The 57,671-nt window shown below is 47.4% G+C and carries 52 protein-coding genes and 1 pseudogene (2 of these 53 only partly in view); 40 read left to right on the top strand and 13 right to left on the bottom strand.

All coding sequences use genetic code 11. The annotated features are described in order from the left end of the window. Positions 1-251, bottom strand: partial view of a pyroglutamyl-peptidase I gene (gene pcp, locus AUL54_RS09330; RefSeq protein ID WP_060963677.1) — the 5' portion only. It extends 397 nt beyond the left edge of the window; only the first 251 of its 648 coding nucleotides appear in the window; the start codon lies at positions 249-251; its stop codon lies off the left edge, out of view. A gap of 71 nt (positions 252-322) precedes the next feature. Between pcp and AUL54_RS09325 the strand changes: the two genes are divergently transcribed. Next, complete coding sequence (locus tag AUL54_RS09325) at positions 323-1,450, top strand: aminotransferase class V-fold PLP-dependent enzyme (protein WP_060963676.1); 1,128 nt, start codon at positions 323-325, stop codon at positions 1,448-1,450. Between the two features lie 34 nt (positions 1,451-1,484). Here the strand turns inward: AUL54_RS09325 and lmr(B) are convergent, their stop codons facing one another. Both lmr(B) and AUL54_RS09315 read right to left on the bottom strand, forming a co-directional pair. Beyond that, entirely contained in the window at positions 1,485-2,924 is a 1,440-nt protein-coding gene (gene lmr(B) / locus AUL54_RS09320) for a lincomycin efflux MFS transporter Lmr(B) (RefSeq protein ID WP_060963675.1), read from the bottom strand. A 37-nt stretch (positions 2,925-2,961) separates the two neighbouring features. Further along, positions 2,962-3,528, bottom strand: a complete 567-nt coding sequence (locus AUL54_RS09315; RefSeq protein ID WP_060963674.1) for a TetR/AcrR family transcriptional regulator — start codon at positions 3,526-3,528, stop codon at positions 2,962-2,964. 176 nt (positions 3,529-3,704) lie between these two features. On the opposite strand from AUL54_RS09315, the gene AUL54_RS09310 reads away from it, so the two are divergent. The 4 genes from AUL54_RS09310 (at position 3,705) to AUL54_RS09295 (ending at position 7,929) form a co-directional block, all read left to right on the top strand. Next, positions 3,705-4,820, top strand: coding sequence for a type II asparaginase (locus tag AUL54_RS09310; RefSeq protein ID WP_060963673.1), 1,116 nt, complete (start codon positions 3,705-3,707; stop codon positions 4,818-4,820). A 195-nt stretch (positions 4,821-5,015) separates the two neighbouring features. Next, complete coding sequence (locus AUL54_RS09305; RefSeq protein ID WP_007409033.1) at positions 5,016-5,660, top strand: lipase EstA; 645 nt, start codon at positions 5,016-5,018, stop codon at positions 5,658-5,660. A 136-nt stretch (positions 5,661-5,796) separates the two neighbouring features. Next, a complete protein-coding gene (locus AUL54_RS09300) occupies positions 5,797-6,867 on the top strand; it encodes a helix-turn-helix domain-containing protein (protein WP_060963672.1) in 1,071 nt (356 codons plus the stop codon). 129 nt (positions 6,868-6,996) lie between these two features. After that, on the top strand, positions 6,997-7,929 hold the full coding sequence (locus AUL54_RS09295) for an aldo/keto reductase (RefSeq protein ID WP_016936849.1): 933 nt from the start codon (positions 6,997-6,999) through the stop codon (positions 7,927-7,929). Positions 7,930-7,972: 43 nt separating this feature from the next. On the opposite strand, the gene AUL54_RS09290 is transcribed toward AUL54_RS09295, so the two are convergent. After that, positions 7,973-8,968 (bottom strand): DUF5105 domain-containing protein, encoded by a 996-nt coding sequence (locus AUL54_RS09290; RefSeq protein ID WP_060963671.1) that lies wholly within the window; start codon positions 8,966-8,968, stop codon positions 7,973-7,975. 128 nt (positions 8,969-9,096) lie between these two features. Between AUL54_RS09290 and AUL54_RS09285 the strand changes: the two genes are divergently transcribed. Both AUL54_RS09285 and AUL54_RS09280 read left to right on the top strand, forming a co-directional pair. Then, positions 9,097-10,500 (top strand): YcdB/YcdC domain-containing protein, encoded by a 1,404-nt coding sequence (locus AUL54_RS09285; protein ID WP_060963670.1) that lies wholly within the window; start codon positions 9,097-9,099, stop codon positions 10,498-10,500. Between the two features lie 200 nt (positions 10,501-10,700). Then, complete coding sequence (locus tag AUL54_RS09280) at positions 10,701-12,059, top strand: YcdB/YcdC domain-containing protein (RefSeq protein ID WP_060963669.1); 1,359 nt, start codon at positions 10,701-10,703, stop codon at positions 12,057-12,059. On the opposite strand, the gene AUL54_RS09275 is transcribed toward AUL54_RS09280, so the two are convergent. After that, on the bottom strand, positions 12,056-12,559 hold the full coding sequence (locus tag AUL54_RS09275; RefSeq protein ID WP_060963668.1) for a peptidoglycan L-alanyl-D-glutamate endopeptidase CwlK: 504 nt from the start codon (positions 12,557-12,559) through the stop codon (positions 12,056-12,058). The genes AUL54_RS09280 and AUL54_RS09275 overlap by 4 nt on opposite strands. Positions 12,560-12,669: 110 nt before the next feature. Between AUL54_RS09275 and AUL54_RS09270 the strand changes: the two genes are divergently transcribed. Both AUL54_RS09270 and AUL54_RS09265 read left to right on the top strand, forming a co-directional pair. After that, positions 12,670-13,791, top strand: coding sequence for a response regulator aspartate phosphatase (locus AUL54_RS09270; protein ID WP_060963667.1), 1,122 nt, complete (start codon positions 12,670-12,672; stop codon positions 13,789-13,791). A 114-nt stretch (positions 13,792-13,905) separates the two neighbouring features. Continuing rightward, positions 13,906-14,682, top strand: a complete 777-nt coding sequence (locus AUL54_RS09265) for a glucose 1-dehydrogenase (RefSeq protein ID WP_060963666.1) — start codon at positions 13,906-13,908, stop codon at positions 14,680-14,682. 3 nt (positions 14,683-14,685) lie between these two features. Here the strand turns inward: AUL54_RS09265 and AUL54_RS09260 are convergent, their stop codons facing one another. Next, positions 14,686-15,924, bottom strand: coding sequence for an MFS transporter (locus AUL54_RS09260; protein ID WP_060963665.1), 1,239 nt, complete (start codon positions 15,922-15,924; stop codon positions 14,686-14,688). Positions 15,925-16,472: 548 nt separating this feature from the next. Between AUL54_RS09260 and AUL54_RS09255 the strand changes: the two genes are divergently transcribed. From AUL54_RS09255 to AUL54_RS09240, 4 genes are all read left to right on the top strand, one after another. Then, positions 16,473-18,152: a glycoside hydrolase family 13 protein gene (locus AUL54_RS09255; protein ID WP_060963664.1), complete on the top strand. Its 1,680-nt coding sequence runs from the start codon at positions 16,473-16,475 to the stop codon at positions 18,150-18,152. Positions 18,153-18,333: 181 nt separating this feature from the next. Further along, complete coding sequence (locus AUL54_RS09250; RefSeq protein ID WP_060963663.1) at positions 18,334-19,281, top strand: metal ABC transporter substrate-binding protein; 948 nt, start codon at positions 18,334-18,336, stop codon at positions 19,279-19,281. Between the two features lie 54 nt (positions 19,282-19,335). Continuing rightward, positions 19,336-20,031 carry a metal ABC transporter ATP-binding protein gene (locus tag AUL54_RS09245; protein ID WP_016936838.1) on the top strand — a complete coding sequence of 232 codons (696 nt, stop codon included), beginning with the start codon at positions 19,336-19,338 and terminating at the stop codon, positions 20,029-20,031. Continuing rightward, on the top strand, positions 19,989-20,828 hold the full coding sequence (locus AUL54_RS09240; RefSeq protein ID WP_016936837.1) for a metal ABC transporter permease: 840 nt from the start codon (positions 19,989-19,991) through the stop codon (positions 20,826-20,828). Before AUL54_RS09245 ends, AUL54_RS09240 begins: the two co-directional genes overlap by 43 nt. Before the next feature lie 43 nt (positions 20,829-20,871). Here AUL54_RS09240 and AUL54_RS09235 read toward each other — a convergent pair. Further along, positions 20,872-21,866, bottom strand: a pseudogene (locus tag AUL54_RS09235) (LLM class flavin-dependent oxidoreductase). A gap of 275 nt (positions 21,867-22,141) precedes the next feature. On the opposite strand from AUL54_RS09235, the gene AUL54_RS09230 reads away from it, so the two are divergent. The 10 genes from AUL54_RS09230 to AUL54_RS09185 all read left to right on the top strand — a co-directional run bounded on the left by AUL54_RS09230 (position 22,142) and on the right by AUL54_RS09185 (position 32,217). Next, positions 22,142-22,738: a TerD family protein gene (locus tag AUL54_RS09230; protein ID WP_011996286.1), complete on the top strand. Its 597-nt coding sequence runs from the start codon at positions 22,142-22,144 to the stop codon at positions 22,736-22,738. A 23-nt stretch (positions 22,739-22,761) separates the two neighbouring features. Then, positions 22,762-23,343: a TerD family protein gene (locus tag AUL54_RS09225; protein ID WP_007409047.1), complete on the top strand. Its 582-nt coding sequence runs from the start codon at positions 22,762-22,764 to the stop codon at positions 23,341-23,343. 32 nt (positions 23,344-23,375) lie between these two features. After that, on the top strand, positions 23,376-23,954 hold the full coding sequence (locus AUL54_RS09220; RefSeq protein WP_038456899.1) for a TerD family protein: 579 nt from the start codon (positions 23,376-23,378) through the stop codon (positions 23,952-23,954). Positions 23,955-23,992: 38 nt separating this feature from the next. After that, positions 23,993-24,766, top strand: a complete 774-nt coding sequence (locus AUL54_RS09215) for a TerC family protein (protein ID WP_003156644.1) — start codon at positions 23,993-23,995, stop codon at positions 24,764-24,766. A 73-nt stretch (positions 24,767-24,839) separates the two neighbouring features. After that, positions 24,840-26,462, top strand: coding sequence for a YceG family protein (locus AUL54_RS09210; RefSeq protein WP_060963662.1), 1,623 nt, complete (start codon positions 24,840-24,842; stop codon positions 26,460-26,462). 6 nt (positions 26,463-26,468) lie between these two features. After that, positions 26,469-27,557 carry a toxic anion resistance protein gene (locus AUL54_RS09205; RefSeq protein ID WP_060963661.1) on the top strand — a complete coding sequence of 363 codons (1,089 nt, stop codon included), beginning with the start codon at positions 26,469-26,471 and terminating at the stop codon, positions 27,555-27,557. 115 nt (positions 27,558-27,672) lie between these two features. Next, positions 27,673-28,875, top strand: coding sequence for an MFS transporter (locus AUL54_RS09200; protein WP_060963660.1), 1,203 nt, complete (start codon positions 27,673-27,675; stop codon positions 28,873-28,875). 355 nt (positions 28,876-29,230) lie between these two features. Next, entirely contained in the window at positions 29,231-30,487 is a 1,257-nt protein-coding gene (gene opuAA / locus AUL54_RS09195) for a glycine/proline betaine ABC transporter ATP-binding protein OpuAA (RefSeq protein WP_060963659.1), read from the top strand. Continuing rightward, positions 30,488-31,336 carry a glycine/proline betaine ABC transporter permease subunit OpuAB gene (gene opuAB / locus AUL54_RS09190; protein ID WP_003156639.1) on the top strand — a complete coding sequence of 283 codons (849 nt, stop codon included), beginning with the start codon at positions 30,488-30,490 and terminating at the stop codon, positions 31,334-31,336. It abuts the gene before it with no gap. Then, a complete protein-coding gene (locus AUL54_RS09185) occupies positions 31,336-32,217 on the top strand; it encodes a glycine betaine ABC transporter substrate-binding protein (RefSeq protein ID WP_045926289.1) in 882 nt (293 codons plus the stop codon). Before opuAB ends, AUL54_RS09185 begins: the two co-directional genes overlap by 1 nt. Positions 32,218-32,352: 135 nt before the next feature. Here the strand turns inward: AUL54_RS09185 and AUL54_RS09180 are convergent, their stop codons facing one another. Together AUL54_RS09180 and AUL54_RS09175 are read right to left on the bottom strand one after the other, a co-directional pair. Next, the gene (locus AUL54_RS09180; RefSeq protein ID WP_060963187.1) at positions 32,353-33,705 is read right to left on the bottom strand and encodes an IS1182 family transposase; all 1,353 of its coding nucleotides are present in this window, start codon (positions 33,703-33,705) and stop codon (positions 32,353-32,355) included. A gap of 126 nt (positions 33,706-33,831) precedes the next feature. Next, positions 33,832-34,953, bottom strand: a complete 1,122-nt coding sequence (locus AUL54_RS09175) for a M20 peptidase aminoacylase family protein (protein ID WP_060963658.1) — start codon at positions 34,951-34,953, stop codon at positions 33,832-33,834. Positions 34,954-35,086: 133 nt separating this feature from the next. Between AUL54_RS09175 and AUL54_RS09170 the strand changes: the two genes are divergently transcribed. The 4 genes from AUL54_RS09170 to AUL54_RS09155 all read left to right on the top strand — a co-directional run bounded on the left by AUL54_RS09170 (position 35,087) and on the right by AUL54_RS09155 (position 40,490). Continuing rightward, the gene (locus AUL54_RS09170; protein ID WP_060963657.1) at positions 35,087-36,520 is read left to right on the top strand and encodes a YfcC family protein; all 1,434 of its coding nucleotides are present in this window, start codon (positions 35,087-35,089) and stop codon (positions 36,518-36,520) included. Positions 36,521-36,612: 92 nt separating this feature from the next. Continuing rightward, positions 36,613-37,101 carry a hypothetical protein gene (locus tag AUL54_RS09165; protein WP_060963656.1) on the top strand — a complete coding sequence of 163 codons (489 nt, stop codon included), beginning with the start codon at positions 36,613-36,615 and terminating at the stop codon, positions 37,099-37,101. A 215-nt stretch (positions 37,102-37,316) separates the two neighbouring features. Next, the gene (gene amyE / locus AUL54_RS09160) at positions 37,317-39,296 is read left to right on the top strand and encodes an alpha-amylase (protein WP_060963655.1); all 1,980 of its coding nucleotides are present in this window, start codon (positions 37,317-37,319) and stop codon (positions 39,294-39,296) included. A gap of 240 nt (positions 39,297-39,536) precedes the next feature. Beyond that, positions 39,537-40,490 carry an L-lactate dehydrogenase gene (locus AUL54_RS09155; protein ID WP_060963654.1) on the top strand — a complete coding sequence of 318 codons (954 nt, stop codon included), beginning with the start codon at positions 39,537-39,539 and terminating at the stop codon, positions 40,488-40,490. A 41-nt stretch (positions 40,491-40,531) separates the two neighbouring features. On the opposite strand, the gene AUL54_RS09150 is transcribed toward AUL54_RS09155, so the two are convergent. Then, positions 40,532-42,064 (bottom strand): MDR family MFS transporter, encoded by a 1,533-nt coding sequence (locus AUL54_RS09150; protein ID WP_060963653.1) that lies wholly within the window; start codon positions 42,062-42,064, stop codon positions 40,532-40,534. A gap of 113 nt (positions 42,065-42,177) precedes the next feature. Between AUL54_RS09150 and AUL54_RS09145 the strand changes: the two genes are divergently transcribed. The 3 genes from AUL54_RS09145 (at position 42,178) to AUL54_RS09135 (ending at position 44,155) form a co-directional block, all read left to right on the top strand. Beyond that, positions 42,178-42,639, top strand: a complete 462-nt coding sequence (locus AUL54_RS09145; RefSeq protein WP_016936822.1) for a MarR family transcriptional regulator — start codon at positions 42,178-42,180, stop codon at positions 42,637-42,639. A gap of 63 nt (positions 42,640-42,702) precedes the next feature. Beyond that, complete coding sequence (locus tag AUL54_RS09140; RefSeq protein WP_060963652.1) at positions 42,703-43,332, top strand: LysE family translocator; 630 nt, start codon at positions 42,703-42,705, stop codon at positions 43,330-43,332. 67 nt (positions 43,333-43,399) lie between these two features. Continuing rightward, positions 43,400-44,155: a YqcI/YcgG family protein gene (locus tag AUL54_RS09135; RefSeq protein ID WP_060963651.1), complete on the top strand. Its 756-nt coding sequence runs from the start codon at positions 43,400-43,402 to the stop codon at positions 44,153-44,155. On the opposite strand, the gene AUL54_RS09130 is transcribed toward AUL54_RS09135, so the two are convergent. After that, a complete protein-coding gene (locus tag AUL54_RS09130; RefSeq protein WP_060963650.1) occupies positions 44,150-45,478 on the bottom strand; it encodes an amino acid permease in 1,329 nt (442 codons plus the stop codon). The two genes, AUL54_RS09135 and AUL54_RS09130, sit on opposite strands and share 6 nt — an antisense overlap. Positions 45,479-45,602: 124 nt before the next feature. Between AUL54_RS09130 and AUL54_RS09125 the strand changes: the two genes are divergently transcribed. Both AUL54_RS09125 and nadE read left to right on the top strand, forming a co-directional pair. Further along, positions 45,603-46,199, top strand: coding sequence for a DUF1989 domain-containing protein (locus AUL54_RS09125; protein WP_060963649.1), 597 nt, complete (start codon positions 45,603-45,605; stop codon positions 46,197-46,199). Positions 46,200-46,333: 134 nt separating this feature from the next. Beyond that, entirely contained in the window at positions 46,334-47,152 is an 819-nt protein-coding gene (gene nadE, locus AUL54_RS09120; RefSeq protein WP_060963648.1) for an NAD(+) synthase, read from the top strand. A gap of 46 nt (positions 47,153-47,198) precedes the next feature. On the opposite strand, the gene AUL54_RS09115 is transcribed toward nadE, so the two are convergent. After that, positions 47,199-47,483: an antimicrobial peptide LCI gene (locus tag AUL54_RS09115; RefSeq protein ID WP_003156618.1), complete on the bottom strand. Its 285-nt coding sequence runs from the start codon at positions 47,481-47,483 to the stop codon at positions 47,199-47,201. Positions 47,484-47,573: 90 nt separating this feature from the next. Continuing rightward, entirely contained in the window at positions 47,574-48,362 is a 789-nt protein-coding gene (locus AUL54_RS09110; RefSeq protein WP_060963647.1) for a sugar phosphate isomerase/epimerase family protein, read from the bottom strand. A 206-nt stretch (positions 48,363-48,568) separates the two neighbouring features. Between AUL54_RS09110 and AUL54_RS09105 the strand changes: the two genes are divergently transcribed. From AUL54_RS09105 to AUL54_RS09070, 8 genes are all read left to right on the top strand, one after another. Next, positions 48,569-49,879: an MFS transporter gene (locus AUL54_RS09105; protein ID WP_016936816.1), complete on the top strand. Its 1,311-nt coding sequence runs from the start codon at positions 48,569-48,571 to the stop codon at positions 49,877-49,879. A 94-nt stretch (positions 49,880-49,973) separates the two neighbouring features. Then, positions 49,974-50,534 carry a shikimate kinase gene (locus tag AUL54_RS09100; RefSeq protein ID WP_003156609.1) on the top strand — a complete coding sequence of 187 codons (561 nt, stop codon included), beginning with the start codon at positions 49,974-49,976 and terminating at the stop codon, positions 50,532-50,534. A 177-nt stretch (positions 50,535-50,711) separates the two neighbouring features. Continuing rightward, on the top strand, positions 50,712-51,668 hold the full coding sequence (cah, locus tag AUL54_RS09095) for a cephalosporin C deacetylase (protein WP_060963646.1): 957 nt from the start codon (positions 50,712-50,714) through the stop codon (positions 51,666-51,668). A 65-nt stretch (positions 51,669-51,733) separates the two neighbouring features. Beyond that, a complete protein-coding gene (locus AUL54_RS09090) occupies positions 51,734-52,519 on the top strand; it encodes a nucleotidyltransferase domain-containing protein (RefSeq protein WP_060965078.1) in 786 nt (261 codons plus the stop codon). Between the two features lie 187 nt (positions 52,520-52,706). Continuing rightward, on the top strand, positions 52,707-53,618 hold the full coding sequence (locus AUL54_RS09085) for a proline dehydrogenase family protein (protein ID WP_101605621.1): 912 nt from the start codon (positions 52,707-52,709) through the stop codon (positions 53,616-53,618). Positions 53,619-53,635: 17 nt separating this feature from the next. Continuing rightward, positions 53,636-55,183, top strand: a complete 1,548-nt coding sequence (gene pruA, locus AUL54_RS09080; protein WP_016936812.1) for an L-glutamate gamma-semialdehyde dehydrogenase — start codon at positions 53,636-53,638, stop codon at positions 55,181-55,183. 124 nt (positions 55,184-55,307) lie between these two features. After that, positions 55,308-56,729 carry a sodium/proline symporter PutP gene (putP, locus tag AUL54_RS09075; RefSeq protein ID WP_235588420.1) on the top strand — a complete coding sequence of 474 codons (1,422 nt, stop codon included), beginning with the start codon at positions 55,308-55,310 and terminating at the stop codon, positions 56,727-56,729. A gap of 157 nt (positions 56,730-56,886) precedes the next feature. After that, positions 56,887-57,671 carry the 5' portion of a proline utilization transcriptional regulator PutR gene (locus AUL54_RS09070; protein WP_060963644.1) on the top strand. Its footprint extends 451 nt past the window's final position, so 785 of the gene's 1,236 nt are visible here — the first part of the coding sequence; the start codon lies at positions 56,887-56,889; its stop codon lies off the right edge, out of view.

The following is a 57,671-nucleotide window of genomic DNA, read 5'->3' as shown; positions in this document are numbered from 1 at the left end:
GCGACCCGTTCCGGCGTGACCTGCATTCTGCCGCCTGCCTGTCCGGCACAGATGATAATGTCGGGCTGATGTTTCGTGATTGCCTCCCGCAGCACGGCAAGGGACTTATGAAAAACGGTCGGCACTTGTTCAGATACGATAGCAGCAGAGCCTTCAGCGGCACCATCCAGCCGTTTGACCGCTTCCCATGAAGGATTGACCGTTTCCCCGCCGAAGGGGTCGAAGCCTGTCAGCAATACTTTTTTCTCCATCATAAACCCTCCTTTTCTTTTTACCATACTCTATAATGGACATATATTCCTGCCGAAGGGGGAAACATGTCTTGAATTCGTCTCTGGTGCCATACCGATCTTTATTTCCGGCGCTCCGCACACATACGATGCTCGCCAGCTGCTCCCAAAGCGCTCTTGCCCGGCCGGTTTCAAAAGCGATCAATGACTACCAGGAAAGCCTGCTTCAGCACGGCGGAAACTGGGATGAAGCCATGGGCCGCTCGGAGCAGGCAAGGTGTGAATTTGCGAAATTAATCGGCGCTCAGCCTGAAGAAATCGCCATTTTACCTTCAGTAACGGCTGCTGCCTCTGCCGTCGTCTCAGCTTTACCGGATTGCCGAAAGAAGCAGGCGGTGTATACGGAATTGGATTTTCCGGCAATCGCCCACATTCTGAAGGCGCAGACTGAGATGGAGCTTTCAGTCATCCCGTCTGAAGAAGGAATGATCCCGTTAGAGCAATATGAAACGTATATCACGGAGCAGACGCGTATCACCTGTGTTCCGCATGTATCCTATACATCCGGTTTTGTCCAGGATATGAAGCGCATTGCCGAGATATCCGCAAAGAAGGGATCGCTTCTTTTTGTCGATGCTTATCAATCGGCGGGGCACATCCCGATTGATGTAAAAGAATGGGGAGTTGATATGCTCGCTGCGGGCGCGAGAAAGTATATGCTCGGCATACCGGGAACGGCGTTTCTTTATGTCAGAAAGGAACTTGCCGAACGGATGAAGCCGAAAGTCACCGGGTGGTTCGGACAGCAGCGGGAGTCGATGCTGGATTTGACCGGTTTTTCTTATGCGGACGGAGCCAAACGCTTTGAAACCGGAACCCCGGCATTTATCAGCATATATGCGGCACAGGCGGCTTTATCCCTTTTAAACGATGTCGGCATAGACCGCATTCATCGGGAAGTAAAAAAACTCAGCGCATTTGCGTATGAATACGCTTCTGAAAAAGGACTGACTCTCACAGGCCCGCCGTCTGCCGATGACAGACCCGGCATGATTTCCATACGGGATGAAAAAGCGGCGGAGACCGCTGCGCTTTTGAAGCGGAAAAACATTGTATGCGCACCCAGCGGACAAATCATCCGGCTGGCGCCTCATTTCTATAACACGGCAGATGACCTTATCTGTGCGATTGATGAACTGGCTGAAGCGCTCATGATATAAAAAACAGCAGACCCGCGGGAAGTCTGCTGTTTTCTTATGAGTGATTCACTTTGACCCGTTTCATAAATAAAGCGACGATCAGACCGATAACGGCGACAATCATCGCGAAGATAAAGGCGTGCTGGACGCCCGCAATCAGCGCGTGAGAGTATGCGGAAGGATCATTCGGGTTTTTCGCGGTGCTCATATAATTCTTCTGGCCGGCAGCCATGATGCTGACCGCCACCGCAGTGCCGATTGCGCCGGCCATCTGCTGGAGCGTATTCATAATGGCTGTTCCATCCGGATAAAATTCCGGCGGCAGCTGATTTAAGCCGTTCGTTTGCGCCGGCATCATGATCATGGAAATTCCGATCATCAGGCATGTATGAAGCGCGACAATCAGAAGCGCCGTTGAAGCGCCGTTAATGTTTGAGAAAAACGAAAGCACGGTGGCCGTGATGACAAACCCGGGAATGACAAGCCACTTCGGCCCGTATTTATCAAACAGACGTCCCGTTATCGGAGACATAAATCCGTTTAAAATACCGCCCGGAAGCAGGATGAGTCCGGACGTAAATGCCGTCAGCAGCAATCCGCTTTGTAAATACATAGGCAAGAGAAGCATTGTTGATAAGATAACCATCATACAGATAAATACAATCACGACACCGAGAATAAACATCGGATAGCGGAAAGCGCGCAGATTCATCATCGGCTGCTTCATTTTCAGCTGCCTGATGGAGAATAAAATGAGCGCGATCGCACCGACAGTAAGCGAACCGATAACCGTCGGGCTTGACCAGCCGCCTGATCCTTCGCCCGCATTGCTGAAACCGAAGACGATGCCGCCGAATCCGATCGTGGACAGAATAATGGAAAGCACGTCAATTTTCGGCTTTGTAATGTCGGATACGTTCTGCATGTAGGCGATGCCGAATAAAAGAGCCAAGACGAGAAACGGCAGGGAAATCCAGAAAATCCAATGCCAGTTCAAATGCTCTAACACAAGCCCTGAAAATGTCGGCCCGATCGCAGGAGCGAACATGATGACAAGCCCGATCGTCCCCATCGCCGCTCCGCGCTTATGCGGCGGGAAGATGACGAGGATCGTATTAAACATCAGCGGCAGCAGCAGTCCGGTTCCTAAAGCCTGCACGATTCTTGCCGCCAAAAGAAACGGAAAGCTCGGCGCAAGCGCTGCAATCAGCGTGCCGATAATGGAAAAAGCGAGTGAAACGATAAACAGCTGTCTTGTCGTAAACCATTGCAAAAGCAGACCTGAAACCGGGACAAGAATACCGAGAACGAGCAGATAGCCCGTCGTCAGCCACTGGACGGTCGCGGGAGTGATATGCAGCTCCTTCATCAGGTCGGTCAGGGCAATATTCAGCGCCGTTTCACTGAACATGCCGATAAATCCTGCCATCAGCAAAGAAATCATGATCGGCATAACTTTATATTGTTTGGAAGGCTGAGCGTTTTCCAAAATCATTCTCCTCTCTTTCTATACGTAACATGTCTCTTGTATTTTATGTCTTCAGCAGGTTGGGGATTTGTTTGGATATATGGATGATCGGCATTTTGTCTTTTTTTGCTAAAGACAAAATGATGCCGCCTTCTATCAGGGCATTTAAAACAGTGCTGATTTCCGCCGCTTTCTCATCGGAAAAACCGGCTGATCTCAATTTGCCGGCGAACAGATTCTCCCATTCCTGATAAGCGCATTGACAGGCCTGCTGGAGCTTTTCGCTCGTTAAAGCCGTCTCGGCAGCCAGTAAACCGACAGGAAACCCTTCGAAATTCTCCGGACATGTGAATTGGCTTGATAAGTCCTGTAAAAACGCTTGAATGCTTTCCGCAGGGTCGGGATAGGCATCAAGGCTTTCTTTTATTTTCATACGGATATAATGGCTCATTTCTTTGACAGCCTCAATGGCGAGCTGCTCTTTGCCGTCCGGAAAATGATAGTAAAGAGAACCTTTCGGCGCGCCGCTTTCTTTAATAATCTGATTCAGTCCCGTGCCGTAATACCCCTGAAGCTGAAACAGCCTGGTTGCCGCAGCGAGGATTTTTTCACGAGAATCTCCATAACTCATAATGTTCCCACCTTACTGATTGATGACAAATTTAAAATATAGTGACTGGTCTATTATCTTGATTTCCCATGACGGTGTCAAGGATTTTTACAGTTATTTTCTTCGGAAGATTGCCTGACAAGCGCGTTGACCGATGAGAGGGAAATCTTCATAAATAAAGAAAAGGAGAGAAAAGAATGAAAAAACAATTCATGCCATTCATTACATTTATCACGGTTCTATTCTTCATAGCGGCCGGCTGCTCCCAATCTCCTCAGGCGAAAGAAACACCGCACCAGATGGCAGCCGCAGCCTCAGCAAAAAAAGACAGACTGCCGAATATTAAAATTCTTGCCACCGGCGGCACAATTGCAGGCGCTGCTCCTTCAAAGACGTCCGCCACGGAGTACACCGCAGGGGCAATCGGAGTTGATGCCCTGATTCAGGCCGTTCCGGAGATGAAGGAGGTCGCGCATGTCAGCGGAGAACAGATTGTGAATATCGGCAGCCAGAATATGAATAACGAGACCCTGCTGAAACTTTCAAAACGGGTAAACAAGCTGCTCAAGTCTGATGATACAGACGGCATTGTCATTACACATGGAACAGACACACTTGAGGAAACCGCTTATTTTCTCAATCTGACGGTCAAAAGTGACAAACCCGTCGTTGTCGCCGGGTCAATGAGGCCGTCCACGGCGATCGGAGCTGACGGGCCGTCCAACTTATATAACGCGGTAAAAACCGCGGCTGCGCCTGATGCGAAAGGCAAGGGGACGCTTGTCGTATTAAATGACAGAATCGCTTCGGCGCGATATGTGACAAAAACCAATACAACCGCGACCGACACATTCAAATCGGAAGAAATGGGTTATATCGGTACGATTGCTGATGACATCTATTTTAATAACATCATGACCCGAAAGCATACGAAAGATACAGATTTCCAGATCGATAAACTTGATAAACTGCCGCAGGTCGATATTATATACGGCTATCAAAATGACGGAAGCTATCTCTTTGAAGCCGCCGCAAAATCAGGAGCGCAAGGCATTATTTTTGCAGGTCCGGGAAACGGCTCAATGTCTGATGCGGCGCTAAAAGGCGCCGTAAAGTCGGTCAAAAGCGGGCTGGCGGTCGTCCGCTCCACAAGGACGGGAAACGGGGCGGTAACACCTAATCGAGAGTATGAGAAAGACCATCTGACAGCTTCAAACTCTCTCAACCCTCAAAAAGCGCGGATTCTGCTGATGCTCGCGCTGACAAAAACGCATGACCCTAAGCGGATTCAAACCTATTTCAATGAGTACTAGGAGAAGAGCACCATGTGTTCTCTCCTTTTTTTGTTTGCCGTATTAAAGCATAAGTGTGCTTTTGGGAAAGGGGCGTCTTTCTCATTTTTCCGCCTCTTTTTCAATTGTTGAAAACAGGAAAAAATACTCTATTTTTTCCTTTTCTTCTCTAATAGAATGAAAATTGCAAAAAATTACATAACAGGGGGAAAGTTCATGAAACAAATCAAAAGCAAAATCCTAGCGATTCTTACAGTCTGCATGCTGTCCGTCATTTCCGTATTTGCCTTCCAGCCGACCGTATCGAAAGCCTCCTCAGAGCATAACCCGGTTGTCATGGTCCACGGAATCGGCGGGGCGTCCTTTAACTTCGCGGGAATCAAAACGTACTTGGCATCCCAAGGCTGGTCAAGAAATGAGATGTACGCCATTGATTTTCTGGATAAAACCGGAAACAACAGACACAATGCACCGAGACTGTCAAATTACGTGAAAAAAGTGCTCAGCGAAACAGGCGCGAAAAAAGTCGATATCGTCGCGCACAGCATGGGCGGCGCCAACACACTCTATTACATTAAAAATCTTGACGGCGGGGACAAAATCGCAAACGTCGTCACACTCGGCGGAGCGAACGGCCTTGTGACCAACAGAGCGCTTCCGGGAACTGATCCGAACCAAAAGATTTTATATACATCGATTTACAGCTCAGCGGACTTAATCGTCCTGAACCCGCTGTCACGGCTGATCGGCGGGAAAAACGTGCAGATTCACGGTGTCGGGCACATCGGACTTTTAATGAACAGCCAAGTAAACGGGCTGATTAAAGAAGGTCTGAACGGCGGCGGACAAAATACAAATTAACTGTTTCAAAGCCCCGGAGAAAGAGAATCTCCCGGGGCCTTTTTTTCTTCCAAATTCTTTTTTAGCCGTAAACCAAGCTCTCTGAAGTTATTTTTGTTAAAATAATAAAGTTATATCAGAATTCGGAGGGTTTATTGTGGGAAAAGTGAAAAGAAATGCCCCTTGCCCATGCGGCAGCGGGAAGAAATATAAAAAATGCTGCGGAAGTAAAGCAGCAGCCATTCCGGCAGACATCGCGGCAAAAGAAGCGAAACAGATTCAGGAAAGCCTAATGGAGTACGCCTTTACAGCACATAGAGACGGCATATCATCATTTATTAACCAGCACGAGTTCATTGCGGAGCTGGACAGACAGACAAAAGACATCGGAGTCTTCAACCTCGGCATCTGGGGCATTTTCTTCCGTCCGCTGGCAGGCGGCAAGACGATTTTTGAAGAATACCTTCAGAAAAAAGCCGGCGGCATCAACCGTCCGAAAACACGGGAAATCGTTGAATCATGGAAAAGCATGACACCAGCGGTTATGGTGCTTGAAGATGTGAAAGAAGGAATGATTCACTTTGAAGATGTGATGACGAAAAAACAATTCAAAGTGGAAATGGACGTCAGCCAGCAGGACCTTCCGCCGGAGGGAAGCCTGATTCTCGGCTATCCGATCCACGAAGCGGAAAAAGCGGAGTTCTTCATGCAATTTACGATCTTCCCTGTGACGCGGACCGAAGCTTTGATCAGCAAAGTGAAGAAGGCGGCGGCCCCGGCCCTTGCGGAAGGAAAATCGCCTGAGCGCTTTATGGAGGAAAACTTCGACACTGTGCTGGCCGCTCTTTTAGGAACTGCAGAAGAGCCTGAGCAGGCTGCTGAAGAAAAACAGACAGAGTGGGCAAACGACATGGAGAAAGAAACGGCAGACGCCATTGAAAAAGGCCTGAGCGGGGATGAATACCCTGCTGAGCTGGTTCCGGCCGTTATTGATCTGTGGAAAACGTTCTGTGTCAAAAAAGCACCGACGATCAGAAAGCCGGAAGCCTTCGCGGCGGCGGTCGAATATTATGTAAACAGCATTTCTCTGAACGGCGCGTCCGTTTCTCAAGCGAAGCTGGCGAAGAAGTACGGCGTCAGCGCCTCAACGATTTCCAGCCGCTATAAGGAAATCGAGGGTGCTCTCACGGATGAAGCCGAACGCTTCGCCGCAGCTCTGACATCTTAATACACGGCAAAAAAACCTTGAAGGGCAAACGCTTTTCAAGGTTTTTTCTGTAGATAGGTTCTCAGGCAGGATAATTCTTACCGTCTATCTAATACTAAACAGAGGTATAAAAGGAAGGAGACCTGGGCAATGGAGGAAACACGTACGCTCGGCAGGACGGATTTACGGGTAAAGCGTATCGGTTTTGGCGCAAATGCGGTCGGAGGACATAATCTGTTTCCAAATCTCAATGATGAAACGGGAAAAGAACTCATCCGCACAGCATTGGATGGCGGCGTCAATTTTATTGATACGGCGTTTATATACGGTTTGGGGCGGTCAGAAGAGTTAATCGGTGAAGTTGTCGCAGAGCGCGGCGTGCGGGACAGCCTCGTCATTGCCTCAAAGGGCGCGCACAAAGAAGTCAACGGGCAGATCGAACTGGACAACAGCCGTGAATTTCTTCGAAGTGAGGCGGAAAAAAGCCTAAAGCGGCTGAAAACAGATGTGATTGATCTGTACTACGTTCACTTCCCTGACGGAAAAACACCGCTGTCCGAGGTGGCGGGCACGTTAAAAGAACTGAAGGACGAAGGGAAAATCAGAGCAATCGGCGCGTCCAATCTCAGCTTCGGGCAACTGCAGGAGTTTAACGCGGACGGCTATTTAGAGGTTTTTCAGTCGGAATATTCACTGATTCAGCGTGAGGCGGAGCGCGATCTGCTGCCTTACTGTGAAAAGAACGGCATTTCCTTTATTCCTTATTTCCCGCTTGCTTCCGGCTTGCTGACGGGAAAGTTTACAAAAGACACAGTCTTTGAGGACAGCCGAAAGAACAGGCCGCCGTTTCAGGGAGAAGCTTTTCACCAAAACCTGGAGAGAGTGGATAAGATGCGGGCCGTTGCCGAAGAAAAAGGCGTGCAGACAGCGCATATCGCACTCGCGTGGCTTCTGTCACAGCCTGCGGTGGATGCGATCATTCCCGGAGCCAAACGCCCCGACCAGCTGAAACACAATCTGGACGCGCTTGATGTGCAGTTAACCGAGGACGAGGTTCAATATATCAGTGACATCTTTAAGTGAAAATAAAAAAAGGAAATAGCCTGCGCTATTTCCTTTCTTGTTGTCAGGACGTTTTCAAAAACGCTTCCGTCAATCCTTCCAGATCGGCATCTGTATCCAGATACCACTGGCCGCGGGCATTTTTCTTCATTTCAATTTCTTTTGTCACTGAAGAAGAAGCCGGTTTCAGGCGCATAAACTCTTCTGGATAGACAGAAAGCAGGTGGCTGACAATGTCGTTTTCATCAGCATCGGGGTGCTTTCCGGCATAGTCTTGTACGCGGTCTTGCAGCCTGCCCGCAAGCGGAGACATATCAAGCGGCGTCACATTGGCTTCAAGGACGGCTTTTTTGCCTGACATGGATTTGGTATGCACCTTGAGCTCTGTGTTATCCCGCAGGGCTGATGACATGGCGTCAATAATAGCGGAAATGGCTTTTGAATCCGCCTGTTCCTGTGAAATGCCTGCTGAAGCGATAAAGCTGGCTTTCGCCGATTCCTGATATGCGGCGGCCGTCATTTTTTCATTTACACCGGTCAGGCGGGTGAAATCTTTATTGTGCTTGCCGTACAGCATCACATCAATGTATGCGGATAATGCGTCCGCCGGTTCAGGTTTTGCTTTTGAGGCTGTGCCTTTGACTTTCAGTTTATAAGATAAAGGCTTCGCGTCTTTTGCCTGCGGCTGATATACCAATTCATATGATTTGCCTTCGTCAGCCGTGAAGTACAGATTGCCCGTCACTGTCTTGCCCGCATGAAGCGTGCCGCTCTGCATCTGGTCTTCCTTATCGGCCGCCGCTGTTTTCGCGTCATTCTGGTAAAGCGAGAAGTCGCTGCTTTTGACGGTAAGCGGGTCTTTGCCCGTATTTTTGACGGTGACCGTTACTTTAAGCGCGGCCGGATGTTCGGCATCGTCTGAAGCGGCCCACGCCGTATCTTTTATATTCACTTTCGCCGTGCCGCTTTCCTGGCCGCTGCTCGTTTCGCTGCTGCATGCGGCGGTAAATGCCGTGAGAAGCAAAATGAAAAACACGGCGCTCATTTTTTTGATGGACATCTGGTTAACCCCCTGTTGTTGTAATGGTTGATTCAATAGTCATGAAGAAAGGTAGGTTAATTATACTAGATTTGTTTAAAAGAGTCTTGGTAATAATGAATCTTTTTGGAAGAAAAGGAAGTGTTATGATGAAAAAAGAAGAATTGAAACAGCTGGCTCTCAGAATCGGAAACGTACCTGCAGGCTACGAGAGTAATGTGGAAGAATATCAGGAAGATGAGGTTCTGTTTTGGTGGGAAGACAAGAATGATCCGGAAGCCGGCATCATGGTCGAATTGGACGGGGACGGAAAACTGAAATCCTTATCCCGTCCGGCTTTCCGGACTGATCTGCCGCCTCTTTCGGAATCGGACATAGAAGAACGGATGCGGGCGTTTGTAGAAACCCATCGTCCGGGGGCGTTGGCTGAGTTCGAATTGGAGAAAAAAAGCTCCGTAAATGATGGTGATGTGAGATATTCCTATGTTCAGATAGCTGACGGTCTGCCGCTTCCGCTGACCGGGTTATACGTTGACCTGGCTGTGACAGGGGAAGTAACCGGCTTTTCTTATCATGGGAGGGCGGATGAGCTGTTAAGACCCGGGACAATTGCGGACAAGCGGGATGCATTGGATCACTTTGTCAAACAAATAGAAGCAGAGCTATTGTTCACCGTTCTGCATCAGTCCGTCTATGTGCAGGGGGATGACAAGCCCCATCTCGTCTATGAAATCGTGTCTCCGCCGCGGCCGATATCGGCTGACCTGAAGGAAGAGAATGAAGAAATAGAAGAGTATGAAGAGCTGGAAGACGACGACACGCGGCCGTATGTCCCGATTTCACGCCCTGCACCTGAAGCGGAAAAGCTGAGCATCAATGACATGATCGGGCTGCATGACGGTTTTTATAAAGAGAGGGAAAGCGATCTTGGAGAGGGCAGTATCGGTATTGCCTGGCGCCCTGAAAAAACAAAATCCGTACGGGAAGATAAAAGCTTTGAAAGTCTGTTAAAAGAGCGGAATGAACATGTATTGAAAACAAGGTATGATAAAGAATCGGGCCGGCTCACCGGGGTAATGTCATTTATACAAAGTGAAGGCGAACCGGCGTTTTCCGAGGAAGAATGCCATCACATGGCCATCCGCTTTTTATTCGCCATGTTTCCGGAAGCGGATCAGTATTTCCGTGTTCAATATGATGAACCGGATGATGAAGGAGAAAACGTGGGACTTACATATAAGGCTTGTTCGGGCGGCGTTGATTTGCGATTCGGAGAGGGGAGAATCTGTGTCAGCAAAAAGACGGGTCTTGTCACTGTATATATGCCGCCGGAAATTGATCCGAAAGAGCTTGATCATATCGATCCCGTTCCTTCATTGACAATGGAAGAGGCGAAGGACGCGATCCGCCGGAATATCAAAGCCGAGCTCGCTTGGGATCGCTGTTACGATGACGACAGCGGCAGAAAAGTGTACAGGCTCGTATACAAGCCGGTTTTCCCGCGGTTTATTGAGGCTCATACGGGAGAAGTGATTATGAGTTTAATAGGCTGAAGGTCATAGGCGTTCGTCCCGGGGCTTTTGCGGGAAGTGTGACATTTGTATGAAAAACAGCCGCTTTGAATACGGCTGTTTTCCCTCTTTGCTAAAAATAGACACATAAAAGGCACTTTCTTCCCTTTAAAAGGATAAGGCCGTTTTTATATAATAAAAAACAGTTCTTTTTTATACACTCTTCTGAAAGGATGACCCCATTGCTGAAAGAACATCTGAGAAAAAAAGCGCTGGAGATCGGGAACATACCGCCGCACTATGAGCTTGAAATAGAAGATTTTGATGAAAAACAAAAAACGAGAGCCTATTATATATGGAAAGATCGTAACCATCCGGACAAAACGGTAACGATTGAGCTGGGCGGCGACGGATCTTTGCTTGCATATTCGCGCAATGACCGTCCGGATTCAGACATTCAGCTGTCAGATGCCGAATTAAAGCTGACGGCTCTTCGGTTTGCGGCCAGACACCGCCCGCTTACTTTTATGAACTTCACTTTTCAGGCGAGGGAAGAACGCAATGGGTGCATCCGTTTTAACTATACAAAAAAGGTGTTCGGCAGGCCGCTTCCCGATTCGGGTTTTTTCGTTGATGTAACCGAGAGCGGCTTCGTCGTGCAGTTTATCTATTATGGGGATAAGGGTGAAGCGCCCGTCCCGGAAACATTCGTCGATCAGGAGAAAGTGATCTCGCATTATATGAGCGGGCTGTCATTCAGCCTCGTCTATGACGTTGTCAATTTTGAGAAAACGCCGCGTCTCGTCTATGAACCGATCCTGCCGGCCTACAGCTATCCCGCCGGAGAAGATGAAATCGTTCCGGATCAGCCGCTTTGCGAAGAGAGAAACGAACCGGCAAAGCCGCTTCCCGCGCTTAAATATAAAGGGGAAGCCAGCATCTATGAATTGATGGGGTTTACCGCGGATATGATTCAGACGCGCCGCCGCGGCCTCGGAGATGAGATCGGAACGACATGGCGGAAAGGGTCAGTTCCGGAACGGAAAGATTTGAGTATAGAAAGCTATTTTGAAAGCAGCAACAAAAATACAATGAAGATGAAAACGGACAAAAAGACAGGGAAAATGACGGCCTTTAAATCTTTTATTGAGCATGCAGGCCCGGCCGTTTATTCAGCAGAAGAGTGTGAGGAAGCCGCACTTCAGTTTTTATACAAGCTGTATCCGAGAGCGGACGAGTTTTTTAAAATGAATCCGCTGAAAACGGACGGCAGGGGCCGATTCCGCTTCCATTTTTCCGTATGGTATCGGGATATTCCGCTCCGGTTCGGCGCTGCGAGGATCATTGTCAGTCCCGTAACCGGGCTTGTGGAAGCTTACATGGCGCCTGATATTGATCCGGAACAGCTGGAGCGGATCAATCCGGTACCGGCCGTTACCCTTGAAGAAGCAAAGGCCGCTTTTTTATCTGATTTCCATCTGCAGCTGGAATGGCAGCGCGATTTTACGCCGTCCGGCAGTGAAGGGTATAAGCTTGTGTACAGGCCTGTATATCCTCCGTATATTGATGCGCAAAAGCGAAAAAAGAAAAGGTTTTATTAGCCAGGGATCATTTGTAAATGAGGATAATCTTTAAAGCCTTTCCAATCGCCTCCCCAATCAAAACCGAGCGTTTTGGCAATCGATACGACCTCAAGCCAATCGGGCGTGCCGTTTCGGTTTCCGTCGTACGCCATATCCCAAATCAGGCTGCCATCCTTTTTCTGCAGGGCGAAGTCGATGGCAAGGCCGTAATTGTGGTATGATTCTCCGCCTTTTGCGTAGGTGACGATGTTTCCTTTTTTTGAACGTCCTTGACGGTACAATTCGTTTTGTTCCTCAATTGATCTGAAACCCTCTGTGATAATGACGGTGATGCCTTTTTTCAGTGCGGCCGTCTGCAATAATTGCGCATTCTGTTTAACGAGCGGATGAAGATCGCTTGGTATGTCTCTTTCCTGTAATGCCGTTTGCGGCCTCAGTTCTTTCTGCACATAGGAAAAACATAGGTCTGCGGAAAAGAAGAGGATGAAAATCAGCGCTATTCTGGCTGGTAATCTCATGGCGGAATACTCTCTTTCTTTAATTGGTTAAAATCTTTGTTTGCTCACTGTTATAAATTTGCTATGATAAAATATAACATAATTAGTAGCCGGAGGAAGGAGGCAAATCTATGAAATCCAAGATTCCATCTGAAGAAGTAGCCGTAAAGATGAATGAATGGTATAAGCTGATCCGCGCGTTTGAAGCCGATAAAGCTGAAGCGCTGAAGCGGGAGATTCAATATGAACTCGAAGATATGGAAGAGAACCAGGATTTATTATTGTATTTTTCATTGATGGAATTTCGGCACCGCATCATGCTGGATAAATTAAAACCCATGAAAGACTGCGACGGCCGGCCTCCGTTCTCTGAAATGCTCACTGAGATTGAGATGAACCAGCAAAAGCTGACCGGTTTACTGGAATACTATTTTTACTATTTCAGAGGAATGTATGAATTTAAGCAGAAAAACTTCATCTCAGCGATTTCTCATTACAAACGGGCTGAGGAAAAGCTTGAATATGTGGAAGATGACATAGAGAAAGCCGAGTTTTTGTATAAAATTTCTGAAGTGTACTATCATATCAAGCAGACTTTCTTTTCGATGAATTACGCGGGACAGGCGCTTGATATTTACAAGAAATATGAATTATACGGAATGAGAAGGGTGCAGTGCAAGTTTATCATTGCCGGAAATTTGATGGACGCCCAGCAGCATAAAAAAGCGCTGGAATACCTCGAATGCGCCTTGGAGCACGCGGAGCGGCTTGATGATCAATATATGATTGCTGCGGCCTATTATAATATCGGGCACTGTATGTACAGTCTGGGTGACTTTTGCAAGGCGGCGGATGACTTTGAACGTGCGGCTGCCGGCTTTGAAGCAAACAGCTTCCAACAGGTCATCCAGGCTGTTTTTTCACTCACGCATATATACTTTAAAATGGAAAAATACAGTGAAGCCGCCGCCAGCTACGCGCGGGGCATGAAAAGCGCGGCGGAGTGGGAAGATGAGATCTATATGACAAAATTCCGTCTGATTAAAGAGCTTTATCAGGGGGAAGGCGGGCAGGATTCACTCAAAGAGTATTTTGATATTCTGGAATCTAAGGAACTGTTAGCTGACACGGAGGAGCTGCTTCAGGATGCGGCCCATTTCTTTCATAAACGGGGGAACTACAAAGCGGCATCTTATTTTTTCAGCCGGCTTGTCGGCGTGCAAAAAAGGCTGCAGATGAACAACTACGCATAATGAAAAAAGAACGGGGGGACTTCGGTTTCATCGTTCTTTTTATGATTCCTTCTGTTTTCAGCCGATCAAAACCGGGTACATGCCCTGTATCAACATCAGGGAGGAAATGAGACAATGTATCAGGATTTACAGGGAAAAACAGCGATTGTAACAGGTTCTTCGAAAGGAATCGGAAAAGCCATTGCCGAACGCTTCGGCAAGGAGCGGATGAATGTGGTTGTAAACTACCTCGGTGATGCTGCCGGAGCAGATGAAACGGCGGACATCATTGAGAAAGCGGGAGGCAGAGCCGTCACCGTAAAAGCCGATGTATCCTCAGAGAAAGAGATTCAGGCGCTGTTTGATGCCGCACAGGAGCATTTCGGCGGAGTGGACGTGATGGTCAACAATTCCGGCTTTAACGGTGCCGAAGCGATGCCCCACGAAATGAGTCTGGAGGATTGGCAAAAGGTCATCGACGTCAACGTGACCGGCACCTTTTTGGGGGCGAAAGCGGCCCTTAAACATATGCTCGATCGCGGGAAAAAAGGAACGGTCTTAAACATATCGAGCGTCCATCAGCAAATACCCCGCCCTGAAAACGTGCAGTACTCAGCATCCAAAGGCGGGATCAAAATGATGACGGAAACGATGGCGCTCAATTACGCAGATAAAGGCATCCGGGTCAATGCCATCGCTCCCGGCACGATCGCCACGGAGTCTAATAAGGACCTGGAAGATGAAACACATAAACAGGCCCAGCTGAAAAAAATTCCGATGAACGCCTTCGGAAAACCGGAAGAAGTCGCAGCCGCCGCCGCATGGATGGTGTCGGAGGAAGCAAGTTACGTGACCGGAACGACACTTTTCGTCGACGGAGGCATGACGCTTTATCCGTCTCAGCTGGAGTGAACATTACACTAATTTCTTATTTTTAATGTCACTTTCTTCTTTTAGGAGACGCCAGTCCTCGTTTCGAAGAGAAGTAAACAGAAAAACAATATTTGTCAAGATAATAATAAATGAGCCTGCTTGGAACACATGCAAAGTGCCAAGCTTATGAGAAAAATAGCCTGCAGCTAAAACGCTGAGGGGAGCCAATAATGTTGAAATGAGCCTTGAACCGCTAAAAACGCGTCCTAAATAGTCAGCAGGGACATGAGTCTGAAAAAGCAAACTTACAAGTCTGGAATTTAAACCTATGCTCCCCATTAAAATGGAATTAAGAATCCCGATTATAAGCCAATGATCGCTGTGTGCAAGAATCAGTAAAGACAATGCAGTCATGAAAGATGAAATAAATAATGCATGTGCTGACTTGAAAAAACGGTGCACGTAGGGAAGAATAACACCGCTAATGATTCCGCCTGCAGCACTTAGCGTATAAATGAAACCGATTTGTGTTTCCGTGATATGAAGCTCTTCTTTTAGTTTGAACATAATCATTAGAACCGCCCCTGTTAACCCTAAATTTATAAATAGGTTCCATAACGTCAGCAACTTGTAAACTTTAATCGAGAGGGTATATTTAAGACCTTCAAAACTTTTCCTGAGAATTTCCTTAGGAGTTGCAGCGGCTGTTATCTCTTTATCTGAGTAGTTTATTAATTTAAGCGAGAAGATAAGGATTAAAAAACCTAAAAATGTAAACCATAGGCTATTAAACAATCCAAATATAGTTAATGATAAACCGGCTATTGAAGGGCCAATTGATGTAGCTATTGATAAAGCGATCTGAGAAAAAGAATTAGCTGAGGGCAGATCACTCTTTTTCACGATTTCAGGAATGATAGATATGTCAGTTAAACCATACATTGCGATTAGCAGATCAATAAAAAAGGCAATGAATAAGACAAGAGGTGCCGTTAGGATCTGCAATTCATGGAAGATTGGAATTAAAGAAATGAGGAATGCCTGCGATATTGAAATGAAGATAAGTACCTTTTTCCTATTATATGAATCAATAACGGCGCCGCCAAAATAGGCTGCAAGAAAATCTGCCAGAAAACCTAGAGCGTAGCAAACCCCCATTAATATTGGAGAGTTCGTGAAATAAAGTATTAACAAGGGGAGAACAAGGTCATATATATTTTCAGTTAATTTGTGTATAAAATTACTGCTGACTACGAAAAGAAACGCTCTGTTTTTAATCATGATTTAATCCTTTCCCATAATGTTAAATACAATAAAGAGAAGAACTTAGGACAGCTAAGTTCTTCTCGATTACTCTACTCAATCGTAACTTCGTAATTGTCCCCTATTTCTTTAAGTAAATCTTTAGCGCTTTTTGCTTCAATTGAGGCAGCGCCATAAGGTGTTTGAGCGATTTTTCCAAGCAATGCAATCGAGGCTTCATCCATAAGCTGAGGAGTAATACAATTGATGAATGCCTTTAGCCCTTCTTTTTCTAAAGGATTATCAATTTTGTTTACTAGATGTTCTTTTGGAAAAACAATCCTTCAATTTCGGTTTTCTCGATCTCTTCCTCTTTCATGAGTATCCTTCCTCTCATTTGATTTAAATACTGATTATTTTGAATAAACTAACAATAACCAATTTTTAGAATGTTGTAAACATTTTTTGTAATAATTGGATTTTTTTATTTTTGGTCTGTGACTCAAGTGGCCATATCATGTTTGGAAATATCGGGAAGACCTTGTTTACATTTAATAAAAATAAGGAAATAAAGGAGATTAGACTTTATGCCGAATGACTGGTGGAAAGACGCCGTTGTCTACCAAATCTACCCGCGGAGCTTTCAAGACACGAACGGTGACGGCATAGGCGATTTGCGGGGGATTATCGCGCGTCTCGATTATATAAAAGAGCTTGGCGCCGATGTGATATGGATCTGCCCGATTTACCCGTCGCCAAACGTTGACAACGGCTACGACGTGACAGATCACCAAGCGATTATGGAATCTTACGGAACGATGGAGGATTTTGGCGATCTGCTTACGGAATGCCGCAGCCGCGGATTAAAGCTTGTGATGGACTTCGTCTTAAATCATACATCCACAGAGCATCCTTGGTTCAAAGAGGCGGAAATGAATCCCGACAGCAAATACCGCGATTATTATATTTGGCGGCCGGGCACCGCGGACGGCCCGCCGACCGATTGGGTGTCGGCTTACGGCCAATCCGTCTGGCAGTACGAAGAACATACGGGCGAATATTATCTGCATATGAACGCCGTCAAACAAGCCGATCTGAATTGGGAAAATCCCGAAATGCGGCAATCCGTGTACGAGATGATGAGATTCTGGCTCGATAAAGGCGTAGACGGCTTGCGTATAGACCAGCTCCATCTTCTGTCCAAAAAAGAATACCTGCCGCCGTATGAAGATTATATCGCTCGCCGGGCCGATCCGAAGCCTTTCCGGCCAAACGGAGCACGGATACATGATTACTTAAAAGAAATGACGAAAGAAGTATTTTCCAAATATGACGTGATGTCGGTCGGCGAGGCCGGATCAATGACGCCTGAGGAGGGGCTCGTTTATACGGGAACCGATGAGCATGAGCTGAATATGATTTTTCATTTTCAGCATATGGAGCTTGACCAGAAGCCGGGCCAAGAGCATTGGGATGTAAAACCGCTTGAGCTGACCGATTTGAAGAAAGTGCTCACAGACTGGCAGAAAACACTTGAACATCAGGGCTGGAATACGCTGTATTGGTGCAATCATGACCAGCCCCGGATCGTATCCCGCTTCGGAGACGCAGGCAAATACCGAAAGGCATCAGCCAAAATGCTTGCCGCCCTGCTTTATTTCATGAAAGGCACGCCATACATTTATCAGGGAGAAGAACTCGGCATGACAAACGCCCCGTTTGACAGGATTGAGGACTATCAGGATATTCAGACCGTCAATATGTATCACAAAAGGGTATTTGAAAAGGGCTGTGACAGAGAAGAAGTCATGGCGTCTATTATGGCGAAAAGCCGTGACCATGCCCGTACACCGATGCAGTGGGACGGCAGCAAGAATGCCGGGTTTACAAAGGGAGAACCGTGGCTGAAGGTCAATCCCAATTACAAAACCGTCAATGCGGCCGAGGCTCAGGATGATCCCGATTCTGTATTGAACTTTTACAAAAAACTGATCCGCCTGCGAAAACAGTATGCTGATGTCATAAAAGGCAGCTACACGCTGCTGCTTCCTGATGACCCGCAGCTGTTTGTATATGAAAGACAAGCAAACGGACAAAAGCTCATCTCCATCAGCAACGTATCGAAAGAAGAAGCCGTCTTTTATTGGCCTGATGGCTCCAAACCTGAAAGCGCCGAGCTTCTTCTCAGCAACTATGAAAATGGCGGCGCGGAATCCCGCATCACATTCCGCCCTTATGAAACAAGAGTCTATCTGCTGGCCTGCTAAGAGTTAGACCGCCCCTGTCCTTACCTGACGGGGGCTTTATAGGTAAATCGGATATCAATTTAGAAAAAATATCTTGCAAAACGTAATTACTTCGTTTTATTATGGTAAAGGTAACAAATGAGCGAGAAAGTACGATTCGGAAATCGTCATCATTCTGATTTGCAGAACAGGGGGAAACGGCTTGTTTAAAAAATGGAGCGGAATCATCGTCATTGCGGCATGCTTTTTAATTGCGGCGGGCTGCGGCAATTCATCTTCAAAAGGTTCGTCAGGTTCTTCGAAAAACGGCAAACTGCACGTCGTGACGACCTTTTATCCTATGTACGAATTCACAAAACAAATTGTAAAAGACAAAGGCGATGTAGACATTCTCATCCCGTCTTCGATCGAGCCCCATGATTGGGAGCCGACGCCGAAGGATATCGCTGGCATTCAAAACGCCGATCTTTTCGTATACAACAGCGAATATATGGAGACATGGGTTCCGTCAGCGGAAAAAAGCATGAGCTCTGATCATGCGAAGTTTGTAAAGGCGTCAAAAGGGATTGACCTGCTCAAAGGCTCGGATGAAGAGGAGCATGAACACGGCGGTCATGACCACAGCATGGACCCTCACGTCTGGCTGAGCCCGGTTCTTGCGCAAAAAGAGGTCAAAACCATTACAGAGCAGATCGTAAAACAGGACCCGAAGAATAAGGCATACTATGAGAAAAATAGTAAAGAATATATTGCAAAACTGAAGGATCTTGATAAACTATACCGTACAACATTAAATAAAGCGGCGAAAAAAGAATTGATCACACAGCATGCGGCGTTCAGCTATCTCGCTAAAGAGTACGGCTTGAAACAGGTTGCGATTGCAGGCCTTTCTCCTGAAGAAGAGCCGAGCCCGGCCAAACTGGCAGATCTCAAAACGTTTGCCAAACAGCATGATGTGAAGATCATCTACTTTGAAGAAGTCGCGTCGCCTAAAGTTGCAGATACACTTGCCGGTGAAATCGGCGCGAAAACGGAAGTGCTCAATACACTGGAAGGTTTAAGCCAAAAAGAACGGGATAAAGGCATCGGATATATCGACATTATGGAGAAAAACCTCGATGCACTGAAAGATTCGCTATTGGTTAAATAACATAGTGTGCGCCGCAGGGTGCACACTATTTCTATGCGGGAAAGGAAGGTCAGCATGAATCTCGTTACATTAAAAGATATCGTTTTTGGTTATTCGCATACACCGGTGCTTGACGGCGTGTCGCTAGAAATCAAAAGCGGCGAATTCGTCGGCATTACAGGGCCGAACGGCGCGTCAAAATCGACGCTCATGAAAGTCATGCTCGGCATGCTCAGACCTTGGGAAGGAACGGCCGAGATCAGTAAAAAAAACGCAGCCGGAAAACGCCTGACAATCGGCTATGTTCCGCAGCAGATTTCTTCATTTAACGCAGGGTTCCCGAGCACGGTCCTTGAGCTTGTGCAATCCGGCCGTTATACGAAGGGGAAATGGTTTAAACGATTGAACGAAACGGATCACCACGAAGTAGAAAACGCGCTGAAGATGGTAGAAATGTGGGATTTCCGCAACCGGAAAATCGGCGACTTATCCGGCGGACAGAAACAGAAAATCTGCATTGCGAGAATGCTTGCGAGCAATCCGGATCTGCTGATGCTTGATGAGCCGACAACAGCGGTTGATTATGAAAGCAGACAGGGCTTCTATGAATTTATGCACCATCAGGTGAAAAATCACAACCGCACCGTCGTCATGGTGACACACGAACAAAACGAAGTACAGCAGTATTTGGATAAAGTCATACGGCTTGAGAGGGGGGAAAAAGGCGGATGGAAATGTTTGACTTGGAATTCATGCGACGAGCTTTTCTAGCGGGAAGCATGATCGGAATTATGGCGCCGATATTGGGCGTATACCTCGTGCTGAGAAGACAGGCGCTGATGGCGGATACGCTGTCTCATATTTCATTGTCGGGCGTCGCCATCGGTTTTTTTCTCAGTACCAATATTACGGCGGCGAGCATCGTGGTCGTCACGATCGGGGCCATCGGCATCGAATATATGCGGCGGGCATACCGTACATATTCTGAGGTGTCCATCGCAATCTTAATGGCGGCCGGGCTGTCGTTTGCGATGTTTCTGATCAGCCTGTCAAAAGGCGGCGCGTCGATGAGCATCGATCAATATTTATTTGGATCGCTTGTGACGGTCAGCCAGCAGCAAGTCTATATTATCGGCGGAATTACCCTGCTGATCCTGCTTTATTTCATTATTTTAAACAGACCGCTCTATCTGCTTACCTTTGATGAAGCAACGGCGAAGACATCCGGCATTAACACCAATCTTCTGTCAATGTCTTTCAGCATCGTGACGGGGCTTGCGATTTCGGTCATTATTCCGATTATCGGCGTGCTGCTTGTTTCCGCGCTCCTCGTATTGCCCGCGGCTTTTGCGATCCGTATCGCCAAAGGATTTAAATGGGTGTTTACGGCGGCCATTGCCATTTCTCTGTTCAGTGTGTTCACGGGGCTGACGTCTTCATACCAGCTCGGAACGCCTCCGGGGCCGTCAATCACTTTACTGTTAATCATTCTGCTTCTGCTCGGCTTTACGCTGCAGGGGATTTGGAATGCGTTTAAAAAAGGAAAAGAACGAAAAAACCGCCGTTAAGCGGTGCAGCAGGCTCATCTGCTGCTCCGTTTGACGGCTTTTTTTACAGAAATAAATCAGCGAGACGTTCATATGACTCTTTTTTTGCTTCGAAATCAAAGACGTTGCACAGCACCATCATCTCTTTTGTCTGATAACGTTCGGAAAGTTCAAGCAGACGGCGTTTGACTGCGGCGGGAGAGCCGATCACCATCCGCTTCCTGTTTTCTTCAATCTGCTTACGGTCCTCCGGCGAATACGGGTAAGCCTTCGCTTCTTCCACACTCGGCACGCGGCTGTCGGCACCTTGCCGACACGAAGCAGCCATAAATCCTGGCTTAACGCGAGTTCTTCCGCTTTCTCATCCGTAGCCGCGCATATGACGAAAATGGCACAGAGCGAGGCGGGAGCGGAGAAATGGGCGGAGGCCCGGAAATGGTCCCGATAGATCTGAAAAGCTTTTTCCCCGCGTTCCGGATTAATGAAATGGCCGAAGACATAGCCCGCACCCTGAAGAGCGGCTCGCCTGGCGCTGTTTTCCCCGAGGCCGAGCACCCAAAGCTGCGGGGCTGTTTCAATCAAAGGCGCTGTTTTTATTCCGGCATAATCATGGTCCGAGGGAACCGAATCTGTCAAAAAGGATGACAAATCCTGAAGCTGCCTGTTGAACTCGGTCATGCTTTTCTTTACCCCGTCTGTGAGGGCAAGCCGGATTTTCGTCGTGCCGCCCGGTGAGCGTCCGACCCCCAGATCAATCCGGTTCGGATGGAGCGCCTCAAGCTGGCGGAATGTTTCCGCGACTTTATAGGGGCTGTACTGCGGCAGCAGAACGCCGCCTGAGCCGACCCGGATAGTCGTTGTGGCTGCGGCGGTATGAGCGATCATAATTTCCGGCGAAACGCTTGCGAGCCCTCTTGTGCCGTGATGCTCGGCAAACCAGTACCGCTTATAGCCCCAACCTTCGCTGAGGCGGGCGAGCTCCGCGGAATGGCGGAGCGTCTCGTGCGGACCGTTTCCTTTGGATACTGGCGCCTGATCAAGTATGCTTAAATCAATCACTCGTCTGCCCCTTTCCTGACATGTTTTGATACAAGGATAGGAAAAATGTTCAGTCCCCGTCAATTTCTTTGTTTTTTCTATTCTCTCCGGAACGAAGGAGAATATAGGAAGTGATTTTTCGCCGTTTTTCGTCAAAAATTCTTATGTTTTATGAAACTTTGATATAATAAAAGACGTATATCTTAATAAATACCGGGATTCATGTCCCGACATTTTGTGAAAATGCGCACTTGCGGCGTGCTTAGCGGCACCCTTACAGAATAGGAGTGAATCATATGGCGATCTCTTTACAAAAAGGCCAGCGGATTGATTTAACAAAAGGAAAAGCCGGCCTGTCAAAACTGCTGGTCGGACTCGGCTGGGACCCTGTATCATCCGGAGGCTTTTTCGGAAAACTGTTCGGCGGAGGCGGTGCCAATATCGACTGTGACGCTTCCGTACTGATGCTTGAAAATGATAAAATGACAGACAGTAAAAACGTCATCTATTTCGGCAATCTGAAAAGCCGATGCGGCGGTGTCGTACACACGGGTGACAACCTGACGGGAGAAGGCGACGGCGATGATGAACAAATTCTCATCGATTTGGCGAAAGTCCCCGCTCAGATTAATAAACTTGTGTTTGTCGTCAATATTTACGACTGCGTCAGACGAAAACAGGACTTCGGCATGATTCAAAACGCGTTCATCCGCGTCGTTGATCAGGCTAACCGCGAAGAACTGGTGACTTACAATTTAAGAGATAACTATTCAGGCAGAACGAGCCTGATCGCGGCTGAAATCTACCGCGAGGACGGCGAGTGGAAATTCGCTGCGATAGGTGAAGGCACAAACGATACGAAAATCGGCGATATCGTTAACCGATACGCCTAAACGAAAAAAAGGAGAGTGCACACATGGCAATTTCATTGGCAAAAGGACAAAAAGTAGATTTGACTAAAACAAATCCGGGGCTGTCTAAAGTCGTTGTCGGCCTTGGCTGGGATACAAACAAATACGACGGCGGACATGATTTTGATTTAGATTCCAGCGTCTTTCTATTAAATGAAGCAGGAAAATGCGCATCGCCCGATGATTTCATTTTCTATAATCAGCTTGAAGGCGGAAATGGCTCTGTCGCACATTCAGGCGACAACCTGACAGGCCAGGGAGAGGGCGATGATGAAAGCGTAAGAGTCAACCTGAGCGCAGTGCCTGCCGCTATTGACAAAATTTCATTCGTCATCACGATTCATGAAGCGGAAGCGCGCGGCCAAAACTTCGGACAAGTTTCCAACGCGTTCGTGCGCATTGTCAATGAAGAAACAAATGAAGAGCTGATCCGCTACGATCTGGCTGAAGATTTCTCAATTGAAACAGCCATTATCGCAGGGGAGCTTTACAGACATAACGGCGAATGGAAATTTTCCGCGATCGGCTCAGGCTACCAAGGCGGACTGGCCCGTATTGCGACAGATTACGGTCTGCAAATCGGCTGAACCATATCAAACACAGAAGGGAGAGACGGCACATGGCTATTCAATTAGCGAAAGGACAGCGTGTTGATCTGACAAAAACGAACCCCGGCCTTACAAAAGCGGTGATCGGCTTAGGCTGGGATACGAACAAGTACTCCGGAGGGCATGACTTTGACCTTGACGCGTCGGCTTTTCTGGTCGATGCCCATGACAACTGTGTAAATGATCTTGATTTTGTTTTCTACAATAACCTGGAACACCCGAGCGGCGGCGTCATCCATACGGGAGACAACCGGACGGGCGAGGGTGAGGGAGACGATGAACAAATTATCGTCGACTTCTCAAAAATACCCGCAAATATTGAAAAGATCGGTATTACCGTCACGATTCATGATGCGGAAGCGCGCGGCCAAAATTTCGGACAAGTTTCCAACGCGTTCGTGCGCGTCGTCGATGAAAACACCCAGAATGAACTGCTTCGTTTCGATTTAGGGGAAGACTTCTCGATTGAAACGGCGGTTGTCGTTTGTGAGCTTTACCGCCATGGGGCTGAGTGGAAATTTAACGCCATCGGCAGCGGATTTTCCGGCGGTCTGGCATCACTTTGCCGGAATTACGGCTTGCAGGTGTAAGCAGGAAATTACCGTTTTACTAAATAGGAGGAAAAAACTTGGATTTTCTACATCATATTATGTCGACCTACGCTTCCTTTTTTGATTGGAAAATGTGGGGTGAGGTGCTGACTGACCCTGTATCATGGGGGCTGATCGGTTCTCTGGTTCTGCTGGAGGGGCTGCTGTCGGCCGACAATGCGTTAGTGCTTGCGGTGATGGTAAGGCATCTGCCTGAAAAACAGCGGAAGAAAGCATTAACGTACGGATTGTTCGGGGCATATATTTTCCGTTTTATCTTTATCGGAATCGGAATGCTGCTCATTAAGTTCTGGTGGATCAAAGTGCTTGGCGCGCTGTACCTGGCTTGGCTCGTCATTAAGCATTTCTGGATCGGAGAAGGTGATGACGATACGGAAGGCATGAAGAAAAATTCATGGATGGTCCGTACGTTCGGAATTTTCTGGGCAACTGTCGTTTCAGTTGAGTTAATGGATTTGGCCTTCTCTGTTGACAGCATTCTGGCCGCGTTTGCGGTATCGGAAAAAGTGTGGGTGCTCTTGATCGGCGGTATGCTTGGCATTCTCATGATGCGTACAGTCGCAAAAGTATTCCTTGTTTTAATTGATAAAATCCCTGAGCTTGAAAACACGGCTTTCGTGCTGATCGGGATTATCGCCGTGAAAATGGCGGCGAGCGCCTTTGATTATGAAATGCCGCACGTGGTGTTCTTCGGAATCATCATCGCTGCGTTTGTGGTGACGTTTATCATCCACTATTTCAACAAACAAAAGCAGGTTCAGGAGCAGACGGCTGCATCTAAAGAAGAATAAAACCAAAAAAGGAGGGAGAGTTCATTTCCTTCCTTTTTTGTACCGATTATCATGAAGAGAAAGGAGGAAGATCATGAGGCAGGAAGAATTGGTGATCCGAAAAGCCGAGCCGGAAAACGATGACTGGGAAACGTTTCTGATGCAGCCGCTTCCGGAACGCCCCGGTTACGAGCGGGAAAGCGGGCTGGCGTTTACCCGTCTAGCCGTCCGGATTCTGGGCACTCCTTATGATGAGACGGAGTACTACAATAAGCTTTTCGAGCTGTCTTCTCATGAAAACATTCATGTGTTGAGCGAGACACTGGATAAGACCATCGCGCCGGAAACGTTTCAGGCGCTGCAGCACATTCATTCGGTCAATCAAAAGGAAAAAGGCCTTTCTGTTTCCAGATTTGTCGCGTTTCTCGACGGGGGCAGGCTGCTTGCCAAACATGCCGATCCGCTTATGCACCGCCGGCTGAGAACCGCGTTTATGACGCTTTTGGAAACCTTTGCAGGCCGGCATGAAAACGGGCTGAATCATCCCGACTTCAGGCGGGTGCTCTTAGATGTGTCAAAGTTCTCGCTGAACCACCTGAATCCATGGCTCGAACAAGCCGATATAGAGCGTGAGATGCCGAAGGTGGTGTGGTATGGAGACGCGACCAAAAGCCAGCTCTATTTTCTCTATTATCTCATGCTGATCGGCTGTGATGTCTTATTGTTTCATCCGTCAGCGGAAGATCCGTTCAGCATGATTGATCCGGATGAGGAGCTCAGTCTTGTGATAAAGCTTCCCGCAACAGGCAGCCTTAAGCCTTTTCCGAAAGAAAAGCCGGACAGAACGTCCACGACGGCCTACCGGTCAACGAAAGAAATTGAGCATGTGCTGAACCATGAGGAATCCATGATGTATAAGCCTTGGCAGTTCAGGGAGCACACCCCGCAGTCCGTGACCTTAAAAACGACGTATGATGAGTTATTTCTCATTGCGAAGGAGCGGGCGTTTATCCGGCCGCAATTTAAAGCGGACAGGGAGCGGGTGGCCGTTCCGAACCTTTTTGCGAAGGTGATGGGGGTTTCCAAAGATACGAAGGAATATTGGAACAGACTCCATACCGCCGCGGACTATCAGGAGACACACATGATCCGCAGTTTTCCGTTTACAGAAGAGCTGAAAGCCAACTACCAGTATCACTACAGTCAGGTTTTGAACGAAGAAGGAGCGATTGACGCGGACAGGCTGCAAAGAAGCAACATCTGGCAGTACAAGCATCTCCCGTCAGGCGTGCAGAGCGCGATCGCCAATGTGATTTCTGACATGTGCAGAAACCCCGGACTGAAGGCTTTGCCCGGGGAGCAGGCAAGGGATACCGCAATTTATTTGTTCCGCCAGGCGACGAACCTGCCCGCCTCGCTGCTGCAATTGATTCAGACGTTTGATTACGCCCAAACCGTACCGAAACTCGTTTTATATCATACCGAACAAAATGGCGAACTCACACGTTCGGACGCAGCCGCTCTTTTGTTTTTAAATAAATTCGGGGTTGATATCATCTTGTATAATCCGCCGGGGCATCAAGACATCGAGCATTATATAGAAGAAAGCCAATTCGATGTCCATTGGCTGGAGGACATGGTGTTTCGGCAGGAATATAAAGAGCCGTCACTCGTAAGAAAGCTGTTTAGAACCATTACGCAAAAGCAGGGAGAGTAAATAAACATGACAGAAAATCAAAATCCGCTTGTTCTTAATAAAAATGAAGAGATTTCTGAACAAAAAGCAGATGACATCAGAGTGCAGCTGCGCCAAGACCCTGAGGTGCAGCGCATTGCGCAGCAGATTGACGTGAAAAACCAAATGGAGCTGCTGGAGTACGGAAAAGAACCGGCAGTTGAGATCTCGAAGTTTTCCGACCGCATCTTAAATATGATGAAAACAACAAGTGTCACAGATTCAGGCACAATGCTGACGCAGCTCGGAAAAATCATGGACCGTTTTGACAAGAATGATTTCGATGAACCAAAAGGATTCCTCGCTAAAATGTTCAAGCGCGGCAACAGTATGATTGAAAAGATTTTTCAGAAGTACCGCACCCTGGGCGGAGAAATTGAAAAAATCCATGTTGAAATTTCGAAATACAAAGATGAAATGGCAAAGACGAACCATACACTTGAAGAGATGTATGAAAACAACATTAACTACTACATGGAGCTTGAAAAATATGTCGTGGCCGGGCAGATGAAGCTTGAGGAAATGCAGGCGCTCATCCCTTCTTATGAAGAGAAAGCGGCCGGCGGGAACCAGCTTGCGCAAATGCAGCTCGATACGCTGCGCGACGGGCTTCAAGCGCTTGAGGAACGTGTGTATGATTTAGATATGGCTCGGATGGTGGCGCTGCAAACGGCACCGCAGATCCGCCTCCTTCAGCGCGGGAACACGAAGCTCATCGGAAAAATCAATTCCGCATTCGTCATTACGATTCCGATTTTCAAAAACGGCATCATTCAGGCTGTCACCGTCAAACGCCAAAAGCTTGTGGCTGATTCAATGAGCGAATTGGACCGCCGCACGAATGAAATGCTGAAGCGCAACGCTGAAAATATTTCAAACCAAAGCGTGGAGATCGCCCGTATGGCAGGCCGTCCGAGCATTGACATTGAGACGATCGAAACGTCTTGGAATACGATTGTCAGCGGTATGCAGGAAACAAAACAGATCGAGGAAGAGAACAGACGTATCAGAGAAGACGGAGCGAAACGGATTCAACAGCTTCAGGATAATATTAAAAACGCAGTCTTAAAGAATTAATCTGCACCCCGCTTGCTTACGGCAAGCGGGATTTTTTTTGTGAAAAAGATAATGACAATGTGTAAAGACAGATGTAAACTTATACGGTAATCATTTTCGATTTGAGGTGCTGCTTATGAACAAACAACCTGCCGTTACTCCGCGCAAACTTCTGGCCATCGCCGGAATGGGCTGGCTGTTTGATGCAATGGATGTCGGAATTTTATCGTTTATTATCGCCGCGCTTCACGCTGATTGGAATTTAACGCCTGATCAAATGAAATGGATCGGAAGCGTCAATTCCATCGGTATGGCAGCGGGCGCCTTTGTATTCGGAATGCTGGCTGACAGGATCGGCCGGAAAAAAGTGTTTATGATCACGCTGTTGCTCTTTTCTGTCGGAAGCGGCATATCCGCTTTCGCAACGGGATTGACGGTTTTTCTCATATTGCGTTTTCTGATCGGAATGGGGCTTGGCGGGGAGCTTCCTGTCGCCTCCACGCTCGTGTCAGAAGCGTCCGCCCCTGAAAAGCGGGGGAGGATCATCGTGCTGCTTGAGAGCTTTTGGGCGGCGGGCTGGCTTCTTGCGGCGGTTATATCTTACTTTGTCATCCCGGCATTCGGGTGGCAGGCCGCGCTGCTCTTAACGGCGCTGGCGGCGTTTTATGCGCTGTATTTGCGGAGAAGCCTTCCGGAATCACCGGTGCATCAGGCTTTATCGCAGAAAAAAAGTATACGCGGCCAGGCGGGAAGTGTCTGGGTGAAACCGTATATCCGGCCGACGGTTCTGCTGTCTGTCGTTTGGTTCTGCGTCGTCTTTTCCTATTACGGCATGTTTTTGTGGCTGCCGAGCGTGATGCTGATGAAAGGCTTCAGCATGATTGAGAGCTTTGAATACGTGCTGCTGATGACACTTGCCCAGCTTCCCGGATATTTTTCAGCGGCGTGGCTGATCGAAAAAGCGGGGCGGAAGACCATCTTAGTCATCTATTTGCTCGGAACGGCGGGCAGCGCTTATTTCTTCGGTGCCGCAGATTCATTGGGTATGTTATTGGCGGCCGGCATGCTGCTGTCCTTCTTCAATCTCGGCGCGTGGGGCGTGCTTTACGCCTATACACCGGAGCAGTATCCTGCGGCGATCCGTGCGACCGGCTCCGGGACAACGGCGGCCGTCGGCAGAATCGGCGGTATTTTCGGCCCGCTTCTCGTCGGATCGCTTGCAGCCCGGAACGTTTCATTTACAGCTATTTTCGCCGTCTTTTGTGCGGCCATTCTGATTGCCGTCATTACCATTCTTATTCTCGGTAAAGAAACGAAACAGACAGAGCTTGCAGAATGAGCACCCTTTAGGGGTGGTTTTTTTTGGGGACTATATATTCCTTATTTTTGGGAGGAGGAAACTCCTTTAACTAGGACAATGTCGCAAAGAAATTCTTGTAATTGTAAAAAAAGGATAGGAAATCAGTTTTGCAGCACATTCGATGGAAACGTTCTCAAGCCTGATAAAAGCCCGGTTTCCTTTGTAATTTATCCTCATTAAGGAGGATTAGAGAGTATTTAGAAGCATACCAGAGGAAAATCAGACACATGGATGTTTTTAAAGTAATGATACAAAATAACAGGGATTATGATGTTTGTTTGACTTATTACAAACGTGTTACGGTATTAAGGATTGCTTATTATGGAGGGAAAATATGAATTCGGATGAGAAACCAATTAAGATAAAAGTCGAAAATGTATCCAAAGTTTTCGGAAAACAGACAAAAAAAGCCATTCAGATGCTGTCCAGCGGAAAAAACAAAAAAGAGATCCTGAAAGCTACCGGATCAACCGTTGGTGTCAATCAAGCAAACTTTGATGTTTATGATGGGGAGATATTTGTCATCATGGGTCTATCGGGGAGCGGTAAATCAACTTTAGTGCGGCTGTTAAACCGGCTTATTGAACCGACTGCCGGGAATATCTATATTGATGGTGACATGATAACAAATATGTCAAAAGACCAGCTCCGGGAAGTGCGCCGGAAAAAAATCAGCATGGTCTTTCAAAAATTTGCGCTGTTTCCGCACAGAACGATTCTTGAAAATACAGAATACGGTTTGGAGCTCCAAGGCGTTGACAAAAAAGAGCGTGAGCAAAAAGCGCTTGATTCGCTTAAGCTTGTCGGTCTTGAAGGCTTTGAACACCAATTCCCCGATCAGCTTAGCGGAGGAATGCAGCAGCGTGTCGGCCTTGCCCGCGCATTAACGAATGATCCTGACATTCTTCTGATGGATGAAGCTTTCAGTGCGCTTGATCCGCTGATCCGTAAAGATATGCAGGATGAGCTTTTAGACCTTCATGACTCTGTCGGCAAAACGATCATCTTTATCACGCATGACCTTGATGAAGCATTGCGCATCGGCGACAGAATCGTGCTGATGAAAGACGGTAACATCGTTCAGATCGGGACACCTGAAGAAATTCTGATGAGCCCGTCCAATGAATACGTTGAAAAATTCGTTGAAGATGTTGATTTATCAAAAGTTCTGACAGCGGGCCATATCATGAAGCGCGCTGAAACTGTGCGGATTGACAAAGGGCCTCGTGTAGCGCTGCAGCTGATGAAGAACTTGGGTATTTCTTCTATTTACGCCGTTGATAAACAGAAACAGCTTCTCGGTGTCATTCACGCGGCGGATGCGAAAAAAGCGGTGGAATCCGACTTATCGCTTCAGGATATTTTAAATACTGAATTTACGACTGTGCACGAAAGCACCTACTTGACGGAAATTTTCGATGTCGTGTCTGATGCGAATATTCCGATTGCCGTCACGGACGATAAGAACCGCATGAAAGGCATTGTCGTAAAAGGCGCATTAATCGGCGCGCTTTCAGGCAATAACGATTATATAAATGTTGAAGATTCTGCTGAACAAGCTCAGGATTCTTCTGTTCAGGGGGTGAAGTAAATGGACAGATTGCCTAGAATTCCGTTAGCAGATATCGTTGACCGGTTTGTTGACTGGCTTACCATGACGTTCGGAGGTTTCTTTGACGGAATCTCAAACGGTTTGGCCGCTTTCGTAAACGCGATTGTGAGCGGATTGGGTTTCATCCCGTCTATTTTATTGACTGTTATTTTTGCAGCTCTCGCTTGGTGGATCAGTACGAGAGGAATTGCACTCTTTACGTTAATCGGATTCCTTGTTATTGATTATTTGGGTTATTGGTCGCCGATGCTGCAAACGCTGGCGCTTGTCGTCACATCTGTTTTGATTTCCATTATTATCGGGGTTCCGATCGGCATATGGGCGTCTCAGAAAGAAACGGTCCGCCGCATTGTCACACCGATTCTGGATTTAATGCAGACCATGCCGGCTTTCGTATACCTGCTGCCTGCCATTTTCTTCTTTAATATCGGGGTTGTGCCAGGCGTTGTGGCATCTGTTATTTTCGCGATGCCTCCGACGATCCGCATGACGGTTCTCGGTATTAAACAAGTTCCGGCTGATCTGATTGAAGCCACTGAAGCGTTCGGTTCAACGACGTCTCAGCGTCTGTTCAAGGTTCAGCTTCCGCTTGCCACAAAAACCATTCTTGCCGGTATTAACCAAAGCATCATGCTTGCTTTGTCAATGGTCGTTATCGCGGCCATGGTCGGAGCGCCGGGTCTCGGTTCTGAAGTATACAGCGCCGTGACACAATTGAAAACCGGTGTCGGAGTGGAAGCGGGTATCGCGATCGTCATCGTAGCGATTACACTCGACCGTATCACGCAAAACATTAAAGTGAAGAAAAAGAGCAGGGGGAATGCCTGATGCTTAAGAAAATCATCGGTGTCGGCGTTACCGCTGCGCTGGCTCTTTCTTTGGCTGCCTGCGGTTCGCAGACTGATGGTCAGGCAACGGCTGCGGATCAGGTGAACAAAACCATTATCGGTATTGATCCGGGCTCGGGAATCATGGCCCTGACGGACGAGGCCGTGAACGATTACGGATTGAAAGACTGGAATGTCGTCACAGCATCAAGTGCCGCTATGACGGCGACATTGAAAAAATCATATGACCGGAAAAAGCCGATCATCGTAACGGGCTGGACGCCGCACTGGATGTTCTCCAGATATAAGCTGAAGTTCCTTGATGATCCGAAAAAAACGTACGGAACTGCCGAGCAGATTCATACGATTACAAGAACAGGCTTCAGTAAGGAACAGCCTAACGCGGCCAAGGTTCTCAGCCAGTTCAACTGGACGCAGGACGATATGGGAGAAGTCATGATTGCCGTTGAAGAAGGCGAAAAGCCGGCCAAAGCCGCTGCTGAATATGTGAAAAAACATAAAGATCAAGTAGCTCAATGGACAAAAGGCGCTCATAAAGTAAAAGGTGATAAAATCAACCTGGCTTATGTGGCGTGGGACAGTGAAATCGCAAGTACGAACGTGGTCGGAAAAGTATTTCAAGACCTCGGCTATGACGTGAAGCTGACGCAGGTGGAGGCAGGCCCGATGTGGACTGCGATTGCGACAGGCAGCGCGGATGCGTCACTGTCTGCTTGGCTTCCGAACACTCATAAAGCATATGCGTCTAAATATAAAGGCAAATATGAAGATGTGGGAACGAGTCTGACAGGCGTCAAGATGGGTCTGGTCGTTCCTCAGTATATGAAAAACGTCAATTCAATTGAAGATTTGAAGAAATAAACGAAGAAAAGCAGCCCTGTGACGGGCTGCTCAGCTTGTAGAGAAAACGATGTTTTTTCTACAAGCTTTTTTGTTTTATACAGTTTCTTTAGATATTCATCAGGTTTCAGATGCAGAAAAAGAGCTCCCACATGCCTAGCCTTGTTTGGCTAGGTATGTGGCAATCTTCTTCATATTCTGGCATGCGGCTGTGAGGAGGACTTGCTCGCTCACATTCCGCTTTCCCCTCAACCTGCAATAGCGAAGCCCATGCAGCTGTTTTGAATCTGCAAAGCTTCGCTCTATTTTTTCTTTTCTTTTTTTGTAGAGGTTTTTTCCTGAAACAGACAAGCGATTTTGTCTGACCCTTTCTTTATGGTCCTCCCATACATGCCGGGTGATGACCTTTTGGCGGTTCTTTGATTTTGTGCATTGTGCAAGCAATGGGCATGCGGAACAGATTTCAGGATTTGATTTATATGACCGGTAGCCTTTTCGGTCAGTTGTTGAGTATGTAAGTGTTTGGTGATTTGGACAAATGTATCTATCTTGTTCACTGTCATAATGAAATTTCCATTTTGGAAACAAGCCTCTGGCAGGGTGATATCGTCTATAGGCAATAACGCCAAAAATATGGCGGTCAGCTAATCCTTTACAGATCGGGGTCGTTAAATAACCAGAATCAAGAGCGACGGCTTCTACATCAAAATCAAATCGTGCGATTTGGTGATCCAATCGGTCAAGATAAGGTACAGAATCATGGACATTTCCGGGCGTGACATAGGCGTCGGTGATAATGTTATGTTTCATATCCGTTGTTCGGTGATCTAAATAAAAGAAACCCTCCGGTTTATTTTCACGATACATATATCCACTTTCCGGATCAGTTGTACTGTGGCGGATCTCTTTTTCAGCTTTCACCTCCTCTTTGACTTTTAACGGCTTTTTTCCGTGTTCCTCCCGATCCTCTTGTATGGCTTCATTTAAATCCTTGATATAGTTTTGGGTATCCTGCGCAATTGTTTTTCTTGTGTATTTATGCTTGTTGGCATTGGCTTTCAGATGAGTTGAATCAGTGAATAGGACACGTCCGCCCACCATGTCATGATTGATGGCCTGAAGAACGATCTCATCAAAGATGTCTTGGAAGATGGTTGTATCTTTAAAGCGTGTGCGTCTGTTCCAGCTGATGGTGGAGTGATGCGGAACTGGATCATTTATGTTCAATCCGAGAAACCATCTGTATGCCATATTGTAGTAAATTTCTTTTTCGAGCTGTCTTTCTGAACGGATACCGTAGAGGTAGCCGATAAACATCATTTTGAATAAAATCAGCGGATCGAGTGAAGGGCGGCCTTTGTTTTCGCTGTAGTAAGGCTTAACCTTTTCAATGATAAAAGAGAAGTCTATGTGTTTATCAATTTTTCGAAGCAGATGATCTTCTTCGACGAGTTGGTCAAGCAAAACAAATTCGGCTGTGTTTTGAGAAGAGTTTCTTGTGTGGAACATGAGAAAGACACCGTCCTTTTTAGTCTTTCTTTTATTTTAATACAGGAGAATGGATATTTTAAGGAAAAATAAAGGCTGTCGAGATTTTCTCGACAGCCTGAGCAGCCCTGTGACGGGCTGCTTTTTTTATGCTTCAAACGATGCGAGGACGGCGGCTGTTAATATCTCAACACCTGTAAAGATGGCGCTTCGGTCAAATGTCATATGAGGATGGTGGAGCCCCGGCTGAAGTCCGCATCCAAGGCCGAGCATCGTCGTTTTCAAGTTCGGCACCTTCAGTCCGTAGAAATGAAAATCCTCTCCTCCGGTTGTCACGAGAGGCTCATCCACATGTTCTTCTCCGAGAATGCCGCTTATTGCAGACGCCATGATGGCTTCCGCTTCTTTGTTTCGCTCGGCTGCCGGGAGGCTGTGTTCTTTTTGCAGTTCGATCTTTGCGCCGAATGCGGCAGCTGCCGCCTCGCAGGCTCTTTCGGTTTCGGCGGTTAATTTCTCCATGGCGGCATTGGTTTGCGCACGGAGATCAAGGCTGAAGGAGGCTTTTCCCGGAATGATATTGGAACTCTCTCCGCCTGCCTGAAGCTTTGTCATCTTCACCGAATGCGGAATGCCGGGATCGAGATGAATGAAGCTGAGTTTCTGCACGAGATGGGCGGCGATTTCAATACTGTTAAGCCCGAGATGCGGCCTCGCGCCGTGGGCTTCTTCTCCGAAAATCAGGCCTTCAATATGCTGGCTTGAGCCATGCAGAATGGAGGGGGCGCATCGGCCGTTTGCCGTTTCCTGTACGGGGCGTACGTGCACGCCGTATAAGTAGTCAACATCATCAAGCACGCCTTTTTCAATCATTTTCAGCGCCCCGCCGCCTTTTTCTTCTGCCGGCTGAAAAATAAAGCGGATGGTTCCCTTCGGAAGCTGCGGCTGACTCTTTAAAAGCATCATCGTGCCGAGCGCCATCGTCATATGTGAATCATGTCCGCATGAATGGTTCGCCTGAAAAACTCCGTCCACTTCCTGCCACAGCGCGTCAATATCCGCCCGGACCGCCACAACGGGGGAGCCTTCTCCGATTTCGCCGACAACTCCGGTACAATCATCAAACGTGCGGGTCCGGCAGCCGGCCGCTTTCAGTTTTTCAGCCAGATATTCAGTTGTTTGATATTCCTTCCAGCTTACTTCGGGATGGGCGTGCAGGTGGTTAAAAATATCCATAATGACTTGTTTGTCATGCTCTGTGAGTCTGTTCATGCCGTAAGTCCTCCTTCAAAAGCTGTCTGTTTTTTATTTTTGATATTGAAAACAGGCAATCGGTCTGTATATAATATAGCACATATCTGTATTTTCTGAATAGTTTATAAATTTAAAGCGGGATGGTGATGTTATGGCTGTGCCGAAGACCGAACCTGTATTGAAAAAGAAAAAAATGTTTGTCATGCCCGATGCTTATGTGCTGCTGTTCATTGTCGCTTTACTTTGCGCGATAGCGTCGTACATCGTTCCCGCTGGAGAATTCGACAGGGTGACAAAGGGCAGTGTGACATCTGCCGTCCCTGGAAGTTATCACTCTCTGGATCAGTCCCCTGTCAGCCCGATCGCCTTTTTTACCGCGATTCAGGAAGGGATGACAAGTTCCGCTCCGATTATCTTTCTGATCCTGTTTACGGGCGGCACCATTGCGATTTTAGAGAAAACGGGCGCCATCAGTGGATTGATTAATAACGTGATCAGTACGTTCCGCACAAAACAGCTGCTGTTTATTGCGATTGTCGGATCTCTATTTTCGATTCTCGGCACAACCGGCATCGTCGTCAATTCCGTAATCGGTTTTATTCCGATCGGCCTGATCGTCGCCCGTTCGCTGAAATGGGATGCCGTGGCCGGAGCAGCCGTCATTTATATCGGCTGTTATGCGGGGTTTAACGCGACGATTCTATCACCTTCACCGCTCGGGTTATCACAAAGCATCGCGGAGCTGCCGATGTTTTCCGGCATTGGCCTGCGGATTGCCGTCTACATTTGTTTTCTGCTATCATCTATTTTATATATTTATCGGTATACGAGAAGACTCAGAAAAGCAAAGGACGCCAGTCTGCTGGGGAACGATTGGTTTCCGGCGGCAGGCTCAATCCGGCAGGTTTCTGATCAGGAGGACAAGCATGTCCCGTTTACTGTCCGCCATAAGCTGATTCTGGCTGTTGCGGCTTTGTCGCTTGCCGGCTTTTTGTACGGTGCGCTAACCCTTGGCTGGTCTGATTCAGAAATGGCCGCCGTGTTCATTTTTATCTCGATCGTGTCCGGACTGATTGCGGGGATGGCGGCAAATGATATCGCAAAAACGTTTATCACAGGCTGCCAGGGTCTCGTTTACGGCGCGCTGATTGTCGGAATGGCGAGAAGCATTTCCGTTATCCTGGAACACGGAAAGCTGCTTGATACGGTAGTTAATGGACTTGCGTCACTGCTCCACGGTTTCAGCCCGATGGCAGGCGCAATCGGAATGTATATTTCCAGTGCTCTGCTTCATTTTCTGATTTCATCAGGATCGGGGGAGGCGGTCGTATTTATACCGATTTTGGCTCCGCTTGCCGATCTGATGGGCATCACGAGACAGGTGGCAGTTGAAGCGGTCATGCTCGGAGAAGGCGTTGTAAACTGTGTCAATCCGACATCGGGCGTACTGATGGCCGTACTGGCCGCAAGCGGTATTCCGTACGTAAAGTGGCTTCGCTTTATGGTTCCGCTGGCGCTGATCTGGTTTGTGATCGGACTGGTGTTTATCTGCATAGGCGTTTTGATCAAATGGGGTCCTTATTAAACGTTTTTGTCAATGATATTTCGGTTTATCATTATGAATCGGCAAGATATAATGGGAGTTGTAAGCCATTCTTAAAAGTACGGGAGGAAGTCATGAATCAGCATCGGAACCGACTTTCAAACGTGAATGGAAAGAGTGAGAGTGTGAAAGAGAAAGAACGAATGATTTGGTCAGAAGTCGGAATGCTTGTGGGCACACTGTCTTTGCTTGATATCATCGTACGCGGACTTGTCCTGAACTGTCCGTTTAGGGAATGGGCCGGAAGCTTGGCGGTTTTCTTCATTATAATTGTTTATTATTGTATCAGAGCAGGAGCGTCGGGAATGCTCATGCCGAGAATAGACACCAAGGAAGAACTGCGAAAACGAGTGAAGCAGCAGCGGATCGATTCAATTGCGGTCGCTTTTGCGGCAGCTGCGCTTACGATATACGATAGGGGGCTGCCCCATACATTCTTTGCTTGGCTGAAAATGATCTTTCTTTTTATCGTCTGCGGAGGCGTTCTGTTTTTGCTTCGGTATGTCATTGTGAAGCTGTCTTACAGAAGAGCGATAAAAGAAGTGAAAAAGAAATCATCTTGATAGGTGGTTTCTTTTTTTGTTGATCTGATAGGAATATAGATTTGATTTCACTCTGCCACGTTGTTTTGATAGAGAGAGTGTGATAAGTTGAAATGAAAGCGTTAACAAAATTCTCCAGTCTTCAGAACAGTCGAAAGGAGGAAGCTGAAGAAAGGGTAAGAGGAATTTTTGACTCCGCAGTCAGTCTTCAAAAAATCAAATAAGGAGTGTCAAAAATGTTTGAAAAACGATTCAAAACCTCTTTACTGCCGTTATTCGCCGGATTTTTATTGCTGTTTCATTTGGTTTTGTCAGGACCAGCGGCTGCAAACGCTGAAACCGCAGACAAATCAAATGAGGTGACCGCATCTTCAGTCAAAAACGGAACCATCCTTCATGCCTGGAATTGGTCGTTCAATACGTTAACACAAAATATGAAAGATATTCGTGATGCGGGCTATGCGGCCATTCAGACGTCTCCGATCAACCAAGTTAAGGAAGGGAACCAAGGAGATAAAAGCATGAGTAATTGGTACTGGCTGTATCAGCCGACATCGTACCAAATCGGCAACCGTTACTTAGGAACTGAACAAGAATTTAAGGACATGTGCGCAGCCGCAGAAAAATATGGCGTAAAAGTCATTGTCGATGCGGTCATCAATCATACGACCAGTGATTATGGCGCGATTTCTGACGAGATTAAGCGTATTCCAAACTGGACCCATGGAAACACACAAATTAAAAATTGGTCGGACAGATGGGATGTCACTCAAAATTCGCTGCTGGGGCTGTATGATTGGAATACTCAAAATACTGAGGTGCAAACCTATCTGAAACGCTTCTTGGAAAGAGCATTAAATGACGGAGCAGACGGATTCCGCTATGATGCCGCCAAGCATATAGAGCTTCCGGATGACGGGAATTACGGCAGCCAATTTTGGCCGAATATCACAAATACAGCGGCGGAATTCCAATACGGAGAAATCCTGCAAGACAGCGCATCCAGAGATACTGCTTATGCGAATTATATGAATGTGACCGCTTCAAATTATGGGCATTCCATCAGGTCCGCCTTGAAGAACCGCAATCTGAGTGTGTCGAATATTTCCCATTATGCATCTGATGTGTCTGCGGACAAATTGGTCACATGGGTGGAATCCCATGATACGTATGCCAATGATGAGGAAGAGTCAACATGGATGAGCGATGACGATATCCGTTTAGGCTGGGCAGTGATCGGTTCCCGCTCAGGAAGTACACCTCTTTTCTTTTCCAGACCTGAGGGCGGAGGAAATGGTGTAAGATTTCCCGGAAAAAGTCAAATAGGCGATCGCGGGAGCGCCTTATTTAAAGATCAGGCGATCACTGCGGTCAATATCTTTCACAATGTCATGGCCGGGCAGCCTGAGGAACTCTCGAATCCGAATGGGAACAATCAAATCTTTATGAATCAGCGCGGCTCAAAAGGCGTTGTGCTGGCAAATGCAGGATCGTCTTCCGTTGCCGTCAATGCTTCAACGAAATTACCTGACGGCAGGTATGATAATAGAGCCGGCACCGGTTCATTTCAAGTAACGAACGGTAAACTGACAGGCACGATCAATGCCAGATCCGCGGCTGTTCTTTATCCTGACGATATCGGAAATGCGCCTCATGTCTTCCTCGAGAATTATCAAACGGGGGCAGTCCATTCTTTCAACGATCAGCTGACGGTCACCCTGCGTGCAAATGCGAAAACAACAAAAGCCGTTTATCAGATCAATAATGGGCAGCAGACGGGGTTTAAGGACGGGGACCGATTAACGATCGGAAAAGGAGATCCAATCGGCACGGCATACGATATCAAGTTAACCGGAACGAACAGCGAGGGTGCAGCGAGAACCCAAGAATACACGTTTGTCAAAAAAGACCCGTCTCAAGCCAACATCATTGGCTATCAGAATCCGGACCATTGGGGCCAGGTAAATGCTTATATCTATAAACATGATGGAGGCAGGGCCATAGAATTAACCGGATCGTGGCCGGGGAAAGCCATGACTAAGAATGCAGATGGAATTTACACGCTGACGCTGCCTGAGAATGCGGATACGGCCAACGCCAAAGTGATTTTTAACAATGGCAGCGCCCAAGTGCCCGGACAGAACCAGCCCGGCTTTGATTATGTGAAGAATGGTTTGTATAACAATTCTGGTTTGAATGGCTATCTTCGGCATTAAAGAATAGAGAAATCAGGATTTCTCAGAATGCCTGACTAAGCGCCGCCTCAATGATTTTTAATCAAGCTGAAAAGATGACAGAATCCTAAAACCCAACCGTTTTAGGATTCTGTCAAAAATCTGGGGGGTTTTCAAGACAAAACTTTTCTCTTGCAAAAGTTTGTGAAATAGTGCACAATATAAATGTGAAATACTTCACAATAAAAACAGACACCACGAAACACTGGAGGATAAGCATACATGATGAACGAACGAGTGAACAAAGTAGCATTAATCGGAGCAGGTTTTGTTGGAAGCAGTTATGCATTTGCGTTAATTAACCAAGGGATCACAGATGAGCTTGTGATCATTGATCTAAATAAAGAAAAAGCCATGGGAGATGTCATGGATTTAAATCACGGAAAGGCATTTGCGCCTCATCCGGTGAAAACGTCTTATGGAACGTATGAAGATTGCAAGGATGCCGATATCGTGTGCATCTGTGCCGGAGCCAACCAAAAGCCGGGCGAAACGAGACTTGAGCTGGTCGAAAAAAATCTCGCCATTTTCAAAGGCATTGTCGGTGAAGTCATGGCAAGCGGATTTGACGGCATCTTCCTCGTTGCCACAAATCCGGTTGACATTCTCACTTATGCGACATGGAAATTCAGCGGTCTGCCGAAAGAACGCGTCATCGGCAGCGGCACGACACTGGATTCTGCGAGATTCCGTTATATGCTGAGTGAATATTTCGGAGCCGCTCCGCAAAACGTACACGCCCACATTATCGGCGAGCACGGCGATACCGAGCTTCCTGTATGGAGTCACGCCAATATCGGCGGAGTGCCGGTGCAGCAATTGCTGGAGAAAAATGCAGCTTACAAACAGGACGAGCTGGATCAGATCGTTAACGATGTGAAAAACGCCGCCTATCATATTATTGAGAAAAAAGGCGCGACATATTACGGAGTGGCGATGAGCCTCGCCCGCATCACAAAAGCGATTTTGCGTAATGAAAACAGTATTTTAACCGTCAGCACATATCTGGACGGGCAATACGGTGTAAACGACGTCTTTATCGGCATTCCGGCCGTCGTCAATCGGAACGGCATCGCCGGTGTGACGGAACTTGAGCTGAATGAAACAGAACAGGCTCAATTCAGCCATAGCGCAAACGTGCTGAAAGACATTCTCGCTCCGCATTTCGCGGAGTAAACAAAAAAGCAGTACATGGCAAATACCATGTACTGCTTTTTTTAATTCGCTTTTTTCACCATTTCCTGAGAGGTTTTCACTCTCGCTTTTCCCATAAACAAAATGGTGATGGCCGCGATGACGATCGGCGCCAGAGCAAGCGTGAATACATACGTGATGCTCTGCGACATTGCGTCAATAATTTGATCCAGAATGTGCGGCGGAATATGAGCGCGCGTGCCGGCCTGGAAAATGTCCTGAGGATTTCCGATGTTCTGCATCGCGCCGCCCGCTCCTTTCATGCCGCTGAATGAATCGGTCAGCTTGTTGGTAAACACATTCGTCTGGATGGTTCCGAAAATCGTCACACCGAGTGTCATGCCGAATGATCTCAAAAACGAGTTTGTTGAGTTGGCGCTTCCGCGGTAGCGCGGCTCGAGATCGTTCATGGACGCTGCCGGCAGCAGTGAGAAGTTGAAGCCGACGCCGAATCCAGAGATCAGCATGAATACCGTCAGCATCGTGCGCGCCGTATCCGGAGTCATATTGGAAAGCAGCAGCATTCCGATAAAGAAAGCGACCACGGAGATCAGCATCAAATTACGGAACCGCACTTTCGTCTGGAAAATCCCGCCGATCATACTTCCGATAACAGAACCGATCATCATCGGCGTCAAAATAAAGCCCGCGCTCGTCGCGGTGCTGCCGTACACAGCCTGAACGAAAATTGGGATAAATACCGCTAAAATCACAAATGTGGCTCCGTAAAGGAACGCCAGAATCTGTGCCGTGGCAAATAAACGGTTTTTAAACATCCAAAAAGAAATAATCGGTTCTTCCGCTTTTCTTTCTACAATGAAAAAGGCGATAAAGAACACGGCGAACACAGCGAACAGACCGATGATCTGAACGGAGTCCCAATCATACGTTTTTCCGCCGAGCTCAAGAGCGAACATCAGACCGACAATGGAAACCACCAGCGTAATCGCGCCGGCCCAGTCGATTTTCTGTTTCTTGTGCTCAAGTGATTCTTTATAGTAACGAAGAATGAAAAATAACGATAGGATGCCGATCGGCACGTTGATGTAAAATACCCAGTGCCAGCTGATGGAGTCGGTAATGAGTGCGCCTAAAAGCGGTCCGAGAACGCTGGACAGGCCGAAAACGGCGCCGAACATCCCCGACATTTTTCCGCGTTTTTCAGGTGGAAATAAATCAAAAATGATGGTGAAAGCGATCGGCATCAGCGCGCCTCCGCCGATTCCCTGAATGACGCGGTAAATAATAAGCTGGTCCATTGTTTGGGCGATTCCGCATAATGCCGATCCGATTAAGAAAAGAATGAGACCGAATAAAAAGAAACGTTTCCGCCCGTACATATCGGACAGTTTGCCGTAAATCGGCATACCGGCCATTACGGCTACCATGTATGATGCTGTCACCCATGCGAACTTATCGAAACTTCCGAGGTCCGCCACGATATTTCCCATCGCGGTAGCAACGATTGTATTGTCCATAGCCGACATTAAAATGCCCAGCAAAAGGCCGATGACGACAAACTTCGTCGAGGCGTCCTTCGCGGCTGTTTGTTCCATGCTTTTTCCTCCTATACTTACTTTTGATCATCAAATTTGCTATGATCATATTAGATTTGCCGGAAATTATCTTGATCGTCAAGATAAATTGATTTTATAGGGAGGCCTGTCACTTGTCAACAAGAAATACCAGAAGCGAGACGGAGGAAACTGCGATACAGTTATTCCGGAAGATGGCCACAAGGACGATCCTGTTTCATCAGGCGGCCGCTCAATCTCTCGGTCTGTTTCCGACCGATTTGAAATCAGCTGATATTTTAAATGAAGCAGGCCCAATGACCGCGGGCGAGCTTGGGAAAAAAACCGGCCTCAGCACAGGTTCGGTAACGGCGCTCATTGACCGGCTCGAAAAAGCGGGATATGTCATGAGGAAAAAAGATCCCGAAGATAAACGGCGGGTGATCATTGTGCCGCTGACAGCCGGAAAAGCGAACGTGAAACAATTGTTCAGCTCCTTATCCCAGTCCACGATCAGCCTTTGCCGGCAATATAAAGAAGAAGAACTGCACCTGATATTCGACTTTCTCAAAAAAGTGACGGACATAATGGAAGATGAGCTTGAGAAATTAAAATAATATATCATAGCCCGGCCCATTCATGAATAATTTGTACAAGTTGCATGAATGAGGGGGAAGCCAATGAACATCTTTGTAAGCTACATCGTTCTCGGGCTGTCATTGTCAGCACCTATCGGCCCGGTCAATGCGGCGCAAATTGACAAAGGCATTAAGAACGGCTTTTGGCATGCATGGATTTTCGGTCTTGGCGCCATGGCGGCAGAAGGGCTGTATATGATTCTGATCTATTTCGGGCTGTTTCAATTTTTGACGGCGCCTTTCGTGAAGACGTTTTTGTGGCTTTTCGGTTTTTTTGTGCTGACCTACACGGGCGTCGAAACGTTAAAAAATATAAGGGAAGCCATGAACGTCAGAAGCGGAAAAGGAAAACCGGCTTTTTACAAAACATTCGGCGCGGGATTTTTTATTTCTCTTTCCAATCCGCTGAGCATTTTATTCTGGCTCGGCATATACGGCAGCATTCTCGCCAAAACCGCTGAATCCTTCGATGAGAACCAGCTTTTGATTTACAGCTCCGGCATTCTTCTCGGCATTTTGATCTGGGATTTCTGCATGGCGATTGCCGCAAGCTCTTTCAGAAATCTTCTCCACGAAAAAGCGCTTCGCTGGCTGACGGGAGCGGCAGGTGTGTCTTTGATCGGTTTTGGTTTTTATTTCGGATGGCAGGGGATTCAAATGCTCATCTCATAAATAGAAGGACTGTCACCCATCGCCTATCTCCATCATAACGTATCATGACGATACTGGAGGTGGGCCAATGGCAAGCGGGCTGTACACAAAAAGTTGCCTTGAGAAAAATTTATTGGATCTGACAAAATGGCAGAGAATTGCTTTTGAGCTTCTATCAGAAAAAGTAGGAGATGAAGCGGACACCTTTCCGTGCATACCCGGACGTCAGGGATTTCTGACAGATCAGCTTCGGATATCCTTTGCGGGTGATCCCCGTGAGCAGGGAACCCCGGAGGAAGTGGGGATGCTGCTGTCCGAATACGGAAAAATCTCAAGGGAAACCGGAAGATACGCGTCGCTGCTTGTGATTTTTGATACGCCTGAGGATTTAGCTGAACATTATTCCATTGAGGCGTATGAAGAGCTGTTCTGGTCTTTTTTAAACCGGCTGAGCGGCTGCGATCCGAAAGACTGGCCGGAAGATATGCCGGAAGATCCTGAACATTATAAATGGGAGTTCTGCTTTGACGGCGAGCCGTATTTTATTCTGTGCGCAACGCCTGCGCATAAAGCGAGACAAAGCAGAAGCTTCCCGTTTTTTATGCTGGCGTTTCAGCCGAGATGGGTTTTTGAAGGATTAAATGATTCAACCGCGTTCGGACGAAACATGAGCCGGCTGATCAGAAAACGCTTAGAGGCGTATGATGAAGCCCCTCTTCATCCCCGATTGGGGTGGTACGGAGGAAAAGACAATTTAGAATGGAAGCAATATTTCCTCCGTGATGATGAGACGCAAGTGTCAAAATGTCCTTTTTCCTATTTGAAAAGATTGTTTAAGCTATGATCCGGCAGGGCTGTGTCCCTGCTTTTTTTGTACGATCCATGTCACGATCGCAATGACGGCAAGAAAACAAAGGCTGACCAGAAAACCGGGCCGGCTCGATTTCTCAAACAGCGTCCCGGAGACGGCTGCCGCAATCAGCACGAGGGCGATAAAAATCTGTGCCGTTCCCGATTTTGTCGGTTCGATCAGTTTCTTGCCTGAGAACAAAATGAACAGCCACGTATACAGAAGCATCAGGCCTGCCGCGGTGGTCATGTGTTCATATATATTTTTCGGCAGCACCAATGACAGGATGATAGAGACGATGAGTCCGGCGGATGTCAATCCGAGCGCAGGCCAGCAGATTTTTTTATTTTCCTTCAATCTGAAGCATTTCGGCGCATCTCCGTCATCAGCCATCGTACAAAGCAATGTCGTCACGGCAAACAGCGAGGCGACGAGCGTAGAAAATCCCGCAATAATAAAAATCCCGTTAAAAATATCAAGAATGACATCTAAATGAAAGCCTTTCAGAGATGTAATAAACGGGCTGTCCTGTTCGGTGAATTTGCCCAGCGGCACTAACAATAGCGCCAGGCCGAGAGAAATGACGTAAATCACCGCAAGAACGATAAGCATCAGTCTGCCTGATTTTGAGGCTTCCTCCGGCTTTTTCAAATGTACGGTCATCAGCCCCAAGACCTCAATTCCCCCGAAAGCGTAAAACGCATAAATCAGTCCCGTCCACAAACCCATTGCTCCGTGCGGGAACAAATCCTTTGATTCATTCGGCACCTGGACATCCGGTTTGTGAGAAAATATACCGCACAGCGCCAAAATGGCGATGACGATAAACATAAAAATGGCCGCCGTCTTGACAACAGCGAGCACATTCTCCGTTTTTTGAAAAACGGACAGCCCCGTAAAAATAATTAAAAGACCGAGCACTGCATAGATGGAGGCGAGAATCCACAGCGGTATATTCGGAAACCAATGCTTCGTAAACAGTGAGATGGCTGTCAGCTGGCTTCCCGTAATCAGCATTTCAGACGACCAGTACACCCAGCCGTTGCTGAAACCGGCCCAAGAGCCGAAAGCCTTTCTCGCATAAGCGCAAAAAGACCCCTTTTCGGGCTGCTTAGCCGAAAGCTTCGCGAGCTGCTCAAAGACAAAATAGGTGCCGAGCCCGGCAATGAGAAATGAGATCAGCGCGGAATATCCGCTTTTGACAATAGCGATACTGGACCCGAGAAAAAAGCCCGTCCCGATCGTGCAGCCGACGCCGATTAAAGAGAGCTGCCACCAAGCGAGATTTCCTTTAGGCTGGTCCTGTGATTTACCCATGTAATTCAACCCCTTTATCAAAGCTTAGATTGCGGCCGGCAGAACGGGAATATACATCCAATAAATTGCTTTACATGAAACAAACGGCCGGGGTTCATAATAGAAGAAAAAAAGGAGCAGTCTGATGACACAGCAATTTATCGTACCGCCGAAAAAAGGGATCGGCCTGAAGGTTCACAAAGGGCAGATTATAAAAGTAGTCGATGTGGAAGGGCAGCAGGTGGCTGATTTTACGGCGTATCATGCCAAGGACTTTTATGAGCATCTTGATCAGGGCGCGACGATTGATGCCAATCAGTCCATTCATGTGAAAACGGGCGATCATATTTATTCAAATTTATATAAGCCGATGCTGACGCTGATTGAAGATACTGTCGGCAAGCATGACCTGCTGCTTCCCGCCTGTCGTCCGGATATGAACAGGCTTTTATACGGAAAGCATAAAGATGAGCTCCAGGATACGTGCTATGACAATATGAGCGGGGCGCTTGAACCATTCGGGGTGCCGCGGCCGCATATGCATTACCCGTTTGCCATCTTTATGAATACGGTGCTTGATGAGAAGGGGAACTTGTCAGTCGAAACGCCTCTGTCTGCTGCGGGTGATTACGTACGGCTCCGTGCGGAAATGGATCTCGTCGTCGCGTTTTCATCCTGCCCGATCGAAAAAGGAAAATGCAACGGCGACAGCATTACGGCGCTGCGGGTGGAAATCAGCTGATCCCGGTGTATTTGATTCACTTAAAAACTGCACCTGTGCTATATTTAACAGAGAGTCGTACATAGTGGCATGATTCATTTTCAGCATGAACGGGAAATGAATCATAAAGAAACAATGCAGGAGGAGTGATTGGGATGAGCATCCAGAAACAAATTATGAATGATCTCCACGTAAAACCCTCAATTGATCCGAAACAAGAAATTGAGGACAGAGTGAACTTTTTGAAACAATATTTGAAAAAAACAGGTGCCAAAGGCTTTGTGCTCGGCATCAGCGGGGGGCAGGATTCCACGCTTGCGGGACGCCTCGCCCAATTGGCGGCTGAACGCATCAGAGAGGAAGGCGGAGACGCGGAGTTTATCGCCGTCCGTCTTCCGCACGGTGCACAGCAGGATGAGGATGACGCCCAATTGGCACTCAAATTCATTAAGCCTGATCAATCATGGACGTTTGATATTAAGTCCGCTGTCAGCGCGTTCGCCGATCAGTACAAAAAAGAAACGGGCGATCAGCTGACTGATTTTAACAAAGGAAATGTAAAAGCCAGAATGAGAATGATCGCGCAATATGCCATCGGCGGACAAGAGGGGCTGCTTGTCATCGGTACCGACCATGCGGCTGAAGCGGTGACCGGTTTCTTCACGAAATACGGTGACGGCGGAGCTGACCTGCTGCCGCTGACCGGATTAACGAAACGACAGGGCAGACGTTTATTAGAAGAGCTCGGCGCGCCGGAACGCCTGTATTTGAAATTACCGACGGCCGATCTGCTCGATGAAAAACCGCAGCAGACGGACGAGACAGAGCTCGGCATCACATACAATGACATTGATGATTATTTAGAAGGCAAGGACGTTTCTTCCGAAGTGATTGAGGCGTTGGAAAAACGCTATCTCAGTACGGAACATAAGCGTCAGGTGCCGGCATCAATGTTTGATGATTGGTGGAAATAGAAATAAAAAACCTCCCTTTTGAAAGGGAGGTTTTTGTTTATCGTTTTTATTTATCTACACTTTCATAAATCCCTACCCAATACCCTTTGCTGCTGTCATAGTATTTGCTTTTGAAAATCCACTTTGTTCCATCTAAAACGAAAGAAGCAGCGAAGTTGCCGTTAGGGCTTTGAACGAGTTTGATGGCATTAATACCGGCATCTGCTTTCGTTGAGATTGGGCTATTTTCCACGGATGCGGATGCTGTTGGTGATGCGGCAAAGGCAGGAGCGGCAGACATCAGTAAGGCAAGAGACAGCGCAGAACCGGTTAACACTTTTTTGAATTTCATTTCGAACACTTCCTTTTCAAATGAAATGTACTACAGTGTTAATAATTAGATGATCATCCATAAAATTCCTTCTACGTTTCTAAAATTTTTTTATTTCTTAAAGCAGTGCCTGATCTCATTCAATGATTCTTTCATATGCGCTTCAGCATGACGACCGAAGTATTCGAGTGACACGAATCCGCCGTATTGCCTGTTCAACAGTTCTTTCAGAAAGGGTTCCTGCCGTAAATCGCCTTGCAGAACAGACACCGGCTTGCTGAGATACCAGTTGTCAAAATTCCAGTGATAGTTTTTCAGGTGGATATGGCTGACGGTATGATACAGTTTTTCTAAAGCAGACATTTGGTCCACGTGATTGACGTGAAGGTTGGAGCCGTCAAAAATGATGCGGACCCGCGGATGTCCGACATCCTCTAAAAATGCCAGCGCCGCTTCCGGTGTATCCGCGTACGTATCGTAATGAATCTCAAGCCCGATATTGACGTCATAGTCATCTGCGAGCAGTGCCGCCTCCTGAAATTGATCCACCGCACGCTCCCACTTTTCCGGTGACGTCCGGTGCGAAGGCAGATTGCCGGCAAAGACTCTGATCAAAGGGCTGTGCAGCTGCCTCGCCGCGCTTAATGCCCTTTGAACATCCTTTAACGCCTGCCTTTCATCCTGAGTGGCGAAGTCAGTGTACAAGCTGACAGCGGGCACTTCGAAGCCTTCCTCCTGAAGCTGCTGTTCAAGCCTGTCGAGCGGGCCGATTTCTTTTATATATTGTTTGGCGTGGCCGTACCACAGTTCGATTCCGTCAAAGGAGTGCTCTTTTCCGAAAGAAATGACATCGAGAATATGCTTTTTTTTAAACCCTGTCGTGCAAAAGCTCAGTTTCATCGGTAATCCTCCCGTTAACTGTCTATCCTATATGTGTTTTTTCCCCGGATAAGCTGCGGATAAACAGATGAAAAGGGTAAACACTTTTTTTATGGAAGCGGTGCAGTATTGAACACAAATTGTTTAGCGCTTTTTTGCGTCAAAGTATTAAATAATTGCTCGAAGTGTTGTACAATTAATGTCATTCGAGTAAGGGGGAGAAGCCATTGAAAAATGAAACAGAGCTGACGGACTTCAGGCCCGTCCGCAATAAACCGACTCGCGCTCGTTATGTGATACTGATTCTTTTGTTTTTTATCACTGCGATTAATTATATAGACCGTGCAAGTGTATCCATCGCCGCCCCGTCCATTCAGACTTCGCTGAACATAAGCCCCGCGCTTTTGGGCGTCGTATTTTCCGCATTCAGCTGGACCTATACGGGTATGCAGATTCCCGGCGGGCTTATTTTGGACAAATTCGGGTCAAAACGGACGTACGGAGTTTCTTTATTTGTCTGGTCGGTTTTCACCGGAGTGCAAGCTTTTGCGGCCAGTTTCGGATTTTTATTCGGCTGCCGCCTGATTATCGGGCTGGCTGAATCGCCTGCCTTTCCCGCAAACAACCGGATTGTCACGACATGGTTTCCGAGGAGGGAACGCGCCTTTGCGACGGGTGTTTACACAGCGGGGGAATATGTCGGACTGGCGTTCGCCACACCGGTTTTATTCTGGGTATTAACGGCATTCGACTGGCGAGCCGTCTTTATTTCTTCAGGGCTGCTCGGGCTTGTTTTCTCCGTTTTCTGGTTTAAGATGTATCAGGAGCCGAACCGGTATCGGAAAGTGAACCGGGAAGAGCTTGAATATATTAAAGAAGGCGGCGGGCTGACAGAGGTGTCTGAATCAGCCGGCAGGATCACGTGGCGGGATTTCGTCCAGCTTCTTAAATACCGCAAGCTTGTCGGCTTGTATATTGGCCAATTCGCCGTAGCGTCCACGCTGTTCTTCTTTTTGACATGGTTTCCGACTTATCTGGCGGAGGCAAAGCACATGGCTTTCTTAAAAGTCGGCTTCGCCGCATCAATCCCGTATATCGCCGCCTTTTTCGGCGTATTGTTCGGCGGATTTTGGTCTGACGGCATGATGAAGCGGGGCGTATCAGTGAACGTTGCCCGAAAGACGCCCGTTATCCTCGGTCTTCTGTTGACGGGCTCCATCGTGCTCGCGAATGTTACGGATTCTTCCCCGGCGGTTTTGGCGATCTTATCCATTGCTTCTTTTGCGCAGGGCATGTCCAATATTTCCTGGACGATGCTGAGTGAAGTGGCGCCAAGCGAGACAATCGGATTGGCAGGGGGCGTGTTTAACTTTTTCGCCAATATGGCCGGTATTATCACGCCGCTTATCATCGGGTTTATCGTCTCTGCGACCGGTTCATACAACGGAGCGATTCTGTTTGTCGGCGCTGTCGCCTTTATCGGGGCGTTTTCTTATATTTTCATTGTCGGAAAGGTGGAACGTATTACGCTCCGGTAGATCGAAAAACTCATCGCATTATCTCTATATTTCAATATGGAGTTATCATATAATAAACATAACTTTTTCATTCCTTAGGAGGATTTCGCCGAAGATGAACGCAAAACGTGCCATTCCCGTAAGAGAAAGAAATATTGTACTGATCGGATTCATGGGTGTCGGTAAGACAACAATCGGCCAGCTGGTCGCTAAAAAATTATACAGAGACTTCATTGATATTGATTTGCAGATTGAGAAAGATTTCAACATGTCCATTCCGGAAATGTTTGAGAAAAAGGGTGAAGCCTTTTTCCGTCAGACTGAAAAGGACTATATATTAGATATTTGCCGCAATACGAAATTCAAGATCGTGTCTCTTGGGGGCGGTTCGTTTAAACAAGAGGAAATCAGACAATGCTGTCTGGAAAACTGTCTCGTGCTCCATCTTGATTTATCATGGGAGAATTGGAAGCAGCGGGCTGACCTGCTGATTGAAAGCCGTCCCGTTCTGCATAACCGTTCAATGGATGAAATGCAGCAGCTCTTTAACGAGCGCCAAAGCATCTATGATAAACATAATTCAAAAGTGGCAACGGATAATCTGGAACCTGAAGAAATTGCCGATTATATCGTTGAAACGTTAAAAATCGGCTGGGACCTGTATCAGCCGATGTAAAAAGAGCTGTGCCGCTGTGAGCGCACAGCTCTTTTTTGTTTTCTGTTAAACAAACGTTTGATAAAAAGTGAAAGCGTCCGCCGATCATTTATAAAAATGTTTAGAAAATAAGGGTAAAATCATGTTAAGATAGAGTCAGAAAATTAAATCTTATAAAACAAAGGAGAATAATCGGATATGCAATTATACGACTTGCCGCTTGAGCAACTGCAAACCTATAAACCAAATAAAACCGCTCCTCATGACTTTGCGGATTTTTGGGCATCATCATTACATGAGCTTGCAAAGGAAGAGGCAAAGCCTGATTTGACGCCTGAAAGCTACCCGGCTGACGGCGTGAAAGTATTCCGGCTGAAATACCGAAGCTTCGGCAAGGCGGAAATTGAGGGATGGTACGCCGTTCCCGACCGAAAAGGCCCGCATCCGGCCATCGTGAAATACCACGGCTACAACGCAAGCTATGACGGGGATATACATGACATCGTAAATTGGGCGCTTCACGGATATGCCGCGTTCGGGATGCTTGTCCGCGGCCAGCACAGCAGCACAGATACAAGCGTCTCACCGCACGGACACGTTCCCGGCTGGATGACGAAAGGGATTTTAGACAAAGATACATATTATTACCGCGGTGTGTACTTAGACGCAGTAAGGGCTCTTGAAGTCATCAGCAGCTTTGATGAAGTGGATGAAACGAGAATCGCCGTCATCGGGGGGAGCCAGGGAGGCGGGCTTTCCATCGCCGCGGCGGCGCTTTCCGACATTCCGAGAGCGGTTGCGGCTGATTATCCGTACTTAAGCAATTTTGAGCGGGCGATTGATGTCGCACTTGATGAGCCGTATCTTGAGATTAACTCCTTTTTCAGAAAAAACGGCAGCCCTGAAACGGAGAAGGCCGCGATGAATACACTGGCCTATTTTGATATCATGAATCTGGCGGACCGCGTAAAGGTGCCGGTTCTCATGTCCATCGGGCTGATTGACCGGGTGACTCCGCCGTCGACGGTATTTGCCGCTTACAATCATCTGGAAACGGAAAAAGAATTGAAAGTTTACCGGTATTTCGGCCATGAATATATACCTTCTTTCCATACGGAAAAGCTGGCCTTTCTGAAAGCGCATCTGAAAGGCTGACAGCAGTGAAAAGCCCAAGTGTTTGGGCTTTTTTCATGAATGATGACGGAAAAGGACGGATACAAATGAAACAAAGGATCATTGAAGAATTAAAACGAATTGAGGCAAAGCACGACGTTAAGGTGCTTTACGCCGTAGAATCGGGAAGCCGCGCATGGGGATTTCCGTCAAGCGAAAGCGACTACGATGTACGGTTTCTCTATGTGCCGAAAAAAGAATGGTACTTTTCCATTGAGCCGCATAGGGATGTCATAGAAGAGCCGATCCATGACATGCTTGACGTCAGCGGCTGGGAACTGAGAAAAGCCCTGCGGCTCTTTAAAAAATCAAATCCGCCTCTTTTGGAATGGCTTTCTTCTGAGATGATCTATTATGAAGCTTTCACAGCGGCTGAAAAGCTCCGAAAACTGAAAAACCGCGCCTTTTCGCCCGAAGCATGCCTCTATCATTATCTCAATATGGCAAAGCGGAATGAAAAAACGGAATTGCGGGGCAGTGAAGTGAAGATTAAAAAGTATTTTTATGTCCTGCGGCCTCTCCTTGCCTGCAAGTGGATTGAAACGTTCGGCACCGTACCGCCGATGTCATTTCCTGTACTGGCAGATGCCCTATTGACGGATGAAGCGCTCATTTCTGAAATCAGCACACTGCTTACAAGGAAAAAAAGCGGACAGGAACTGGCTCCGGAACCCGGAAATACGATCATTCATGCCTTTATAGAAGAGGAAATAGAACGCATCGGGCAGTATGCCAAAACGGTCAAAACACCGAAACCGGATATAACGGACGAACTGAATCAGCTATTGATTCAGACCGTCGAAGAGGCTTGGGAAGAAAAAGGCGGGAATTGACGATTTCTATCATTTCCGTCCGCCTTTTTTCGGCATGATCCGCCTGCTCTCTAAGAAGCTGATTGTGGAAAAACCACAAAAATTTATCAGAATCTTTGTATTTTTAGAATATTGTGAGAGGATGTTTTGTCCATTTACAATAGACTCATACAAATACTTCTTAGATTGCGGGGTGTTAAGGTTGGAAGTGATTACAAGAGATTTTTTCTTATTTTTATCCAAGAGCAGCTTTCTCAATAAGATGGCGCGAGGCTGGGGAAGCCGTGTGGCAGCCGGCAAAATCATCGGAGGAATGGATATCCGCAGTTCTATCCCGACAATCCGACATTTGAACAGCCAAGGGCTGTCAGTTACTGTCGATCATTTGGGTGAATTTGTCAACAGCGGTGATGTCGCGAAAGAACGCACCGAGGAGTGCATGCAGACCATCGCTTTAATCGCTGATGAACAGCTGAATTCCCAAGTGTCATTAAAAATGACGTCTTTAGGTCTTGATATAGATCTCGATCTCGTCTATGAAAATATGACGAAAATCCTCCAGACGGCGGAAAAACATAAAGTCATGGTGACGATTGACATGGAGGATGAGACGAGATGCCAGAAAACGCTGGATATCTTTAAAGACTTCCGAAGCCGGTATGAATACGTAAGCACCGTGGTGCAGGCTTATCTGTACAGAACGGAGAAGGACCTTGATGATCTTGACCCGCTGAATCCGTTTCTGCGCCTTGTCAAAGGAGCCTATAAAGAATCGGAAAAGGTGGCCTATCCTGAAAAAAGCGATGTAGATGAAAATTATAAAAGACTCATCCGCAAACAGCTTTTAAAGGGACATTATACGGCAATTGCCACGCATGACGACAAGATGATCGAGTTCACAAAGCAGCTTGTCAAAGAGCACGGCATTCCACACGACCGCTTTGAGTTTCAGATGCTGTACGGTATGCGCTCGCAAACCCAGCTCAGCCTAGTGGAAGAAGGATACAACATGAGAGTCTACCTGCCTTACGGCGATGATTGGTACGGCTATTTCATGAGACGGCTCGCTGAACGCCCCTCAAATATCGCATTCGCCTTTAAAGGGATGACTAAGAAGTAAAAAAGGGAGAGATGACAATGACTACACCTTATAAACACGAACCATTCACGAATTTCCAAGATCAATCGAACGTTGAAGAATTCAAGAAAGCGCTTGCGAAGGTAAGCGAGTATCTGGGAAAAGATTATCCTCTTGTCATTAACGGTGAGAGAGTGGAAACAGAAGCGAAAATCGTTTCAATCAACCCGGCTGATAAAGAAGAAGTTGTCGGCAGAGTGTCAAAAGCTTCTCAAGAGCACGCTGAGCAAGCGATTGAAGCGGCTGCGAAAGCGTTCGAAGAGTGGAGATATACATCTCCTGAAGAAAGAGCGGCTGTCCTGTTCCGCGCGGCTGCCAAAGTCCGCAGAAGAAAACATGAATTCTCCGCTTTGCTTGTAAAAGAAGCAGGAAAGCCTTGGAACGAGGCGGATGCGGATACAGCTGAAGCGATCGACTTCATGGAGTACTATGCGCGCCAAATGATCGAACTGGCAAAAGGCAAGCCGGTCAACAGCCGCGAAGGCGAGAAGAACCAATATGTCTACACACCGACAGGCGTAACGGTCGTCATTCCGCCATGGAACTTCCTCTTTGCGATTATGGCGGGAACGACGGTGGCACCGATCGTAACGGGCAACACGGTCGTTCTTAAACCGGCAAGCGCGACACCGGTCATCGCGGCGAAATTCGTAGAAGTGCTTGAAGAATCAGGCCTTCCGAAGGGCGTTGTCAACTTTGTGCCGGGAAGCGGAGCGGAAGTGGGAGACTATCTCGTCGATCACCCGAAAACAAGCATCATTACATTTACGGGATCACGTGAAGTCGGTACGAGAATTTTTGAACGCGCGGCGAAAGTGCAGCCGGGACAGCAGCACTTAAAGCGTGTCATTGCAGAAATGGGCGGTAAAGATACGGTTGTTGTCGATGAGGACGCGGACATTGAATTGGCGGCGCAATCCATTTTCACATCAGCATTCGGCTTCGCGGGACAAAAATGTTCTGCCGGTTCCCGCGCGGTTGTGCATGAAAAAGTATACGATGCTGTCTTGGAGCGCGTCATCGAAATTACTGAATCAAAAGTGACGGCAAGCCCTGACAGCGCTGACGTGTATATGGGGCCTGTCATCGACCAAGGCTCTTACGATAAAATCATGAGCTACATTGAAATCGGAAAAGAAGAAGGCCGTTTAGTAAGCGGCGGCACCGGAGATGATTCAAAAGGCTACTTTATCAAGCCGACGATTTTCGCTGACCTTGATCCGAAAGCCAGACTCATGCAGGAAGAAATTTTCGGGCCGGTCGTCGGGTTTTCTAAAGTATCAAACTTTGATGAAGCGCTGGAAGTGGCAAACAATACCGAATACGGTTTGACAGGAGCGGTCATTACAAATAACCGCAAACATATTGAACGGGCGAAACAGGAATTCCATGTCGGCAACCTGTACTTCAACCGCAACTGTACGGGAGCGATTGTCGGATATCATCCGTTCGGAGGCTTTAAAATGTCCGGCACTGATTCAAAAGCGGGCGGCCCGGATTATTTGGCCCTCCACATGCAGGCGAAAACAATCAGTGAAATGTTTTAAGAGGGACTGAATGGGCATCCTCCTCGCGGGGGGTGTCCATTTCACCATAAACATATAAAGCGGAGGAGGAAATGCCATAGCAAACATTCAGTTGATTATATCCATTTGTATTTATATGGCGGGCATGCTGTTTATCGGTTATTTCGCCTACAGACGGACGTCAAATCTGACGGATTACATGCTCGGGGGGCGTTCTTTAGGTCCTGCCGTCACAGCGCTCAGCGCGGGAGCGGCGGATATGAGCGGATGGCTCTTGATGGGGCTTCCGGGCGCCATGTTCTCAACGGGGTTAAGCGGCGCTTGGATTGTCATCGGCCTTGTGCTCGGAGCATGGGCGAACTGGCTTTTCGTGGCGCCGAGACTGAGAACGTATACTGAACAAGCGGGGAATTCCATCACCATTCCGGGTTTCCTTGAAAATCGTTTCGGTGATCATACGAAGCTTCTCAGACTGTTTTCAGGTCTTGTCATTCTCGTCTTTTTCACATTTTACGTATCATCGGGCATGGTGTCCGGAGGCGTCCTATTCAACAGCATTTTAGGGTTGGACTATCACACCGGCCTGTGGGTTGTGACAGGCGTCGTTGTCGCCTACACCTTGTTCGGGGGCTTTTTGGCGGTAAGCTGGACGGACTTTGTCCAAGGGATCATCATGTTTGCAGCGCTTATTCTCGTGCCGATTGTGACGATTTTTCATACGGGCGGCCCGGGAGAAACCGTTGCCGATATCCGTTCCGTCAACCCGGAACTGTTTAATATGTTCAAAGGAACGACCGTCCTTGGCATTATTTCTTTATTTGCGTGGGGGCTCGGCTATTTCGGGCAGCCGCATATTATTGTGCGCTTTATGGCGATCACATCTGTGAAAGAAATCAAACGCGCCAGACGGATCGGAATGGGATGGATGATTTTGTCTGCACTAGGCGCGCTGTTTACGGGGCTTGCGGGAATCGCGTATTACCACCAGCACGGAATGAAGCTGGCTGATCCGGAAACCATTTTTATTCAGCTTGGCAACATTCTGTTCCACCCGATTATTACGGGATTTCTCATTTCTGCGATTTTAGCGGCCATTATGAGTACGATTTCGTCTCAGCTGCTCGTTACGTCCAGTTCTTTAGTAGAGGATTTGTATAAGTCCATGTTCAGGCGTTCGGCTTCTGATAAGGAACTCGTATTTCTGGGGAGAATGGCAGTGCTTGCGGTGTCAATCATCGCCTTGGTGCTCGCCTGGGAGAAAAACAACACGATACTAGGTCTTGTCAGCTATGCATGGGCGGGATTTGGCGCGTCATTCGGGCCGGTCGTACTGCTCAGTTTATTTTGGAAACGGATGACGAAATGGGGGGCACTCGCCGGCATGATTGCGGGAGCGATTACCGTAATCATTTGGGCGAATGCCGGTCTTTCAGACTTTTTGTACGAAATCATTCCGGGCTTTGCTGTAAGCCTTGCCGCTGTATTTGTCGTCAGCTTATTGACACAGGCTCCGTCAAAAGATGTCACAGATCAGTTTCATGAGTACCGTGATACACTTTCTCAATAAAAGCAAGGAACGAGAGGAAGAAGGGACCGCCCTTTTTCCTCTTTTCACGATACAGAATTCCGGATTATGCTGTTTTGGGAATATATGAATTTTTTTCTATACAAAAAGTCACCCCTCAGAGTATGATAAAGATAAAAAGAGCATAGGAGAAATAGGTATGGAAGAGCTTTTAGAGAGAGTTTTTTCATTTACGGACATTGATAAATTAATTGATTTCATCAGTTACGAATTGCAGAAGCCCGTCATTCTGGAAAGTGCGGATTTCTTTTTGCTTGCCTATAATTCTTATTACATTAATCACTTCGACTCCGCCAATCAGCAGACGATATTTTCAAAAAAATGCCCCGTGCAGATTTTTGAGAGATTTCTGAAGGACGGGGTGATCGAAAAACTGAAAACCGTTCCTGAACCGTTCCGTGTTGAAAAAATAGACAGTATCGGGCTGAATCAGAGAGTGGTCGTAAGCGCAAAACATAAAGGGGAAGTGATGGGCTACATCTGGATTCAGGAGCTCGACCGCGATTTGACGGACGAGGAGCTCGACTTTTTATATGAAACCTCATTCCATGTCGGAAAAATCATCTATAAAACGAACCGGCTGAAACAGGAAAAGGAAGAGAGAGCGGAAGACCTGGTGAAACGGGCAATCTTTCAGCAATTCTCCTCTGAAAAGGAGTTCAAGCGGGAGGCGGAAAAGATGAACGCCGTGCTGCCGTCGGTTTTCTCGGTGGTTGTCCTGCATGCCGCAAATGGGGATGGGGAGGCAGTCGAAGATTTGAAGGAAAATATCAAATCGTACTTGAATTTGCGGGATAAAGTCAGTCATGTCTTAACCATTGATTCCAATATTGTCATCGTCGTCGCAAGCTTCTCGCAAAAAAGCTCCGGCACTTCGGCAGCATCTGAATTCATCCACAAACTGCTGACTCATTTTCACTTTCA

The sequence above is a fragment of the Bacillus sp. SDLI1 genome (genome assembly GCF_001553895.1).
In the GTDB taxonomy this organism is placed as follows: Bacteria; Bacillota; Bacilli; order Bacillales; family Bacillaceae; genus Bacillus; species Bacillus siamensis.
This window is presented reverse-complemented; position numbering and strand designations above follow the sequence as displayed.

Bases quoted from the DNA above. Each gene is read 5' to 3' on its own strand.
- AUL54_RS09315 (WP_060963674.1), bottom strand. From the start codon at position 3,528: ATGAGTTATGGAGATTCTCGTGAAAAAATCCTCGCTGCGGCAACCAGG.
- AUL54_RS09310 (WP_060963673.1), top strand. From the start codon at position 3,705: ATGAAAAAACAATTCATGCCATTCATTACATTTATCACGGTTCTATTC.
- AUL54_RS09305 (WP_007409033.1), top strand. From the start codon at position 5,016: ATGAAACAAATCAAAAGCAAAATCCTAGCGATTCTTACAGTCTGCATG.
- AUL54_RS09295 (WP_016936849.1), top strand. From the start codon at position 6,997: ATGGAGGAAACACGTACGCTCGGCAGGACGGATTTACGGGTAAAGCGT.
- AUL54_RS09290 (WP_060963671.1), bottom strand. From the start codon at position 8,968: ATGTCCATCAAAAAAATGAGCGCCGTGTTTTTCATTTTGCTTCTCACG.
- AUL54_RS09285 (WP_060963670.1), top strand. From the start codon at position 9,097: ATGAAAAAAGAAGAATTGAAACAGCTGGCTCTCAGAATCGGAAACGTA.
- AUL54_RS09275 (WP_060963668.1), bottom strand. From the start codon at position 12,559: ATGAGATTACCAGCCAGAATAGCGCTGATTTTCATCCTCTTCTTTTCC.
- AUL54_RS09270 (WP_060963667.1), top strand. From the start codon at position 12,670: ATGAAATCCAAGATTCCATCTGAAGAAGTAGCCGTAAAGATGAATGAA.
- AUL54_RS09265 (WP_060963666.1), top strand. From the start codon at position 13,906: ATGTATCAGGATTTACAGGGAAAAACAGCGATTGTAACAGGTTCTTCG.
- AUL54_RS09260 (WP_060963665.1), bottom strand. From the start codon at position 15,924: ATGATTAAAAACAGAGCGTTTCTTTTCGTAGTCAGCAGTAATTTTATA.
- AUL54_RS09255 (WP_060963664.1), top strand. From the start codon at position 16,473: ATGCCGAATGACTGGTGGAAAGACGCCGTTGTCTACCAAATCTACCCG.
- AUL54_RS09245 (WP_016936838.1), top strand. From the start codon at position 19,336: ATGAATCTCGTTACATTAAAAGATATCGTTTTTGGTTATTCGCATACA.
- AUL54_RS09240 (WP_016936837.1), top strand. From the start codon at position 19,989: ATGGAAATGTTTGACTTGGAATTCATGCGACGAGCTTTTCTAGCGGGA.
- AUL54_RS09230 (WP_011996286.1), top strand. From the start codon at position 22,142: ATGGCGATCTCTTTACAAAAAGGCCAGCGGATTGATTTAACAAAAGGA.
- AUL54_RS09225 (WP_007409047.1), top strand. From the start codon at position 22,762: ATGGCAATTTCATTGGCAAAAGGACAAAAAGTAGATTTGACTAAAACA.
- AUL54_RS09220 (WP_038456899.1), top strand. From the start codon at position 23,376: ATGGCTATTCAATTAGCGAAAGGACAGCGTGTTGATCTGACAAAAACG.
- AUL54_RS09210 (WP_060963662.1), top strand. From the start codon at position 24,840: ATGAGGCAGGAAGAATTGGTGATCCGAAAAGCCGAGCCGGAAAACGAT.
- AUL54_RS09205 (WP_060963661.1), top strand. From the start codon at position 26,469: ATGACAGAAAATCAAAATCCGCTTGTTCTTAATAAAAATGAAGAGATT.
- AUL54_RS09200 (WP_060963660.1), top strand. From the start codon at position 27,673: ATGAACAAACAACCTGCCGTTACTCCGCGCAAACTTCTGGCCATCGCC.
- opuAA (WP_060963659.1), top strand. From the start codon at position 29,231: ATGAATTCGGATGAGAAACCAATTAAGATAAAAGTCGAAAATGTATCC.
- opuAB (WP_003156639.1), top strand. From the start codon at position 30,488: ATGGACAGATTGCCTAGAATTCCGTTAGCAGATATCGTTGACCGGTTT.
- AUL54_RS09185 (WP_045926289.1), top strand. From the start codon at position 31,336: ATGCTTAAGAAAATCATCGGTGTCGGCGTTACCGCTGCGCTGGCTCTT.
- AUL54_RS09180 (WP_060963187.1), bottom strand. From the start codon at position 33,705: ATGTTCCACACAAGAAACTCTTCTCAAAACACAGCCGAATTTGTTTTG.
- AUL54_RS09175 (WP_060963658.1), bottom strand. From the start codon at position 34,953: ATGAACAGACTCACAGAGCATGACAAACAAGTCATTATGGATATTTTT.
- AUL54_RS09170 (WP_060963657.1), top strand. From the start codon at position 35,087: ATGGCTGTGCCGAAGACCGAACCTGTATTGAAAAAGAAAAAAATGTTT.
- AUL54_RS09165 (WP_060963656.1), top strand. From the start codon at position 36,613: ATGAATCAGCATCGGAACCGACTTTCAAACGTGAATGGAAAGAGTGAG.
- amyE (WP_060963655.1), top strand. From the start codon at position 37,317: ATGTTTGAAAAACGATTCAAAACCTCTTTACTGCCGTTATTCGCCGGA.
- AUL54_RS09155 (WP_060963654.1), top strand. From the start codon at position 39,537: ATGATGAACGAACGAGTGAACAAAGTAGCATTAATCGGAGCAGGTTTT.
- AUL54_RS09150 (WP_060963653.1), bottom strand. From the start codon at position 42,064: ATGGAACAAACAGCCGCGAAGGACGCCTCGACGAAGTTTGTCGTCATC.
- AUL54_RS09140 (WP_060963652.1), top strand. From the start codon at position 42,703: ATGAACATCTTTGTAAGCTACATCGTTCTCGGGCTGTCATTGTCAGCA.
- AUL54_RS09135 (WP_060963651.1), top strand. From the start codon at position 43,400: ATGGCAAGCGGGCTGTACACAAAAAGTTGCCTTGAGAAAAATTTATTG.
- AUL54_RS09130 (WP_060963650.1), bottom strand. From the start codon at position 45,478: ATGGGTAAATCACAGGACCAGCCTAAAGGAAATCTCGCTTGGTGGCAG.
- AUL54_RS09125 (WP_060963649.1), top strand. From the start codon at position 45,603: ATGACACAGCAATTTATCGTACCGCCGAAAAAAGGGATCGGCCTGAAG.
- nadE (WP_060963648.1), top strand. From the start codon at position 46,334: ATGAGCATCCAGAAACAAATTATGAATGATCTCCACGTAAAACCCTCA.
- AUL54_RS09115 (WP_003156618.1), bottom strand. From the start codon at position 47,483: ATGAAATTCAAAAAAGTGTTAACCGGTTCTGCGCTGTCTCTTGCCTTA.
- AUL54_RS09110 (WP_060963647.1), bottom strand. From the start codon at position 48,362: ATGAAACTGAGCTTTTGCACGACAGGGTTTAAAAAAAAGCATATTCTC.
- AUL54_RS09100 (WP_003156609.1), top strand. From the start codon at position 49,974: ATGAACGCAAAACGTGCCATTCCCGTAAGAGAAAGAAATATTGTACTG.
- cah (WP_060963646.1), top strand. From the start codon at position 50,712: ATGCAATTATACGACTTGCCGCTTGAGCAACTGCAAACCTATAAACCA.
- AUL54_RS09090 (WP_060965078.1), top strand. From the start codon at position 51,734: ATGAAACAAAGGATCATTGAAGAATTAAAACGAATTGAGGCAAAGCAC.
- pruA (WP_016936812.1), top strand. From the start codon at position 53,636: ATGACTACACCTTATAAACACGAACCATTCACGAATTTCCAAGATCAA.
- putP (WP_235588420.1), top strand. From the start codon at position 55,308: ATGCTGTTTATCGGTTATTTCGCCTACAGACGGACGTCAAATCTGACG.